Here is a 55762-nt window from a genome sequence, read left to right on the forward strand (position 1 = left end):
CCGCTGCTCCGCGCCCCGGCGCGCCCCGACCCGGCGGACCCGGCATGGGCCAGCGCCCCGCCGGCTTCGGCCAGCGTCCCGGCGGACCCGGCGGTGGAGCAGGACGTCCCGGCGGTGCCGGTCGTCCGGCCGGCGGCGGCTTCCAGCGCCCCGGCGGCGCTCCCGGTGCCGGTGGCGGCTTCGCCCCGCGTCCCGGTGGCGGCGGCGGTCGCGGTCGCGGCCCCGGCGGTGGAACCGCAGGAGCGTTCGGTCGCGGCGGCGGCAAGAGCAAGGCCCGGAAGTCCAAGCGCACGAAGCGTCAGGAGTTCGAGCTCAGGGAGGCTCCGTCGCTCGGCGGCGTCAGCGTCCCCCGCGGTGACGGCAGGACGGTCATCCGTCTGCGCCGCGGCGCGTCGATCTCCGACTTCGCCGACAAGATCGAGGCCATGACCGGCGTGCCGGTGCCCCCCGGCAACCTGGTCACCGTCCTCTTCGCCCTCGGCGAGATGGCGACGGCGACCGAGTCGCTCGACGAGGCCACCTTCGAGGTGCTCGGCTCCGAGCTCGGCTTCAAGATCCAGGTCGTCTCGCCCGAGGACGAGGACAAGGAGCTCCTCGAGGGCTTCGGTCTCGACCTCGAGCAGGAGCTCGACGACGAGACGGACGAGGACCTCGAGATCCGTCCCCCCGTCGTCACCGTCATGGGTCACGTCGACCACGGAAAGACGCGCCTGCTCGACGCGATCCGCAACGCCAACGTCGTCGCCGGCGAGGCGGGCGGTATCACGCAGCACATCGGTGCGTACCAGGTCGTCGCGGAGCACGAGGGCATCGAGCGCCCGATCACCTTCATCGACACCCCGGGTCACGAGGCGTTCACCGCCATGCGAGCCCGCGGTGCCCAGGTCACGGACATCGCGATCCTCGTGGTCGCGGCGGACGACGGCATCATGCCGCAGACCATCGAGGCGCTGAACCACGCCCAGGCGGCCAACGTGCCGATCGTGGTCGCGGTCAACAAGGTGGACAAGCCCGACGCCAACCCCGCCAAGGTGCGCCAGCAGCTCACCGAGTTCGGGCTCGTCGCCGAGGAGTACGGCGGAGACGTCATGTTCGTCGACGTGTCGGCTCGCGCGGGCACCGGCATCCAGGACCTCCTGGACGCCGTGCTGCTCACCGCGGACGCCGGTCTCGACCTGCGCGCCAACCCCAACAAGGAGGCACGCGGAGTCGCGATCGAGGCGAAGCTCGACAAGGGACGCGGTGCGGTCGCGACCGTGCTCATCCAGTCGGGAACGCTGCGCGTCGGAGACGCGATCGTCGCCGGAACGGCCTACGGCCGAGTCCGTGCGATGGCGGACGAGAACGGCAACGCCGTCCTCGAAGCCGTGCCGTCGCGTCCGGTGCAGGTGCAGGGACTCTCGTCCGTGCCCCGCGCCGGCGACACCTTCCTCGTCACCGAGGAGGACCGCACGGCCCGTCAGATCGCCGAGAAGCGCGAAGCCGCTCAGCGCAACGCCCTGCTGGCCAAGGCCCGCAAGCGCATCTCGCTCGAGGACTTCACCCGTGCTCTCGAGGAGGGCAAGGTCGAGTCGCTCAACCTCATCATCAAGGGCGACGTGTCCGGTGCCGTCGAGGCGCTGGAGGAGTCGCTCGTCAAGATCGAGGTCGACGACTCGGTGCAGCTGCGCATCATCCACCGCGGTGTCGGTGCGATCACGGAGTCGGACGTCAACCTCGCGACGATCGACAACGCGATCATCGTGGGCTTCAACGTCCGCCCCGACCCGAAGGCCCGCGAGCGCGCTGCTCGAGAAGGAGTGGACATCCGCTTCTACTCGGTCATCTACAACGCGATCGAAGAGGTCGAGAACTCGCTCACGGGCATGCTCAAGCCCGAGTTCGAGGAGGTCCAGTCCGGTGTCGCCGAGATCCGCGAGGTGTTCCGCTCCTCCAAGGTCGGCAACATCGCGGGTGTCATCGTCCGCTCCGGCACGATCACCCGCAACTCGAAGGCGCGCGTCATCCGTGACGGCGTCGTGGTCGGGGACAACCTGGCCATCGAGTCGCTGCGTCGCTTCAAGGACGACGTCACGGAGGTCCGTACGGACTACGAGGCCGGTATCGGTCTCGGAAAGTACAACGACATCCAGATCGGCGACGAGATCGAGACGATCGAGATGAAGGAGAAGCCGCGAGGCTGATCCGCTCCACTGGAAGGCCCGGGTCCGCCCGGGCCTTCCGGCGTCTCACGGCGCTGCCCGTGCGGATCGGGAGTCCCCTCCCTCCCTGCGGGAGGAATCGGGGCCGCATCGTGTCCCGGAGGCGCGGACCCTCCAACGGGTGCTTCCGCACCTCCGGGCGCGGTGGACCGATCTCGGTGGGTGCGCCCGCTGAGCGGGCGTCTCCCGAGCAGGGGGCGACGGTCGGCCCCCGATCCAGCCCCTCAGCCTCCCCACCCCGATCCCCGAGTCCTCGGGGGCGGACCCCCACTCCCTCCGATCGCAGGCACGGGCGGGGAGCCGCGAGGAGGCACCTCACCCGCGCCGTCGCAGACGCGCAGTGCCCCGTCCATGCCCACGAAGCAAGGCCCCCTCCGCGCGACCGGTCGTCCGGGCGGGGAGTGGTTGAATGGCGAGCTGAACGGTTCACCGAGAGAGATGTGAGGACCAGCCATGGCAGATCCGGCCCGGGCGAGGAAGCTCGCCGAACGTATCCAGGTGATCGTCGCGAAGCGGCTCGAGCGCGGTCTCCGCGACCCGCGCCTCGGCTTCGTCACCATCACCGATGTCCAGGTGACCGGCGACCTGCAGCACGCCTCGGTGTTCTACACGGTCTACGGCACCGATGAGGAGCGCGCCGATTCGGCCGCGGCCCTCAAGGCCGCCACCGGCATGCTCCGCACCGAGGTGGGCAGGAACATCACGTCCCGGCTCACGCCGTCGCTCGAGTTCATCCTCGACGCGGTGCCTGAGAACGCGAAGCACATCGAGGACCTGCTCGCCGCCGCGCGCAGCCAGGATTCGCAGGTGCAGTCCCTCGCCGCTCAGGCGGACTACGCCGGCGAGGCCGACCCCTACGTGAAGCCCCGCGAGGACGACGAGGACTAGGCGCCGAACCCGAACACCGCGGAGCCCGTGGCGACGTCGACCGATTCCAGGACGACGACGACACGGGCTCCCGGCGTGAGCGGGACCGGGAGGTCGACCGTGATCTCCGGGTCGAGCAGCTGGACCGAGGATCGGGTGCGCGCCGCGGAGACGACGATCCCGCTGAAGGAGGCTCCTTCGCGACCGCGCAGGACGGCGGCCTCGACGATCGCGGTCGCCGCACGGGAGGCGGCTCCGGCCCGGCGGTCGCTCGCGGCGAGGAGCGGCGGGAGCAGGGGCAGCGCCTCGCGCAGCTGCAACGGGATCGTCCCGCCGCGGGACACCGCGAGGCAGACGGCGAGGCCGAACCGGTCCACCAGGCGCCGCAGCGGCGCGGTGACGTGCGCGTACGGCGCGGCGAGGGCCGCCTGCTCGGGGTGCTCCGGCGGGGCGCCGTCGAACGCGGTGTAGCCGGCGCCGCGGAACAGGCTCGCCGCGGCGTACATGATCGCGAGCTGCGCGGGGTCGTCGGTGTCGAGGCGACGGAGGTAGGCGCCGTACGCCTCCTCCTCGGGCCACGGAACGCCCAGCGCCGCGGCCCGGGACCGGAAGGCGGTGACGGTCGCAGGGTCGGCGTCGGGCATGGTCCGGAGGATGCCGACCCCCGCGTCGAGCATCATCGTCGCGGCCGCCATCCCGGTCAGCAGCGAGACCTGGGCGTTCCAGCCCTCGACGGCCAGGGGAGCGCGGCGCTCGACCCGGTAGCCGCCGTCGACGGCGACGATCTCCTCCTCGGGCAGCGTCAGGCTCGCTCCTCCGCGCTCGGCCTCGCGCGCCAGGCGCTCGCGCCCGAACCAGGGGAGCAGTGCGATCGAGGGGTGCGGATCGCCCGCGTCGACGCTTCTCTGCACGCCCTCGTAGTCGAGCCGGGCCACGCTGCGCACGAGCGCCCGCTCGAGGTGCGCCGAGCGCGGCTCCGCCCGCTCGTCGAGGGTCAGCGTCCAGACCAGCGCTCGACGGGTCTCGTCCGGCAGGAGCGACGCGGTCCCCTCGGAGAGGACCGCGGGGTGCAGCGGGACGCGGCCGTCCGGGAGGTAGTAGGTCTGACCGCGCAGGCGCGTCTCGGCGTCGAGCGCTCCGCCGGTGCGGACGACCGCGGGCACGTCAGCGATGGCGTAGCGGAGGACGACGCCCTCCGGCGTGCGCTCCAGGTGGAGGGCCTGGTCCAGGTCGAGCGAGCCGGGCGGGTCGATCGTCACGAAGGGGAGATCCGTCCGGTCGACGCGGCCCTCGTCGTCCGCTCCGACGTCCGCGTGCTCGGCCTCGGCCAGCGCGTCCGGCGGGAACGGGCCGGGCAGGTCGTTCTCGACGCGGACCGCGGCGAGGGCTCGCTGGACGTCCTGGGCGAGGTCGATGTCGAGGGCGCGCTCGACGGCGGCGTCGGGGCGGGGGAGGCGGAGGCGGCGACCGGTCACGGCGCCGACCCTACCCGCCTCCTCCGACGCGGACGCGGGTCGGAGGGCGTCTAGGAGCCGGGGAGGAGGTAGCCGTCCTCCGGGCCGCCCGTCGCCAGGCCGTCGGCGAGAAGCCCGGCCAGAGCGCGAGCGCGCTGGTCGGCGTCCGGCCAGAGCGTCTCCACCTCGGCCGCCGTGACGGGTCCGTGCGCGGCGCGCAGCTCGGCGAGGATGAGGCCGCGGACCTGGCGGTCCGAGCCCTCGAACCGCTTCTGCTTCGGCTTCACGGTCCCGGTGTGCTCGGGGTACCCCTCCGCCCGCCAGCGGCAGAGGTCGCGGATCGGGCACTCGTCGCAGCGCGGAGCGCGGGCGGTGCAGACGATCGCCCCGAGCTCCATCGCGCCGGCGTTGAAGGCCGCCGCCTCGGAGAGCGACTCGGGCAGCAGCGCCGACATCGCGGCGAGGTCGGCCTTCGCGCGGGGCGGGCCGGGCTCCGCCGCTCCGTCGACCGCGCGCGCGAGGACCCGCCGGACGTTGGTGTCGACGACGGGGTGCCGCTTCCCGTAGGCGAACACGGCGACGGCGCGCGCGGTGTAGTCGCCGATGCCGGGCAGTGCGAGCAGGGTGTCGACGTCGTCGGGGACCACGTCGCCGTGCTCCTCGGCGATCGCCACCGCGCAGGCGTGCAGGCGCAGGGCCCGCCGCGGGTAGCCGAGGGACTGCCAGGCGCGCACCGCCTCGCCGGGCGGGACGGCGGCGAGTGCGGAGGGTGTCGGCCAGCGCTCCAGCCACTCCGCCAGACGCGGGACGACGCGGACCACGGGGGTCTGCTGCAGCATGAACTCGCTGACGAGCGTGCCCCAGGCGGGGAAGCCCTCCCGGCGCCACGGCAGGTCCCGTGCACTGGTCCGGAACCAGGTGACGATCGCGTCGGCGAGGGCGGAGGAGGGCATCAGCCCACACTAGGCGGCGGCGCGTATCGTGGGCGGATGACCAGGTGGGCTCCGCAGAAGGCCGATGTGCTCGACGCTCTCGCGGCGGAGGTGCTGCACAACTACGGTCGCGGACGGGTGAAGGTCGGGATCGACGGCGACGACCCCGCGGTGAGCGCGGCGTTCGCGCTCGACCTCGCGGAGGCGCTCCGCCGGGCCGGCAAGGACGCGATCGTCGCGCACCTCGCCGACTTCCGACGCCCCCGCGCCGATCGGGACGACCCCACCGTGCCCGAGGAGCAGCGCTCCTACGCGGCCGGCTACGACTACGAGCTCCTGCGCCGCGTGCTGCTCGATCCGTTCACGCTCGGCGGCAGCACGGGCTTCGTCCTCGCGGGCTTCGACGCGGTGCGCGACGAGGCGCGGCAGGCCCGCTGGCGGACCGCCGGCCGCGACGCGGTGCTGCTCGTCGACGGCGAGTTCGCCCTCCGGCCGGAGCTGCGCGGCGCGTGGAGCACCAGCATCCGCCTGGACACGCAGGAGCCCCCGGTGGACGCGGCGTACCGCGCCACGACGGACCCGCGCCGCCTGGCGGGGATCCTCGTCGACATCCGCGATCCGGAGCAGCCCCGGCGCCTCTTCGCCGACTCCTGCTGAGCGCCCGCCTGCAGAACGAAGGCCATGGCCGCGTCTACCCCGTGGAACGCGTCGATCGGGCCGCGCCGGCCTTCGTCGTGACGGCCGGACGCACGCCGGTCCGCCGCCTCAGACCAGGCCGGCCCGGCGGACGACCTCGGCGGGAGGCAGGAAGGCGCCCGCCCGCTCGACCTCGTGCACCAGGTCGACCAGCAGCTGGTTGACCGGCGCCTCGCGCCCGCCGCGGTGAGCGGTGCGGACCACGGCCCCGGCCAGGTGGTCGATCTCACTCGGCACTCCGCGACGGACGCTCTGCAGCGTCGATCCGGGGTTCGGCACCTCGCCCATCCGCGCGGCCATCCGTCGGGGGAGCAGCTCGACCACGGGCAGGGGAGCGGCGGCGAGGGCGCGGACGGAAGCGTTCGAGAGTCCCTGCAGAGAGCCGAAGCGGACGCCCGACGCGAGGCCCGTCCGGGCCGCCTCGCGCATCGACCGGGCGAGGACGCGCCGGAGTCCCGGATCGTCGATCGTCTCCTGGACCGAGAGCCCGGTGATCGCGGGCAGGGCGTTGACCTCGTTGATCAGCAGCTTCGTCCACTGCGCACCGGTGAAGTCGTCGGTGACGGCGGTGGGGACCGCCTCGCCGAGCACGGCGGCGGCGCGGCGCACGTGGTCGTCGGCCGGGCGGCCGGGGACGCCCAGCGTGGTCGTGGCGGGAGCTGTGACGGTCACGCGGCCGGGTTCGAGGTGGCTCGCGGCGAACAGGGCGAGAGCGCCCACGAGCCGGGCGTCGCGCACCTGCCGGGCCGCGGCGGTGAGTCCGTCCAGTCCGTTCTGGACGACGACGACGAGGGTGCCGTCGACCGTGCGGCGGTTGGTGCGCAGCGCGTCCTCGGCGTCCTGCGCCTTCGTGCAGACGAAGGCGAGATCGGGCACCAGGTCGAGGGACTCGCCGCAGCGGACCCAGGCGGTGTGCTCGCCCCACGCCCCGTCGAGCCGGATCCCCGACCGGCGGATCGCGGTGAGGTGGCCGCCTCGGGCGGTGACTTCGACGTCGTGCCCGGCGCGGTCGAGAAGGGCGGCGATGGTGCCGCCGACGGCGCCTGCTCCGAGTACTGCGATCCTCATCCGGACAGCCTAGGACGGGCGGGAGAGGGGTCCGGCTCCACCCCGGGGGTACTCCCGATCCGTCCGTGTATCCTCGCACCCGTGCTCGAGACCCCCGCCCCGGCTCCGAACGGGATCCTCCTGCTGGACAAGCCCGGCGGCATCACCAGCCACGACCTCGTCTCGCGGACCCGCCGCCGCGCGGGGACCCGGAAGGTCGGCCACGCGGGGACGCTGGATCCGATGGCGACCGGGCTGATGATCCTCGGCCTCGGCCCCTCGACGCGGCTGCTCACCTACCTCGTCGGCCTCGACAAGCAGTACGAGGCGACGATCCGGCTGGGCTCCTCCACCACCACCGACGACCAGGAGGGCGAGGTGCTCGCCTCGGCGGATCCCGCCCTCGTCGCGGCCCTCGCCCCGGAGTCGGTGTCCGATGCGATCGCCGCCCTGACCGGAGCGATCGAGCAGGTCCCCAGCACCGTCAGCGCGATCAAGGTCGACGGCCGCCGCGCCTACGCCCGCGCCCGCGACGGCGAGGAGGTCGTGCTCGCCTCCCGCCCCGTGACCGTCTCGGAGTTCGCCGTCCTGGCGACCCGCACGGTCGAGGGGTTCCTCGACCTGGACGTGCGCGTCACCTGCTCCTCCGGCACCTACATCCGCGCGCTCGCCCGCGACCTGGGCGCGGCGCTCGGCGTCGGCGGCCACCTGACCGCGCTGCGGCGCACCGCGGTCGGCCCCTTCTCCGTGGCGCAGGCCGGCGAGATCGAGGAGCTGGACGTCCCCGACGCGCTGCTGCCGCCGACGCTCGTCGCCGGCGAGCTGTTCCCGCTGCTGCGCCTCGACGCCCAGGAGGCGGGCGATCTCGCGAACGGCAAGCGCATCCCGGCCCCGGAGGCGGTCGCGGGCGTGAAGGGCCTCCTCGCCGCGGTCGGCCCGGGGGAGCGGCTGATCGGCCTCGCCGAGCGGCGCGGCACCCAGCTCAAGAGCGTCGTCAACTTCCCCACCGAGGACCTCCGGACGGCCGCCTCGTGATCGAGTGGTTCACGATCCTCCAGGTGGGGATCGCGGTCGCGGCCGGCCTGCTCTGCCTCGTGCTCGGGCTGCTCGCCCGCCGCCCCTCCGACGTCTCGGTCGGTGCGACGGCGATCGTCGAGCTGCTCCTGATCGTCCAGCTGGCGGTCGCGATCGTGTCGCCGCTGGTCGGCAACCGCCCGTCGGGGAGCCTGCCGGAGTACTACATCTACTTGATCTCGGCGCTGCTCCTGCCGCTCGCGGCCGGCTTCTGGGCGCTCATCGAGCGGAGCCGCTGGAGCACCGTGATCCTGGGCGTCGCCTGCCTCTCGATCGCGGTCATGGTCTACCGGATGCACCAGATCTGGTTCTTCCAGAGCGCCTGATCCCGCCCGCCACCGGGCCCGGCCCGGCGAGCGCCTAGCATGGACGTGCGATGTCGAAACCAGCCAGCGATGCGTCCGGACGGGCCGCTCACGACCCCTTAGTCCCCTCGGCCCCCGGGAGCGGAGAGCCGACCCGTTCCTCCCGCTCGCGCGGGATCGGCAGCCTCCTGGTCGTCGTCTACGGGATCCTGGCGCTCGCCGCGACGGGACGCTCCGTCTTCCAGATCCTCGACCGCTTCGACGAAGCGCCGCTGGCGTTCTCGCTCTCGGCGCTCTCGGCCGTCGTGTACATCGTCGCGACCGTCGCGCTGATCATCCCCGGCCGCGCCTGGCAGCGCGTCGCCTGGGTGACCATCACGTTCGAGCTGGTGGGCGTGCTCGTGGTCGGCGCTCTGAGCCTCCTCGCGCCGCAGCTGCTCGGGCTCTCCAGCGCCGACCCGTTCGGGCGCCAGTCCACGGTGTGGGCGGCCTTCGGCGCCGGCTACCTGCTCATCCCTCTCGTCCTGCCCGTGCTCGGCCTCTGGTGGCTCCGAGTGCAGGGGCGGCGCGCGGCCCGGGCGACCGCCTGATGCGCGTCGAGACCCGCCCCGGCGACCTGGCCGGGATCGGACCCTCGGCCGTCACGATCGGCAAGTTCGACGGCGTCCACTCCGGGCACCGGGCCGTCATCGGCCGGCTGCACGAGCGGGCCCGCGAGCAGGGGCTCGCCGCGGTCGTCGTCACCTTCGACCGCAATCCGCTCAGCGTGATCGCGCCGGAGAAGTGCCCGCCCGTCCTGGTCGGCAACGAGCAGAAGCTCGAGCTCCTCGCGGGGACCGGCGTGGACGCGACGCTGCTGCTCACCTTCGACGAGGAGTTCCGGGCGCTCTCGCCCGAGCAGTTCGTCCAGCAGGTGCTGGTGGAGGCGCTCGAGGCCCGCGTGGTCCTCGTCGGCTCCGACTTCCGCTTCGGCGCGCGGGGAGCGGGCGACGTCGACCTGCTGCGCGTGCTCGGCGGGCAGCACGGCTTCGAGGTGGAGCTGATCGACGACGTGCGGCCCGAGGACGGCCGCCGTGTCTCCTCCACCTGGATCCGCGAGCTGCTGGCCGAGGGCGACGTGGAGCACGCGACGCGCCTGCTCGGGCACGAGCCGGTGGTCCGCGGAGTGGTGGTGCACGGGGCGAAGCGCGGGCGCGAGCTCGGGTTCCCCACGGCCAACCTCTCGCCGGAGTCGCAGGGCCTGATCCCGGCCGACGGGGTCTACGCGGGCCGGCTCACCACCGACGGCGTCACGCATCCCGCCGCGATCTCGGTCGGCAGCAACCCCACCTTCGTCGGAGTGCCGCCCAAGCAGGTCGAGGCCTACGTGCTCGACCAGACCCTCGACACCCTCGACCTCTACGACCGCGTGGTCGACGTGTCCTTCGTCGGCCGGATCCGCGGCCAGGTGGCCTACGAGGGCGTCGAGCCGCTCATCCGCCAGATGAACCACGACGTCCTGCGCGTGCGCGAGGTCCTCGGCATCGTCTGAGTGGGATGCCGAGTGCCGCCTAGCAGGGGCCGCGGGCTTGCACCAGCGGGGGAGGCGGGTGGGGCATCGGCGTACCGTGGCCGCATGAGCGAAACCCCCTCCGACTCGGCGCGCCCCCTCGCGCTCGTCACCGGCGCGACCGGCTACATCGGCGGCCGACTGACGCCGCGCCTCCTCGAGGCGGGCTTCCGGGTGCGCGTTCTGGTGCGCGACCCGCGCAAGCTGGTCGACGTGCCGTGGGCGGAGGAGGTCGAGGTCGCCCAGGGCGATCTCGGCGATCCGGAGTCGCTGGAGGCCGCGGTCGAGGGCGTCGACGTCCTCTACTACCTCGTCCACTCGATGGGCTCGGGCAACGACCACGCCCACTTCGAGGAGGTCGAGAGCCGCGCGGCGCAGAACGTCGCCACGGCCGCGGAGTCGGCCGGCGTCGGCCGCATCGTCTACCTCGGCGGCCTGCACCCGGAGGGCCAGGAGCTGTCGAAGCACCTCCGCTCCCGCGCGGAGGTGGGCCGGATCCTGATGGAGTCGGGAGTGCCGACGATCGCTTTGCAGGCGGGCGTGATCATCGGCTCCGGGTCAACCTCCTTCGAGATGGTGCGCCACCTCACCGATGTGCTGCCGTACATGCCCGCGCCGCAGTGGGTGCGCAACTTCATCCAGCCGATCGCCGTGCGCGACGTGCTGCACTACCTGATCGGCTCCGCGTCGCTCGAGGACGCCACGCTCAACCGCACCTTCGACATCGGCGGGCCCGACGTGCTCCGCTACGGCCAGATGATGAACGGCTACGCGGTCGAGGCCGGGCTCCCGCAGCGGCCGATCGCGTCCCTGCCGGTGTTCACCCCGTGGCTGGCCTCGCAGTGGGTCAACCTGGTCACGCCGATCCCGCGCTCGCTCGCGGTGCCCATCATCGCCTCGCTGCAGTACGACTGCGTCGTGCACGAGCAGGACATCCGCGCGCTCATCCCCGATCCCGAGGGCGGGCTGACCTCCTACCGCCGCGCGGTCCGCCTCGCGCTGGGCAAGATGCAGGCCGGCGAGATCGAGACGAGCTGGCAGAACGCGGAGGTCGTCGGCGCTCCCAGCGACCCGCTGCCGAGCGACCCGGAGTGGGCCGGCCACACGGTCTACGTGGACCTCAAGGAGCGCCGCACCCACGCCGACCCGGCCAAGCTCTGGCGCGTCATCGAGGGCATCGGCGGCACCAACGGCTGGTACTCCTTCCCGCTCGCGTGGGTGATCCGCGGCTGGATGGACCGCCTCGTCGGGGGAGTGGGCCTGCAGCGCGGGCGCCGCGACTCCGCGCGCCTGCACGCCGGCGACGCCCTCGACTTCTGGCGCGTCGAGGAGATCGAGCGGCCGAAGCTCCTGCGCCTGCGCGCCGAGATGAAGGTGCCCGGCGGGGCCTGGCTCGAGATGCGCGCCGAGCCCTCCGGAGACGGCGGCTCGGTCTACACGCAGCGCGCGGTGTTCTTCCCGCAGGGCCTCGCGGGCCGGCTCTACTGGTTCGCGATCCTGCCCTTCCACGGCATCATCTTCAACGGCATGGCCAACCGCATCACGGCCACCGCGGCCGACCTGCCGGACTCCGGCGACGAGCGCTCCCCTGGCGGGCGCCGGGTGCAGCGGTGACAATGGAGGGGTCCGGCGGCGGCGAGACCGCCCGGGACGCCGACGAGAGGAGCACGATGAGCGAACGGTCGAGTACGGACGCGGGGCGCGGACTCCAGCTGGGGAAGGTCCTCTTCATCGGGGACAGCATCATCCAGGCGGGAGCCTGGGGCGAGTGGCTGACGGAGTCGACGGTCGTCGACGAAGGGGTCGGAGGGGCCACCACGGCGGACGTCGTCGCGAGGCTCGCCGAGCTGGTCGCGCAGGAGCCGGACACGGTGGTGCTGCTGATCGGCACCAACGACCTCGCCTGGCACCGCACGACGGAGCACGTCGTGCGCAACATCGAGACGATCGTCGCCACCTTCCGGCGCGACCTGCCGGACGTGCGCATCCTGGTGACCTCGGTCCTGCCGCGCGGACACGAGTTCGCGCCGCAGATCCGCGAGATCAACCGCCACCTGTGGCAGTTCGCGCCCACGGCGCACGCGGGCTACCTCGACCTGTGGCCGGTGCTCGCGGGCGAGGACGGCGGGCTGCTCGAGCAGTGCTCGCCGGACGGCCTGCACCTCAACGAGGACGGCTACCGCGCCTGGCGCGAGGCTCTGGGCCCGGCGCTCGACGCGGTCGTGCGGATGCCTCCGAGGACCCGCCCGATCACGCTGCCCTACGACGAGTTCGCACGGCCGAAGACGGCCTAGCGCAGCACCGTGGAGGGGGAGTCGACCGCAGGGTCGGCTCCCCCTCCGTCATTCCGCCGCCAGGGCGGCCTCGAAGGCCGCGAGGGCGTCCGCGGAGAAGAGGACGAACCGGACCTCGTCGAGGGCGCCGTCGGCGGTCTCCGCGCGGACCGACTCCACGGCGATGCGCGCTGCGTCGTCCATCGGCCAGCCGTAGACGCCCGCCGAGACCGCCGGGAAGGCGAGGGTCCGCGCACCGAGACCGACGGCCGTGCGCACCGACTCGCGGTAGGCCGAGGCGAGGACGGCGCTGCGGTCCTCCGACCTCGAGTGGACCGGACCGACGGTGTGCACGACCCAGCGTGCCGGGAGGCGGCCGGCGGTCGTGGCGACCGCGGAGCCGGCGGGAAGGCCGTCGGGCAGCTCGGTCTCGCGGAGCCGACGGCACTCGACGAGGATCTCCGGGCCGCCCGCGCGGTGGATCGCGCCGTCGACGCCGCCTCCACCGAGGAGGGACGAGTTCGCTGCGTTCACGATCGCGTCGACGTGCTCGCGGGTGAGGTCGCCGCGCACGGCTCTCAGGGTGGTCACGACTCCTCCTCCAGGCTGCGGCCGAGAGCGGCGATCGCCGCAGGCCCCACGCGGCAGCAGCCGCCGATCAGGTCCGCCCCCGCTGCGCGCCAGGAGGCGACCAGCGCGGGATCGAAGGCCGCGTCGCCCGTCCAGCGGCGCTCGACGGCGTCCCACTCCTCGCCGCTGTTCGGGTACACGACGACCAGCTTGCCGGTGACGGAGCGGGCGATGCGGACCGCCTCGGCGACGTCGCCGGGCGGGCAGCAGTTCACCCCCACGCCGACCACCTCGCCGGAGGCGGCGGCGACGGCGAACGCCTCGGCCAGCGGCTCGCCGGCCGCGGTGCGTCCCGAACGGCCGCTTACGCAGATCCAGGCGGGGACCGAGGAGCCGGCGAGGGCCTCCACGACGGCCCGCACCTCCCGCACCGACGGGATCGTCTCGACGGCGAGCAGGTCGGGCCCGGCCGCGGCCAGGGCCTCCAGGCGCGGGCGGTGCCAGGCGGCGAGCTCGCCGACGGTGAGGTCGTCGTCGCCTCGGTACTCGGAGCCGTCGCCGAGGCTCGCGCCGTAGGGACCGACGGAAGCGGCGACCCAGCCGCTCTGCGCGCGCCGGGCCAGGTCGACGCTCTCCCGGAGGGCGCGCTCGACGAGGCCCGGGGGCAGGCCGGCGGCCGCGAATCCGCTCGCGGACACCTGGTAGCTCGCGGTCACCGCGACCCGGGCGCCCGCCTCGGCGAAGGCGCGGTGCGCGGCGACGACGCGGCCGGGCTCCTCCAGCAGGACCCGGGCGCTCCACAGCGAGGAGTCCACTGCGGCGCCCTGCTCCTCCAGCTCCGTGCCCAGGCCCCCGTCGAGCAGCAGCGGCCGCTCCCGCGCCGCGGCGACGAGGTCGGCGGTCACGAGCGGTTGTTGGAGAGCTCGAAGATCTTCACGAGCTCGGCGATCGCCGCCTCGCGGGCGTCTCCGCCCTCCTCGAACATCGCGGTGATGTGCGTGCGGAGGTGGTTCTCGACGATGAGCTTGTTCAGCGAGCCGAGCGACTTCTGGATCGCGAGGGACTGCGTGACGATGTCGACGCAGTAGTCCTCGTTCTCGATCATCCGCTCGAGGCCGCGCATCTGGCCGCCCAGGATCCGGGCACGGTGCAGCGAGCGCTTCTTCAGGTCCTCGATCACTCCTCAAGCCTACGCGCCGCGGGCAGTACCCGGGCGGGGTATCCGGACGCCTACGATCGAGGGGTGAGCACCCGCAAGCCGTCCCGCGCGACCGCCGCCCGCTACCCCTCGCGCGACCGCGCGCGCATGGCGCTGGCGCCCGGGATCCTCGGCGCGATCGTGCTGCTCGCCGGGCTCGCCCTCGTCGGCTCCGACGCCTACGACTTCATCCGCTACCCGGTCGCGATCCTCGCGGCGGTCATCGGCTGGTTCGCGATCCAGGCGCGCGCGCTCCTCTGGCTGATCGGGCTCGTGCCGGTGCTCGTGCTGTGGAACCCGGTGCTGCCGTTCGCGTTCCCGGACGCGATCTGGTCCTCGCTGAGCCTCGCCGCGGTCGGCGTCTTCGTGGCGGCGGGCCTCGTCATCCGCGTCCCGACCCCGGAATGACGACCAGCGCGACCGTCCGCGCGGCGCAGCGCCGCCCGAACCGCGCCGAGGAGTAGACTGACGGCGCACCCGCACGCCGGGGATGCTGCGACCGGGTCCCAGACCCGTTGCTCGGAGCTCCCGACGGCCACCGGATGCACCGACGCCCGACGCCTCTCCGGAGGCGATCCGGCGGATGCACGGCGACGGCAGCGCGCGGGAACCCCTCCTCCGCCCCCCGTCACACATCGAGGAGGAGCATGGCTCGCAGCGGCCAGCGTCAGTCCGGTCAGACGCGACGAGCGTCGAACGCCGCCGGGAGCCGACCCCGATCGCGCTCGCGCGGTGTGGACAACGCGGGGATCATCCCGATCCTCGCCCGCCGCGTCCGCGAGGTGGAGGCGAAAGCCCAGACCGGCAAGGTCGGGCCGACCAACCGGACGAAGTTCCTGGTGATCGCCCTCCTGATGCGCGAGGAGCGCAAGCGGGTCAAGGTCGATCCCTCGCTCAGCGACGCGCAGCGCGCCGAGGAGATGAAGCGCCTCGACGGCATCGCCACGATCCTGGCCAAGACGGCCGCCCGCGACACCAGCCTGATCGCGCTGCTCGAATCGGAGGCCGGCGTCACGGCGGCCGCGCAGAAGCTCCGCCGGGACTGGCTGCTCGAGGCGGGCGCGGAGCTCAGCCCCGACGAGCTGCTGATCGTGACCGAGCCGGAGCCCAAGCCCGAGGTGCCGGTCAACCAGGTCGTGCCGCAGTCGGTGCGCGCCCGCCAGCTGGCGAACCCCTTCCTCCCGCCGGACTTCTCGATCGCCGAGGCCGCGGCTCCGGCGCCGCGCCGCCGGCTCGACGACTGGGAGCTGCTCGGGCCGCTCTTCAAGGCGTTCGAGTACGGAGCGGGCGGACGGGCCGCGAGCATGGAGCTCCCGGAGCCGCCGAAGCTCGACCGGGTCTCCCCGCGAGGCCGCGAGCTGATGCCGCACCAGGCGCGCTTCATCGAGAGCGCCCGCGAGGGCCACCGCAGCTTCCTGCTCGCCGACGAGCCGGGTCTGGGCAAGACCGCGCAGAGCCTCCTCGCCGCCTCGGTGGTCGGGGCGTACCCGCTGCTCGCGGTGGTGCCGAACGTGGTCAAGATGAACTGGGCGCGCGAGGTCGAGCACTGGACGCCGCAGCGGCGCGCCACGGTCATCCACGGAGACGGCGGCACGCTCGACGCGTTCGCCGACGTGGTCATCGTCAACTACGACATCCTCGACCGGCACATCGGCTGGCTCGGGAGCCTCGGCTTCCGCGGCATGGTCGTCGACGAGGCGCACTTCATCAAGAACCTCCGCTCGCAGCGCTCGCAGAGCGTGCTCGCGCTGGCGTCGAGGATCCGCGAGACGACGCCGGGGCACGATCCGCTGATGATCGCGCTGACCGGCACCCCGCTGATCAACGACGTCGACGACTTCCGCGCCATCTGGCGCTTCCTCGGCTGGATCGACGAGACCAAGCCGGGCCCGGAGCTGATGGGCCGCCTCGAGGAGACGGGCCTCACCCCCGCCGACACGGGCTTCTACCCGGAGGCGCGCGAGGCCGTGATCGACCTCGGCATCGTCCGGCGCAAGAAGATCGACGTCGCCGCCGACCTGCCGTCGAAGCGGATCGTCGACCTGCCCGTCGAGCTGGACGACGACCTCGGGCGCTCCATCCAGAAGGCCGAGCGCGAGCTCGGCGCCCGCATGCTGCAGCGCTTCAGGGCGGTCACCGCCTCGATCACCCACGAGCTCGACGACGACGAGCGCGAGCGGTTCATCCGCATCGTGGCGCAGAGCGAGCTCGAGGAGTCGAAGTCGGCCAAGACCGGCGAGAACGTCTTCACCATGGTGCGCCGGATCGGCCAGGCCAAGGCGGCGCTGGCCGCCGACTACGCCTCGCAGCTGGCCCGCTCGGTGGGCAAGGTCGTCTTCTTCGCGAAGCACATCGACGTGATGGACCAGGCGGAGGACACCTTCGAGAAGCGCGAGCTGACGTCCGTCTCCATCCGGGGCGACCAGACCGCGGCGTTCCGCCAGACGCAGATCGACGCCTTCAACGAGGACCCCGACGTGTCGGTCGCCGTCTGCTCGCTCACCGCGGCGGGTGTCGGCGTGAACCTGCAGGCCTCGTCCAACGTGGTGCTCGCCGAGCTGTCGTGGACCTCGGCCGAGCAGACGCAGGCGATCGACCGCGTGCACCGCATCGGCCAGGAGGAGCCGGTGACGGCGTGGCGGATCATCGCGGCGCACACGATCGACGCGAAGATCGCGGAGCTGATCGACGCCAAGGCCGGTCTCGCCGCCCGCGCGCTCGACGGCGCGGACGCCGAGACGGCCTCCGCCGACACCGTGCAGCTCGACGCCCTCATGCACGTCCTGCGCGAGGCGATCGGCTGAGCACGCCCGACCGGGCCGGCTGAGAGCGCTCAGTCGGCCCGCGCGAGGGGTGCGGCGAAGAAGTCCCTCTCGAACAGGCTGGACCGCAGGAACGCGTCCCTCATCGCGGCGCGCTCCCTCGGCGAGGCGTCCCGCGCGGCCTGCTCCGTGATCGCGATCGCCCGCTCGGTGGCGGCCGCGAAGACCGGGTCGCCGTAGGTGAGCAGCCAGTCCGCGTAGGGGTGCTCGGGGTGCCCCGAGGCGGCGAGGCGCGTCCCGACGTCGGCGTAGAGCCAGAAGCAGGGGAGCAGGGCGGCGACGATCTCGCCGTAGCCGCCGCGCGAGGCGACCGCGAGCAGGTGATCGGTGTAGCCGCGGGTCACGGGCGCCGGAGCCGAGTCCCTGGTCCCGAGCCGGTCGCGGTGCAGCTGCGCCTCCGCAGCGAGGGCGGACGCCGAGCCCTCGGCCCAGAAGACCTGCTCCGCGGTGGTCGGCGCACGCTGCGCCGCCACGGCCAGGACACGGGCGTACTCGGTGAGGTAGAGAGCGTCCTGCTCGAGGTACCACTCGAAGTCCTCGCGCCCGAGGGAGCCGTCGCCGAGGGCCCGCACGAACGGGAGCGCGTCGATCTCGTCGCGGAGCGTCCGCGTCCGCTCCCAGACGTCCGCGCAGAACGCCGGGGGACGTTGCCGGTGGAAGTGGTCGATCGGGCCGTTGCCGGTGCCGACCTCGAGAGCGTCGGCGGCGCGCAGGGCGCCGGTCAACCACTCCTTGGCCTCCGTCAGCGCCTCGACCAGGGCGTGGGAGGAGGCGTCGCGCCCGGCCAGGAGCGTCGCCATCGCGGACGAGAGCGAGCACCCGGTGCCGTGCGTGTTCGAGGTGGCGACGCGTTCGCCGGGGACCTCGCGCACGAGGCCGTCGGGAGTGACGATCGCGTCCGGGGTGGCGGGGCCGTCGAGGTGGCCGCCCTTCACCAGCACGGCGGCGTCGAGGGCGCGGGCGAGCGCCGCCCCCTGCGCGAGCGCGGCCGGCCAGTCGGAGGCGGTCGGCTCTCCGGCGAGCACGCCCAGCTCGGGGAGGTTCGGCGTCACCAGGTCGGCGCGGCGGAGCAGATCGCGCACGGCGTCCTCTGCCTCGGGAGCGAGCAGCCGGTGCCCGCTGGTCGCGACCATCACCGGATCCACGACCACGACGGGCGGCCGGACCTCGTCGAGCCACTCGGAGACGACTCCGGCGTACTCGGCCGTGGCGAGCATCCCGATCTTCACCGCGTCGATCGTGACGTCGTCGCTGACCGCGTCGAGCTGCTCGCGGAGGAACGCGGCGGGCGGCAGGTGCAGGGAGCGGACGCCGTGCGTGTTCTGCGCGACGAGCGCAGTGACGACCGCCATGCCGTAGCCACCGAGCGCGCCGATCGACTTGAGGTCGGCCTGCACGCCGGCGCCGCCGGTCGGATCGGTGCCGGCGATGCTCAGGACCCGGGGGATGCGGGCGCGGGTGGTCACCGGTCCCACTCCGCTCGGATCAGACGTGCGGCCGCCGCGGGGTCGGCGGCCGTGCAGATCGCCGACACGACCGCGAGTCCGGCCGCGCCGGCGTGGCGGAGGGGGCCCGCGTCCGCGGCTCCGACTCCGCCGATGGCGACGCAGGGCAGCGCCGTGGCCGCAGCGAGGGCGGCGAACCCGTCGACACCGAGGGGAGCGGGGTGGTCGGGCTTGGTCGCGGTGGGCCGGATGACGCCGACGCCGAGGTAGTCGACCGTCCCCGCGGGCAGGGCGCGGACGGCGGCGAGGTGCTCGGGGGTGTTCGCGGTGAGCCCGATCACCGCGTCGGGACCGAGCAGCGAGCGGGCGGCGGTGACGGGCAGGTCGGCCTGCCCGAGGTGGACGCCGTGGACGCGGGCGCCCGCGAGGCGGGCGGCGAGGGCGACGTCGACGCGGTCGTCGACCAGCAGGGTCGTCCGCTCGTCGAGGACGGCGGCGACGGCCCGGGTCAGGGCGACGAGCTCCGCGGCGGAGGCGTCGTGATCGCGGATCTGCACGGTCGTCACCCCGCCCCCGACGGCGGCGGCGACCACGGCGGGCACGCCGCGCGGGCCGCACTGGGCGGTGTCCGTGACGAGGTAGAGCGAGAGGTCGAGGCTCATGCGATCCGCGCCCCGGCCTCGGCGTCGGCCGGCTGGAGGGCAGCGAGGGCGTCGAGGAGGCCGACCGCGAAGGACCCGGGACCGCTGCTCGCCGCAGCGGCACGCTCGGCGGCCAGGCCCCAGACCGCGGAGGCGCTGACGGCAGCGTCCAGCGGGCGGGCGCCCGCGCCGAGGAACGCCGCCATCACGGCGCCGAGCGCGCAGCCTCCGCCGGTCACGCGGGTCAGCAGCGGGTGGCCGCCGGTGACCCGGACGACCCGCTCGCCGTCGGTGACGAGGTCGACCGCTCCCGAGACGGCGACCACGCCGCCGATGCGGCGGGCGAGGACGCGGGCGGAGTCGAGCGCCTGCTCGGCGGTGTCGACGGCGTCCACGCCGCGGCCGCCCGCACCGGCTCCCGCGAGGGCGAGGATCTCGGAGGCGTTGCCGCGGATGATCGCGGGCCGCGCCTCGAGCAGCTCCACCGCCAGAGCGGTGCGCACGGGCAGCGGGCCGACGGCGACCGGATCGAGCACCCACGGAGTGCCGGCGCGTCCGGCCGCGGCGACCGCCTCGCGAGCACCCTCGCGCTGCTCCGCTCCGGGCGTGCCGAGGTTGACGAGCACGGCCGAGGCCAGGCCCGCGAAGACGCCCGCCTCGCCGGGCAGGTCGCACATCGCCGGGCTGGCGCCGAGGGCCAGCAGGCTGTTGGCGGTGAAGCCGGTGACGACCGCGTTCGTGATGCACTGCACCAGCGGTCCGGCGGCACGGAGCTCGGCGAGATCGCGGCCCACGGACGCCCGGTCGGGCGCCGTGTCGGCGGGGAGGGTCGGGTGGACAGGCGTGCGAATGCTCATTCGCGACATCCCTTCGCTAGTACGAACTAGATCAGGTTCAACGGGTCTTCTCTCAGCCCTGGCGGGCACCCCGTGTCACTGCGCACGACCCTAGCAGCGGGCGCGGGCGCGCTCGCTCCTGCATTCCGAGCCGACGCAGCGGGCGCGGGGCCTCGTCACCCCGGCGCTCCGGTGCGCTCGCTCAGCCGGTGAGGATCGTCGAGTCCCCGCGCGGCCCCACCGCGACGCGGAGGCCGATCGGCAGCCGCTCGCGCATCGCGTCGACGTGGCTGATCAGGCCGATCGTCCGCCCGCCCGACCGCAGCTCGTCGAGCGTGCCGAGCGCCGTCTCGAGCGTCTCGGCGTCGAGCGAGCCGAAGCCCTCGTCGATGAACATGGTCTCGAGCGAGATGCCGCCGGACTGCGCCGTCACCACGTCGGCGAGGCCGAGGGCGAGGGCGAGCGAGGCCAGGAACGTCTCGCCGCCCGACAGCGAGGCGGGCTGCCGGCGGACGCCGGTGAAAGCGTCGAGCACGTCGATCCCGAGGCCGGAGGCGGCACCGCGGTAGGCGAGCGAGTCGTCGTGGGCGAGGGCGTAGCGGCCGCTGGTCATCGCGTCGAGGCGGAGGTTCGCCGCGGTCACGATCTCCTCCAGGCGTCCGGCGAGGGCGAAGGCCTCGAGGTCCATCCGGCGCGTGTTCTGCCCTCGGCCGGAGACGGTCTCGGCCAGTGCGCGCAGCTCCTCGTGGCGGCGGAGGCGCTCACCCAGGACGGTGAGGCGGGCCGCGGCCTTCGCGGCGAGCTCGGCCAGGCGCTCCGAGCGGTGCTCGAGCACGGAGAGGCGGGCTCGCGCCTCGTCGCGACGGGCGGAGGCCTCGCGCGAGCGCTCCTCAGCGGCGGCGACGTCGACGGCCGTGCCCGGCAGCTCGCGGAGCTCCGGGTCGGACAGCACCGCCTCCGTCGCGCTCCGCCGCCGCTCGTGCTCGGCGACGACGGCCTCGGCCCGCGCCCGGTCCCCGCTGGCCAGCGCGGCCGACTCGGCCTCCTCGGCGGTCGCGAAGCCGCGCTCGCCGAGGACCTCGGCGAGCTCCTCCCGGGCGGCGGCGGCGGCCTCGGCCCGCGAGACGGCCGCCTCCTCGGCCTCGACCAGGGCGACGGCCCGGCGGCGCTCGGCGCTCAGCTGCTCGACCCGTGAGGCGACGCTCGCCGCACCGTCACGGGAGGCCTCGACGCGCTCCTGCAGCACCCGCAGCGCTTCGGCGGCGAGGGCGGACTCGTCGGCGCGGGTGCGGTGCTCCTCGCGAGCGGCGTCCCGTCCGGTCGTGAGAGCGTCGATCCGGGAGCGCAGCCGGGTGCGCTCACGCCGGAGCTCCTCGGTGCGGGCGGCCGCCGCGCGGGCCGAGGCGAGCCGCTCCTCGTGCGCTGGGCGGAGCGACTCCGGGTCCGCGTCCCCGCCCACCCGCTCCTTCAGCGCCGCCAGAGCCAGGGCCGCGGCACCCTCGCGCTCGCGGGCGCCGTCGAGGGCGGCGGCGGCGCGCTCCACCGCGGCGCGGGCCCGGTCGAGGTCGTCGGTGCCGACCGTCGTCGGGCCGTCGTGCTCGGCCGGGCGGGGGTGTTCGCACGAGCCGCAGACCGGGCAGGGCTCGCCCGGCTCCAGCCGCTCGGCGAGCTCCCCGGCGAAACCGGCGAACCGGCGCGCGATCAGGGCGGACTGCTCCGCGGCGCGCTCCCCGTGGACGCGCGCCGCATCCGCGTAGGCCGTGCGGAGCCGCTGCAGGCTCGCCGCGGTGAGATCGCGCTCGAGGGCTGCGGCGATCCTCCGCTCGAGCACGGCGAGCTCGTCGACGCGCGCGGGGACGGCGGCGGCCTCGTCGGCGAGGGACTCCTCCTCGGCGGCGAGCGCGTCGACCCGGGCGGGCAGCCCGCGCAGCTCCGCCTCGATCCCGGCGAGCGCGGTCGCCGCCGCCTGCTCGGCGCGCGCGGACCGCTCGGCGGAGCGCTCCGCGTCGGGGAGTCGGCGCTCGTCGGCCAGCCCCTCGGCGAGGGCGCCGAGGACGGCGGCGAGCCGTTCGGCCGTCTCGGCGGCCGAGCCCGCAGACGAGTCCCCGTAGGCGTCGGCGGCGAGGTCGCGCTGCTGTCGGGCGGCCCGCTCCTTCTCGGCGGCTGCCCGGGCCGAGCGGAGCAGCGGCAGCACGCCGTCGGCCCGGCGCGCGCGCTCGATCCCGGCCCGCTGCTGCTCGACGTGCGCCTCGGCGACCGCGAGCTCCTCCGCCTCGATGAGAGCGCGCCGGCGCCGCTCCTGCCCCCGGGCGATGCGCCGGGCCTCGTCGAGAGCAGTGCCCGCGGCCTCGTGCGCCGCGTCGGCCGAGGCGGCGCCGGCCCGGGCGGCCTCGAGCGGAGCGGCGAGCCGCGCCGGCAGCCCGGCGAACCAGGCGGCGTCCGGCAGGGGCGGCTCGGCCTCGTCGTCCAGGAGCCGGACGGCCTCGTCCGCGAGCGCGGTCACGGCCGCGCGCTCCTCCTCGAGCCCGACGGCGCCGGCATCGCGCTGCTCGAGCAGGCGGCGGCGGAGCAGATCGAAGCGCTCGGTCGCGAAGAGCGTGCGCAGGAGCCGCTGCCGGTCGTCGTTCTTCGCGAGCAGGAACTCGTGGAAGCGGTTCTGCGCCAGCAGGATCACCTGGAGGAACTGGTCCTTCGTCAGGCCGACGATCCGGCCGATGTCGGCGCCCACCTCCTTCGCGCTCGACGAGAGCCCGACCCAGGAGCCGTCGACCCGCTCCAGCAGCTCGACCTTCGCCGGCTGGGTCGTCGTGCCGGTGCCGCGCCGCTTCGGCCGCTCGTACTCGGGCGAGCGCCGGACGCGGTAGACCCGCCCCGCCGCCTCGAACTCGAGCTCGGCGAACGTCTCGTCCTCGGGGCCGCTGTGGTCGCTCCGGAGGCGCGAGGCGGTGCCGTCGAAGCGGGGGACCGAGCCGTAGAGCGCGAACGCGATCGCGTCCAGGATCGTCGACTTGCCCGCTCCGGTGCGCCCGGCGATGAGGTACACGCCCACGTCCTCGAGTCGGTCGAAGTCGACGCACTGCTCGGCGCGGAAGGGTCCGAGCCCGGCGAAGGCGAGTCGGCGGATCCTCACCGCAGAGCCTCGGCCTCGACGGCTGCGAGCGCGTCGAGGGTGAGGGCGCGCTCGGTCTCCGTGGCGCCGTGGCCGCCGCGGACGTGGGCGAGGAAGTCGTCGACGACCTCCACGTCGCTCCGCCCGCGGATCCGCTCGGCGTAGGCGCGCGGCTCGGCCGCGGCGTGCGGGGGCCGGTGCTCGAGCGTCGCGCAGCCGGGGAAGCGCGACTGCAGGCGCGCCATCGCGTCGAGCGGGCGCACCGGATCGGTGAGCACCGCCGAGACCCAGTCGCCCTCCACCTCGGCCAGGGAGGGATCGCGCAGCAGCTGCTCGAGCTCGCCCTCGATCACACTGAGCCTCCTCGGCACGGGGAGCGGCGACCACTCGACGCCCTCGAGCCCCCCGGGCCCGATCGTCACCAGCCAGGCGCCGCGCGGCTTCGACGCCTCGCCGAACGAGTAGTGCAGCGGCGCTCCGGAGTAGCGCACGCCCGGCAGCAGCTCGGCGCGCCCGTGGACGTGCCCGAGCGCCGCGTAGTCGGCCGCGGCGAAGTGCTCGACCGAGACGTAGTCGAGCCCGCCCGCCGTGATGTCGCGCTCGAGGACCGCGGCCGGGGCTCCGACCGCGAAGCAGTGCGCGAGCACGACCCAGGGACGACCCGCCGCCTCGGCGGCGGCCTGCACCCGCCCCATCGCGAAGGCGAGCACGTCCTCGTGGCGGCGGAGCTGCTCCTCGGGGTGCCGGTGGCGGTAGAGCGCGGGCTCGAGGAAGGGGATCCCGTGGACGCCGACCTCGAGGCCGGACGAGTCGCGCAGCACGACCGGCTCGGCGTACGCCTCCGGGTCGGTCAGGACGTGGACCCCCGCTCCGCGCAGGAGCCCGGCCTGGAAGCCGAGCCGGGCGGGGGAGTCGTGGTTGCCGCTGGTCAGGACGACCTCGGCGCCGGCCGCGCGGATCTCCTCGAGCGTGCGGGTGAGCAGCGTGTAGTGCTCCGCGGCGGGGACCGCGGAGTCGAAGACGTCGCCCGCGATCAGCACCGCGTCGACCCGCTCGACCCGCACCGTCTCGACCAGGGCCTCCAGCACCGTCGCGAGCGCCGCCGTGGTGGAGTGACCGTGGAAGGTGCGGCCGATGTGCCAGTCGGAGGTGTGCAGCAGCTTCACGGTCGTCCTTCCTCTGCGTCGTCCGGGGGAGCGACTCCAGGCTAGTGAGACCCTCCGACACCGGCGGCGCAGCGGACACCTCCCGTTCATCCGGAGGTGCAGAATAGGGCGTCGGTCGAGCAGAGGAGATGGTCGTGAAGCTGCCCCGCGTCCCCGCGACGATCCTCGGTCTGGGCTCGCGCACTCGCGCCGCCGCCGAGGACACGTCGCCCATCCAGCGGCTGCGCCCGGACGACGAGCCGGCCCGCACCAGCACCGTCGACAACGCGATCTACCAGGACGGCCGCCGCGTCGTCTCGCCGGGCAGCATCCCGGAGGCGCTCGCCGCCCTGCAGAAGCTGCCGGACGCGATGGCGTGGATCGGCCTCTACCGGCCGAACGCGGCCGAGCTGGCGGCGCTCGAGGACGAGTTCTCGATGCACCCGCTCGCGCTCGAGGACGCGATCAGCGCGCACCAGCGGCCCAAGCTCGAGCGCTACGGCAGCGACATGTTCGTGGTGCTGCGCGCGGCCAGCTACTCCGATCAGCGCGAGGAGGTCGACTTCGGCGAGCTGCACCTGTTCGTGGGCTCGAACTTCGTGGTCACGGTCCGCCACTCCGAGAAGCCCGATCTCTCGCTGGTGCGCCGGCGGATGGAGGCGGATCCGGAGCTGCTGCGCGTCGGCCCGGTGGCCGTGCTCTACGCGATCCTCGACGCCGTCGTCGACCAGTACTCGCCCGTGGTCGCGGGCCTCGAGAACGACATCGACGAGATCGAGGCGCAGGTCTTCGAGGGGGACCCGGCCGTGTCCCGCCGCATCTACGAGCTGAGCCAGGAGGTCCTCGACTTCCAGCGCGCGGTCGCGCCGCTGACCGGCATGCTCGGGCGCCTCGTGACCGACTTCGAGGTCTTCCAGTCGGATGTCGAGCTGCGGCGCTACATCCGCGACGTCGCCGACCACGTCGCGCTCGTCACCGAGCGCGTCGACGGCTTCCGCACGACGCTGCGCGAGATCCTGGCCGTGAACGCCACCCTGGTGGCGCAGCGCCAGAACGAGGACATGAAGAAGCTGGCGGAGGTGGGCAACCAGCAGAACGACGAGGTCAAGCGGATCTCCGCGTGGGCGGCGATCTTCTTCGCACCCACCATGATCTCGAGCATCTACGGCATGAACTTCGACGTGATGCCCGAGCTGCACGTCGCGTGGGGCTATCCGGCGGCGCTCGTCGCGATGGTGGGCTCGAGCGTGGTGCTGCACCGCCTGTTCAAGCGCTGGGGCTGGCTCTGAGTCCTCCGCCCGCGGTGTGTCAACACCGTGACGCTCCCGGAGGCGCCGCGTAGCGTCGCTCGCGGGCCGCTCGGCCCCCGAGCGGAGGGACTCCCGATGACTCCAGAGGCCGCGACCACGTCCGCGCCGCCGCCCCGATCCCTGTGGCGGGCGGCCGCTGCTCCGATCCCCTCCGACGAGTTCGCCCCCGGTGCGCACTACGACGACGTGGTGGTCGGGGCCGGTCTCACCGGTCTGGTCACCGCGCTCCTGCTGCAGCGGACCGGCCGGCGCGTGCTGGTGCTCGAGGCGCGCGAGGTCGGCGCGGTCGCCACCGGGAACACGACCGCTAAGCTGAGCCTCCTGCAGGGAGCCCACCTCTCCCTGATCGCCGGCCGCAACATCCCCGCCGTGACCGAGGCCTACGTCGCGGCGAACCTCGCGGGCTTCCGCTGGCTGCTCGACTACTGCGAGGGGGCGGGAGTGCCCGTCCAGAGGCGGACCGCGTACAGCTACGCGCAGACTCCCGAGGGCGTGGACGCCGTGCTGAAGGAGCACGCGACCGCGCGCCGCTTCGGCCTTGCGACGCGGCTCGTCGGCGAGCTCGACGTCCCGTTCCCCAGCACGGCTGCGGTCGCCCTCGACGACCAGGCCCAGTTCGACCCGATGGACGTCCTCACGGCCCTCGCCGCCGACTTCCGCGCCGCCGGGGGCACTCTGGTGCAGGGTGTGCGGGCCCTCGGGATGCGCGCCACCGCTCCCGTCCAGGTGCGCACCAGTGCCGGGCCGGTGACCGGCGACCGCGCCTACCTGCTCACCGGGGCGCCGATCCTCGACCGCGGGCTGTACTTCGCCAAGCTCGCGGCGCTGCGGTCCTACGCGGTCGCGTTCCGCACGGACGCGCCGATCCCGGACGGCATGTACCTCTCGGTCGACGAGCCGTCACGCTCCGTGCGCGACGCCGAGCGCGACGGCGAGCGGCTCCTCCTGGTCGGGGGGAACGGCCACCCCGTGGGCCGCAGACCGGTCACCTCGGAAGCAGTCGCGGACCTCGTGGCCTGGACGCGACGCTCCTTCCCGGGCGCCGAGCCGGTCGCGCAGTGGAGCGCCCAGGACTACGAGCCGTTCCACCGCGTGCCGTTCGTGGGCTGGCTGCCGCGGGGCCGCGGACGGATCTTCCTCGCGACCGGCTTCGACAAGTGGGGGATGACCAACGCGGTCCAGGCCGCGCTGACGCTCGTCGCCGACCTCGAGGGCGAGACGCCGGCCTGGGCGAGGACGCTGCACCGCCGGCCCACGCTGCCGCGGGTGATGGCGGAGGGGCTCGGTGCGGGGCTCGCGGTGGGTGCCTGGTGCGCGCGGGGCTGGTCCTCCGCTCTGCGCGCCCCCCGCTCGGCCGGGGTGGTGCCGGTGGAGGGCCAGGGGTCGCTCGCACGCGACGGGCTGCAGCCCGTCGCGGTCTCCACCGTGGAGGGGAGGCGCTGCGCGGTGTCGGCGGTGTGCCCGCACCTGGGCGGGATCGTCACCTGGAACGACGCGGAGCGCAGCTGGGACTGCCCGCTGCACGGCTCGCGCTTCGCGGCCGACGGGACGGTGCTGGAGGGTCCGGCGGTCGAGCCGCTCGTCCCGCTGGGCTAGGACGGCCGCCGGCCCCGCGGAGCCGAGCCGAGGCCGGCCCCGCGGAGCAGCCGGGTCAGTCCTCGTCCGCTCCGGGCTCCGCGACCTCGTCGCCGTCGGCGCCCGAGGCGTCGCCGCTCGTGTGCAGGTCGGTGTCGCCCGGGATGCTGAAGTCGCTCAGCGGGTCCAGGGGCTTCTTGTCGTCGGTGTCGTCGCTCATGCCTGCCACCCTACGAGCGTCCGGCGAGGCGCTGCACTGCGGCGACCGGGATCGACAGCCACGCCGGCCGGTTGCGCGCCTCGTAGATCGCCTCGTAGACGGCCTTGTCGAGCTCGAACGCGTCGAGCACCGCCCGGTGCGCGGTGACCGCGTCGCCCGCCCGCTCGGTGTAGCCCTCGAGGAACGCGGCGCGGCTCGCCGCCGCCCAGGCCGCCCTCGAGGCGCCCGGCTCGGCCTGCTCGTGCGCGCCGGCCGCGTAGTCGAAGGAGCGCAGCATCCCGGCCACGTCGCGCAGGGCCACGTCGGGAAGACGGCGCTCGTGCATGGGCCGCAGCGGCTCGCCCTCGAAGTCGAGGAGCACCCAGCCGCGGTCGGGCACGGACAGGACCTGTCCGAGGTGGTAGTCGCCGTGGATGCGCTGGAGCCTCGGCCACGGCGCGGTCTCGGCGGCGTGGAACACGGCGTCGATCGCCTCGGAGTCCTCCGCGATCACGGGGACCTCGGCCGATGCGATGCGCAGGCGCCGGCGCATGGTCGCGACCATCCGCTCGACGACCTCGGACGTGGTGTCCTCGGTCGGCATGACCTCGGCGAGCGTCGCGTGCACCTCGGCGGTGGCGCGGCCCAGCTCGCGGGCGGGGCCGGTGAAGTCGGAGTCGGCGGCGACCGCCTCGAGGGCGACGCGCCACGCGTCCTGGACGCCGGGGAGGAACTCCTGGGCGAAGGCGAGGTGCCCGAAGGCGCGGCCCGTCTCCTCGCCCTCGTCGTCCCACTCGCCGGTCACGTTGCCGATCACGGGCGGGACGAGGGCGCTCCCGGCGGCGTTGAGCGCGGACTGCACCGTCACGTCCGGGTTGTCGCCGTGGTGGAGGGCGCGGAAGACCTTGACGATCACCGGGGTCGCGTCGGATCCGTCGTCGGCGGTGGTGCGGACGATCACCGAGGTGTTCGACTGCTCGCCGCTGAGAACCTTCGAGGACGCGAACGCCCCGATCGCGGCCCCCGGCTGCCGGTGGCCCTCGGCGCGGGCGCCGCCCCGGGCGCCGTCCTCGTCGGAGCGGCCGCCGTCGGCGATCATGCCCAGCAGGGCACGGGCGAACACCGGGTCGCGCGGAGCGTCGTACACGAAGTGAGCGTCGTCGGAGTAGACGAGGGCGTCCTCGAGCCCGGGCACCGGAGCCGCGTGGACGGTCACCGGCACCTGGTACAGCACCGGGCTCGTCCCCGCCCGGTCGATGAAGAGGTGGTCCACCACCTCCGCCTCGCCGGGGTGCAGCGACCAGGCGCCGCGGACCTCCAGCTCGGGGCGCCGCCCCTTGCTCGCGTACCACCTCTGGTCCGCCACCCATGCGGCGATGCGGTCGATCGACAGGCCTGCGCTCATGCTCTTCCCTCCGTCGGCACCCCGAACCCTACTGGCCGCGGGCGACGGGCGGAGGGGCTTGCGGCGGGGCTTTCAGGCCAGTTCGAGCACGTCCAGCGTCCAGGCGTACTCGAACGCGATCTCGCGCCAGCGCTCGTAGCGTCCGCTCACTCCGCCGTGTCCCGCGGTCATCTCGGTGCGCAGCAGCGCGGGAGCGCCGACCTCGCGGAGCCTGGCCACCCACTTCGCCGGCTCCACGTAGAGCACCCGGGTGTCGTTGAGGCTCGTCGTCGCGAGGATCCGGGGGTACTGCACGTCCTCGCGGACGTTCTCGTAGGGCGAGTACGACTTCATGTAGGCGTAGACCTCGGCGTCGTGCAGCGGGTCGCCCCACTCGTCCCACTCGATCACCGTGAGCGGGAGCGACGGGTCGAGGATCGAGGTGAGCGCGTCGACGAAAGGCACCTGCGCGAGGACGCCGGCGAACGCCTCCGGGGCGAGGTTCGCGACCGCGCCCATCAGCAGGCCGCCGGCCGACCCGCCCTGCGCGACCAGGCGGTCCGGAGTGGTGAAGCCCGCGTCGACGAGGTGCCGCGCCGCGGAGACGAAGTCGGTGAAGGTCGTCCGCTTCGCCAGCGTCTTCCCGTTCTCGTACCAGGAGCGGCCCATCTCGCCGCCGCCGCGGACGTGCGCGATCGCGAACACGACTCCCCGGTCCAGCAGCGAGAGGCGCGCGATCGAGAAGCCCGGGTCGATGCTGGCCTCGTAGGAGCCGTAGCCGTAGAGGAGGAGCGGCGCGGGGGAGGCGTCCGGGTCGGCGGCGTCGCGGCGCCAGACGAGCGACAGGGGCACCCGCGTGCCGTCCTCGGCGACCGCCCACTCCCTCCGCTGCACGTAGAGCGCGGGGTCGTAGTCGCCGAGCACGGGCTGCTGCTTGAGCACCGTGCGCTCGCCCGTCGCGACGTCGAGCGCGAGCACGGTCGAGGGGGTGACGAACGAGGTGTAGGCGAGGCGGAGAGAGGGCTGCTCCCACTCCGGGTTCCCCGCCGGGCCCGCGTCGTAGAGCGGCTCGTCGAAGACGATCTCCTCGAGCCGCGCTCCGGTGCCGTCCTCGCGGAGCAGCCCGAGCCGGGTGGCGCCGTCGGCGCGGTAGGAGACGACGACGTGCCCGGCGAAGGCGTCGACGCCCTCGATCCGACGGCCCTCGCGGTGAGGCACCACCACGCGGCGCTCGCGGGCCCGGGCGTCGGCGTCGAGCGACAGGTCGGCCGGCTCCTCGACGATCTCGAAGTCGAGGGCGCCGTCGTTGTGCACGATCAGCAGGCGGTCGCGCCCGTCGACGACGGCGTGCTCGACCTCGTACTCCACGCCCTCGCGGCGCGGCCACACCGAGCGGAAGGAGCCCGTCGGGTCGGACGCGTCCAGCAGCAGGCACTCGCTCGTGATCTTGCTGCCGATCTCGATGACGAGGAAGCGGCGGCTGCGGGTGAGGCCCACGCCGATCCAGTAGCGCTCGTCGGGCTCGGCGAAGACGACCTCGTCCGGGGTCCCGGCGCCGACCTCGTGCCGCCAGACGGTGTCGGGGCGCCAGGACTCGTCGACGGTCGGGTAGAAGACGAAGCGCGCGTCGGCACCGAAGGTCGCTCCGCCGCCCGTGCCCTCGATCACGTCCGGCAGGTCCTCACCGGTCTCGAGGTCGCGGATGCGGAGGGTGTACCGCTCGTCGCCCTCGACGTCGGTGCCGAAGAGCAGCCGGGTGCCGTCGGCCGACACGTCGAAGCTGCCGAGCGAGAAGAAGTCGTGCCCGTCCGCCTCCGCGTTGCCGTCCAGGACGACCTGCTCGCCCTCGAGCGGACCGCCCTCGGCGATCGACGGCGGCGTCCAGTCGTCCGGCCCGCTGATCGGCGCCCGGCAGTGCACGGCGTACTGGCGGCCCTCGTAGGAGCGCGAGAAGTACCACCAGGAGCCCTCCCGGACGGGGACCGAGAGGTCGGTCTCCTTCGTCCGCGACCGGATCTCCTCGAACAGGCGCTCGCGCAGCGGGGCGAGAGGAGCGAGCACCGCCTCGGTGTACGCGTTCTCGGCCTCGAGGTGCGCGATCACCTCGTGGCTCTCCTTCTCGCGCAGCCACTCGTAGTGGTCGACCACCACGTCGCCGTGGTGGCGGCGCTCGAGGGGGACGCGGCGGGCGACGGGCGGAACGGGCGCGGTCATCGCTCCAGCCTAGGGCGAGGGCACCCCCGGCCGCCCCGGGGTGCCGCAGCAGCGTCGGGCGTGATCACAATGGAGCATGGCCAGCGGTGCGGAGAACGAGTCGGCGACGTCCCGGGCGGGCGGTGCGCGGAGAGTGCAGACCGAGGTCGAGCGCAAGTACGACGTCGACGCGGGCACCCGGCTGCCCGACCTGACCGGCGCCGGGAGCGTCGCCGGCGTCCGCACGGAGGAGCCGGTGACCCTCCGCGCCGAGTACTTCGACACCGCCGACCGCGCTCTCTCCCGGACGCGGATCACGCTGCGCCGCCGCGAGGGCGGATCCGACCAGGGCTGGCACGTCAAGCTGCCCGGCTCCTCCGGCCGCACGGAGATCCACGCGGAGCTCACGGCCTCGCGCACGGTCCCGTCCGCCGTCCGCGAGCCGGTGCTCGGGCAGGTGGGGCGCGCGCCGCTCGAGCCGCTGGCGCTCCTGGAGACGGTCCGCTCGATCACCCGCGCCCTCGACTCCCACGGGCGGGAGCTCGCCGAGATCGCCGACGACCTGGTGATCGCTCGCGACCAGCGCACCGGCCGCGAGCGGCGCTGGAGGGAGTGGGAGGTCGAGCTCGTCGACGTCCCGCGCGACGAGGGCGAGCGTGTCCTCGACGAGATCGAGCGGCGCCTCCTCTCCGCGGGCGCCCGCCCCGCCGCCAGCGCCTCCAAGCTCGCCCGGGCCACCGGCGGCCCGATCCACGAGACGGTTCCGGATCCGCGGAACGGCGGGGAGGCGGCGCTCGCCGCGGTCCGCTCACTCCTGCGCGAGCTGCGCGCCGTCGACCCGCGGGTGCGCCTCGAGGCCGATGACGCCCTGCACCGGATGCGCGTGCTCGCACGCCGGCTCCGCTCCGTCCTCGCCGCCTCCCGCTCCGTGCTCGACCGTGCGGCGACCGACCCGGTGCGGGACGAGCTGCGCTGGCTGGGCGGGGTCCTGGGCGCGGCCCGCGATCAGGAGGTGCTCGCCGAGCGGTTCCGCGCCTCCCTGGCGGCCGTCGAGGGCGCCCCGAGCACTCCCTCCGCCCTGCTGGAGGAGATCGAGCACCGGCACGCCTCGGCGCTGCGCCGCGTCGACCGCACTCTGCGCGGCGGCCGCTACCTCGCGCTGCTCGCCTCGCTCGACGCCGTGCTCGCGGATCCGCCCCGCACTGCGCGGGCGGGCTCGAGCGCGACTGCGCTGGTGCGCCGCTCCGTCGCGAAGGACCTCGCGCGCATCTCCGCGGCGGGCGCCGCTGCGGCCGGGGGCGCGCTCGAGGCCCGGCACGACCTGCGGAAGGCGGCGAAGCGGCTCCGCTACACCGTGGAGGCGTGGCGCTCGGTCGTCCCCGAGGCCGTCGGCGCCCGGCGCCGCTCGCTCGCCGAGGCGGGCGAGGACCTCGCCGACGCCCTGGGGGAGGAGCGCGACGCGCTCGCCGCCCGCGCGCTGATCCTGGAGGAGGCCGATCGCAGCGGGGAGGGGGCCTTCGCGCTGGGGGTCGTCGCCGCCGAGGAGCGGCACCGCGCCAGGCGGGCCGCGAAGGCCGCGGAGAAGGCGGGGGACCGTCTGGAGTCGCTCTCGCGCTGACCGTGCGGGCCCGCGGTCGCTGTCAAGACGACGCCCCGGTCACACGGACGAAATCCACGGCGGATAATGTGAATCATGCCTTCCGTCCGTGCTCTTCCGTCACCGCTCCTGCGCCCGCGCCACTTCGACCGCGACGACGTCGTGGTCCATGCCGGCCTGTTCTCGCTGGTGAACTCGAGTACGACGCCCCGCGCGGCCTGGACCGAGGACCTGATCGCCATCGGCGAGGTCCTCGACGCCGCCGAGTTCCCCTACCGCCTCATCCGCGGCACCGACGGCTCGCCCTTCCTCGCGGTGGATCGCGTGCTCGGCGCCGAGCTGGCGACGCTTCTCGCGCGCGCCTTCGCGACCGAGCCCTTCTACGCGAAGACGGTCGACAAGCGCGGCACCCCGCCGCAGCTCCTGGCCGAGGGCGTGCTCGCGCCGTATCCGCGAGCCTCCGTCTTCAAGCTCTTCCGCCCGCGCGTCTCCTCCACGGGATCGCTGCGCTACGGCGCCCGCAGCGGCGTCCGCCTCGAGCTGTGGAAGGTGGGCGAGGAGGAGATCATCACTCCCGCCGAGAACGCGCTCATGCGCAACAGCCTCCCCGTCGCCGAAGCCATCGACGCCCACGTCGAGGCGTACGGCCGTACCTGGCCGACGTTCGAGGGCATGTTCGAGCCGCTCGTCAGCGACATCCGCTTCGAGGTCGACATCGTCTTCTCGTGGGTCGACGGCACCGACCTGGAGTTCCAGCGCGCCCGTGCGGCCCGCATGGCGAGCTACGTGGTGGGCGAGGGCGACGACGCTCCGGCGCGCTTCCGCCAGATCGACGAGCTCAAGTACGCCCTGCGCAGCGTCTACATGTACGCGCCGTGGATCCGGCACATCTACATCGTCACCGACTCCCCGCGCCCGCGCTGGCTGGACGAGCACCCGGACGTCACCCTCGTGCGCAGCGAGGACCACTTCCGCGACCTCTCGGTGCTGCCGACGCACAACTCCCACGCGGTCGAGAGCCAGCTGCACCGCATCCCGGGGCTGGCGGAGCACTTCCTCTACTCCAACGACGACATGTTCTTCGGGCGCCCCGTCGACCCGTCGATCTTCTTCTCGCCCGGGGGCGTCACGAAGTTCATCGAGGCGACGACGCGCATCGGCATGGGCGACTCCAACGCCTCCCGCAGCGGTTTCGAGAACGCGGCTCGCGTCAACCGGCGCCTGCTCCGCGAGCGCTTCGGCGCGATGACGACCCGACACCTCGAGCACGCCGCCACGCCGCTGCGCAAGACCGTGATGGCCGAGCTCGAGGCCGAGTTCGAGCCGGAGTTCACCGCGACCGCCGCGAGCCGCTTCCGCTCGGCGAGCGACGTCTCCGTCACCAACTCGCTATACCACTACTACGCGCTGATGACCGGGCGCGCGGTCGTGCAGGAGAACGCCTCGGTGAAGTACGTCGACACGACGATGCACCAGGGGCTGAAGGACATGCGCAAGCTCCTCAAGAACCGCGGAGTCGACTTCTTCTGCCTCAACGACGGCAGCTTCCCCGAGATCTCGGCGGAGGCGCGCACCAAGGCCGTCATCGGGTTCCTCGAGGAGTACTACCCGATCCCGGCTCCGTGGGAGCGCGAGGACTGACCGTGGGTTGGGCCGTCGGGGGAGCGGTTGCCGGGCTGCTTCTCGGCCTGGCGAGCTCGCTCGTGTTCCCGGGCATCGGAGTGGGAGCGGGCGTCGGCGTGGGCGTCGCGCTGGCCGCGGCGCTGGCGTTCGCCGGATGGCTGTTCGCGCGGGACCGCGCCGGCGGCTCCGGGCGCTGACGTGTCCGCGGCTCCGTTCGGAGGAGGCGTGCACGTGCGATCCGCAGGGGCCTGGGCGATCTGCAGGGGTCCGTCCGATCTGCAGGGGCCTGTCCGATTTGCAGGGGTCCGTACGATCCGAAGGGGCCAGTGCGATCTGCAGGGAATGTCGACCATCGTGGATTCTGCACGAGGATGAGAACGCTCTCCGGACCGGATCTCCTGCAGATCGCACACCGATCTCCTGCAGATCGCACACCGACCGGACCGGATCTCCTGCAGATCGCATGTTCTCCTGCAGATCGCACGCTCCCCGGTGAAGGAGCCGCTTCCTCCCCGCACTGTGCGATGTGCAGGGGCCGGCGCGATGTGCAGTGGCCGGTGCGATCTGCAGGTGGTGGGGCGATCTGCAGGGGATCTCGATCGTCGCGGCCTCGTCGAGCGGATGAGATCGATCTCCGCGCTGGACGGCCTGCAGATCGCACCCTCCCCTGCAGATCGCACGCGGCAGGGTGGCGTGCCTGCAGATCGCACACCGCGGCGAGGAGGGCCTGCAGATCGCACGCGACGCCCAGGAGGGCCTGCAGATCGCACGTCCTCCTGCAGATCGCACGCCCCAAGGCGGGCGGAGCCCGGCGGGCCCTAGGCGCTGACGCCCACCGGCTCCACGAGCGGCGGGTACAGAGCCTCGTCGCGCGAGACCGGGGCCGCCGTCGCCGCGGCGATCTCGACGCCGTGGTCCGCGAGGATGCGCTGGGTCTCGTTCGCCGAGACGTAGGACACCTCGGTCGAGGCGCCGATCGGCACCACCGAGTGCAGCACCGTGTCGTCGTAGACGTGGATCAGGTTGAACGCCTGGGCGCCGTTGCGGGCGCGGGTCGCACCCACCGCCACGTTGAGATCCTGCGTGTAGCAGGTGGCCGACGCGACCGAGACGGGGATGCCGGCGAACATCGCTGTCGACGAGTAGTGCAGGTGGCCCGCGATGATGCTGCGGACGTCGGAGCCTTCGAGCACCTCCGCGAGGGCGGGCTGGTCGCGCAGCTCCACCAGGACCGAGAGGTCGAGCACGCTCGGCACCGGGGGGTGGTGCAGCGCGAGGATCGTGCCGTGCGGGGCCGGGCTGGAGAGCTCCTCCGCCAGCCAGTCGAGCTGCGCGTCCGAGATCTCGCCGTAGTGGGCGCCGGGCACGGTGGAGTCCAGAGCGATGATCCGGAGCCCGTTCACGTCGTGCACGCGGTCGACCGGCTGCGTGGTCGGGAGCTGGTCGAGCAGCCCCGAACGGAATGCGCCGCGGTCGTCGTGGTTGCCCATCACCCAGATCACCTCGGCGCCGAGGCGCGCGGCCGCGGGCTCGACGACGGCGCGCAGCTTCGCGTACGCCTGCGGCTCGCCCTTGTCGGCGAGATCGCCGGTGATGACGATCGCCTCCGGTCGTCCGCCGGACGCCTCCAGCTCGTCGAACAGGAGCCGCAGCTGGGCCTCGCTGTCGACGTCGGAGCCGTAGAGGCCGCCGTCTCCGGCGATGAAGTGGGTGTCGCTCAGGTGAAGGATGAAGTGGTTGGGCCGGGGGTACTCGGCCTGGCGGAGGGACATGATCCTCGGGTTCCACGATCGGCGGGGGCCGGATCACGCGACCCGGCGTCGGCACTTGCGCACTGCTCCAGCGGAGGCGACCCCGCTGCGATCAGTCCATCATCGCGGGGTGAACTCCGGGCCAACACCGGTCGGCGCGTCATCGAACGGTTCTCCCAGGTTGCCGGTCGCTGCGCGGTCCTCCCGGACCCCGGAGGACCGCCGCAATCAGAGCCGGGCGAGCAGTCGCGCGTAGAACTCGATGGCGCGCTCGAACTGGTCGGTCTCGACCGACTCGTCGACCCCGTGGATCCCGAGCTGCTGCCGCGGGCTGATCTCGAACGGGATGAAGCGGTAGACGTGGTCGCTGATCGCGTGGAAGTGCCGCGCGTCGCTGCCGCCGGTCTGCACGTAGGGGGCGACGACCGCGTCCGGGAACGACTCCTGGACGACCGCGCGCAGCAGGTCGTACGGCCCGCCGTCGCCGGGCTCGCCGGTGGGGGAGACGGGGGAGGGCTCGTGGGCGACCTTGACCTCGACCTCGACCTCGGGGTCGTCGACGACGGCGCGGATGCGCTCGACCACGCCCGCCACAGTGCCGCCCGGGTTGATCCGCACGTTCGCTGTGGCACTGGCGCTGGAGGCGAGGACGTTCGCCCCGGTGCTGCCGCGCAGCTCGGTGATCGCGACCGTCGTCCGCAGCATCGCGGCCGAGCGGTTGGAGTGGGCGGCGAGCGCGCCGATGACGGCGTCCGGGTGCTCGTGCGGGCGGGCGTACCAGACGGCGTGGGCCGCGTCCGCGTGGTCGGCAGCGGCGCGCACCAGCTCTGCGATGGGCTCCGGGAGGGTGGAGGGGAACGGGTTCTCGGTCAGGCGGTGGATCGCCCTCGCGAGCCGCTGGGTCGCGAGCAGCCCGGGCGGGGGCGGCGGAGCGGAGGCGTGGCCGCCGACGTCGCGGCAGGTCAGCTCGAGGTTCATGATCCCGCGCTCGGTGACGCCGATCACGGCGATCGGGGTGGTGACGCCGGGCAGGATGCCGCGCCGCACGTTCCCGCCCTCGTCGAGCACGAGGCGGGGGCGGACCCCGCGTGCTCCGAGCAGGGCTACGACCGAGGGGGCGCCGTCGCCGGCCGTCTCCTCGTTGTGCGTGGAGAGGAGGTAGACGTCGTTCCGGGGCCGCTCGCCCCGGACGACGGCGGCCTCGACCGCCTCGAGGAGGGCGACGAGGGAGCCCTTGTCGTCGAGGGCTCCTCGGCCCACGACGGAGGTGCGGCCGTCGGCCCCGACGACGGTCTCGGCCGCGAACGGGTCGTGCGACCACTCCGCCGCCGTCACGCTGACCACGTCGTAGTGGGCCATCAGCACGGCCGGCTCGCCCGGCTCCTCGCCTCGCCAGCGCCAGAGGAGGGAGTGGCCGGCGACGGTCTCGGACTCCAGCGCCGCGTGCAGCGCCGGGTAGAGCTCGGCGACGAGCTCCCGGAAGGCGTGGAAGCGGCTCCAGTCGGTCGCCGACTCGTCCGAGTGGGACACGGTGTCGACGCGCAGCAGGGCCTGGAAGCGCTCGAGCGCGGTCGTCGTCACCGGGCTAGCCTACGACGGCGGTGCCGGGCCCCCGGCCCGCCGGAGCGGAGGTGCGCGGTGGGACTGCCCGAGGTCTGCGTCGTCTACGTCCTCCGCGACGGCCCGCGGGGTGCGGAGGTGCTCCTCGGCCGGAAGCGCCGGGGCCTCGGCGAGGGCCGCGTGGTCGCCCCCGGCGGCAAGCTCGAGCCCGGCGAGTCGCCCGTCGACGCGGCCGTCCGCGAGCTGCAGGAGGAGGCGGGGCTCGTCGCCCTCCCGGCCGACCTGGAGCCACGCGGTGTGCTCGACTACTCCTTCCCCCACCGGCCCGCGTGGAGCCAGCGCTCCCACGTCTTCCTCTGCCGCCGGACGACGGGCGACGTCGCCGCGTCCAGCGAGCTCGCGGCCGCGTTCGTCCCGGTCGAGGAGGTGCCGTTCGACCGGATGTGGGACGACGCGCGCCTGTGGCTGCCGGACGTGCTGCGCGGCGGCCCGCCGGTCCGCCTCCGGGTCGAGTTCGGCGCCGACCTCGCGACCGTCGCCTCCTGGGGACCGGCCGACGCTCAGACGAACGCTCCCGCCACCAGCAGCGCCAGCAGCGAGATGACCGAGGCGATCGAGAGCGTCAGCGAGTAGGCGGTGAACGTGCCCCGCACGGTGAGGCCGAGCACGGACTTGAAGAGCCAGAACGCGTTGGCGTTGACCATCCCGAGGAAGAGCGCGCCGGAGCCGGCGGCCAGGGCGATCAGCGCCGGGTTCACGTCGAGCACGGGGATCAGCGGAGCGACGATGCCGACCGCGGTGATCGCGGCCGTCGAGACCGAGCCGATCGCTGCGTGCAGCACAGCCGCGACGACCCAGGTGAGGAGGATCGGCGAGAGTGCCCGCCCGTCGAAGGCGCCGGCGAGCGCGTCGCCGACCCCGGTTCCTCCGACCACGGCGGCGAGGCTGCCGCTGACTCCGGTCAGGATGACGATCGGGCCGCTGCGGGTCAGAGCTCCGCCCAGTGCCGTGGACACGGTGCCTTTCGGGAGCATCCGCAGTGCCGTCGCGTAGGCCAGCACCAGGCCGGCCAGCAGCGCGATGTGCGCGTCACCGAGGAACCGCAGGAGCGGGACGTCGAGCTCGGCCAGCTGGGTGAGCGAGTTCGTGGCGATCAGCACGATCGTGAGGGCGATCGGGGCGACGGCCAGCGCGAGCGGCACCCGCCGCGTCGCGAGCGCCGTGCCTCCCGTGGCCGCGCCCGCCTCGGACTCCGGAGCGGGTCCGGAGACCGCCCCTCCCTCGAGGTCGCGCTCGTCCCGCCAGCCGCCGCGCTTCACCAGGGCGCTGTACACCAGCACGGTCAGCACGATGGTGACTATGCCCAGCGGGGCGCCGATGGCGACCATCGACGGCAGGGGAGCGCCCGCGATGCCCGCCGTGGCCAGCGCCGCGGCTCCGGGGACGACGAAGACCACGCCCACGATCATCCCGACGATGGAGGAGCCGGCCAGCAGGCCGTAGCCTCCGGCGCCGAGCCCCCGCGAGGCCAGACGGGTCAGCGGTGCGCTCATCACGACGAGCACGTCGGAGTAGATCGAGGGGAAGGCTACGCCGAGGGTCAGCGCGTACGCGACCGGGAGCGCGCGCCGACCGAAGCGCGCCACGAGCCAGCGGGCGAGCAGCGGAGCCACGCCCAGCGCCTCCAGGAGCGATCCGAGCAGCAGTCCGAGCGCGATCAGCAGGCCGATGTCGCCGAGGACCGCGCCGAATCCGGACGTCATCGCCGTCACCGTCCCCTCGCCGCCCTGCCCCGAGACGAGGCCGAGCCCGAGGGCCGAGACGAGGAGGGCGATCACCGGCTCGACCTTCAGCACGACGATCAGGACCACGACGGCCACGATCGTGAGCAGGATGAGGAGCACGGGCCAGTAGTCGATCATGGGCGGTCCTTCTGTCGGGGAGGGGGGCCGGAGACCGGGTCGCCGCGAGCCGTGCGGCCCTGGGCGTGGTGCGCCGTCGAACGGACGATCGCGCGGATCCGCGGAGCCGGAGAACGCCGCAGAGATGCGGCGCGTCAGCGGAACATACCGATCGTCGACCCTGCTCCCCGGCGTCGTCGACTTCTTCCGTCACGCAGAGTCGTGAACACTCGAGCCGGATTCGCACCGTGCTACTTTCGCCGGGCAGACGTCCTCGGGGGGAGGACGCAGCCGCATCTCTCCTCCGTGGTCACCCGCATCGGGACGGGCTCAGCACCCTCCCCCCGCCAGGCGTCCTCCGTGGGACGCCGCCGTCAGCGGACCACCCCCGACAGCGACGCGATCCGGTCCCGCCGGACGCGCCCGAGCGCAGCAGGAGAACCACCTATGACGGCACAGATCATCGACGCGTCCGATCTCGACGAGCTCCGGCGCGTCGGGCAGGAGCTCCGCGAGGGCGCCACCGTCATCGCGCAGACCGACACGAACTACGGCGTGTTCGCCAGCCCCTTCTCGCGCAGCGCCTGCTCCCGCCTCTACGACATGAAGAAGCGGGACGGGGCGAAGCCGCTCACCCTCTTCGTCTCCGCGCCCCGCGACTGGGCGACCTGGGCCTTCGCCCCGGAGTCGGCCGACATGAACGCCCTCGTCGCAGCGTTCTGGCCGGGGCCGCTGAACGTCATCCTGCGCCGCAAGCCCGTCGTCCCGGACTGGGTCACCTCGGGCCAGGACACGGTGTCGGTCGTGCACAACCTCAGCGCCCCGATCAACCTGCTCTCGGTCTTCGCGGGCCTGCCGCTCGCGGCCACCTCCGCCAACATCAGCGGCACGGTGTCGACCGGACTCGTCGACTTCGCCCTCGCTGCGGAGCACCTCGGCGGCGACAGCGACTACCTGATCCGCAGCACCACCGCCCCCGACTCCACGATGAGCAGCACGATCGTCTCCCTGGTGGGCGGCGCGTCGATCATCCGCCAGGGCGACGTGGGCGCCGACGCACTGCGCGTCGTCGTGCCCTCCCTTGTCTGACCTCGGGCGCGGGGACGCATCGCGCGGCCGCGGCGCCGCCGGCCTGATAACGGTCTACCGGATCGTCTCGCGCGCCTACTTCCACCTGCCCGTGGTCGCAGTGTTCCTGCTGGCGAGGGGGTACCCGATCCTGGCCGTGGCGCTGCTGCTGGCGCTCTACGGAGTGGTGGCGGCGCTCGCCGACGGCCCGCTCTCGCCCCTCACGCGCCGCCTGTCCTCGGCTGGGGCGCTCGTCGTCGGCGAGGGCGTGAAGGCCCTCGGCCTCGTCGTGATCGTGCTGGACGCGGATCCGGTCGCCGTCGTGATCAGCCAGCTGCTCGCCGGCTGCGGCTTCGCGCTGACGGCCGGGCGGGACGCCGCGCTGGCCTCCTCGCTGCGCGATGGAGCCGATGCCCGCCGCCAGGAGACAAGGGTGCAGAGCGGGATGTTCCTCGCCTCCTTCGGCGCGGGAGTGCTCGGAGCCGCTTCGCTCGCGCTCTGGGACCGGCTGCCGTTCCTCCTCAGCGCGCTCGTGTCGTGCGCCGCGCTGGCCGTGGTGCTCCTCGCCCGCCTGCCGCTCGGCTCGAGCGCCGCCCCGGGAGCGGCGGCGCGCGCGGTGCGGCCGGCCGTCCTGCCCGCCGCGGTGCGCTTCTGGTCCCTCTACTACTCCGTGAACCGCGCCGTCCTGCTCGCCGCCTACACGTTCGTGATCCCGCTGCTGCTGTTCCAAGAGCTGCGACTGACGCTGCCCGCGTTCGGCCTGGTGCTCGGCCTCTACACGCTCGCCGGCCTGGCCGCCGCCCGGCTCTCACCGCTCATCGCCGGCACGCCCCTGGTCTTCAGGCTGACGGCGCTCACCCAGGTGCTGGGCCTCGCCCTGACCACCCTCGGGATGCTCGGTGCCGCGATCGCCGGCCTCGCCCTGCTCGGGATCGCGGGCGGCTTCGTGAGGCCCGCGACGATGATCGCCCTGGCGCCCGCGATGAACGGGCTCGAGGACGGCGCCCGGGTCGCGGTGATGCGAAGACTGGAGCGCAACCAGGGGATCCTCCAGGCCGTCCTGCTCATCGGCGCCGGGATCCTCGTCCCTCACACGGGAGGGACCGCGCCGACCCTCGTCGTCCTCGTCGTCCTCGCGGTCCTCGCGCAGACGATCGGGGCCGTCTCGATGCGGCGACAGGAGAGGAGGGCCGTCACCGCAGAAGCGGAGTGACAGAGGAAGTCCGGGACGAGCCCGCGGGCGGCGTCCCTCATCCACGTGCAAGGAGTGAAGCAATGCAGCCCATCTACACGTTCTCCGATTCCGACCGATCGGCCCTCCAGCAGTCGCTGCTGGCGATCGCCATCGATCCCTACAAGGACTACGACCGCTTCCGCGACGCGATCGCCGCGCTGATCGACAGCGGCGACGTCCCGCAGGGCTTCGTCGACGCGCTCGCCCGCATCCGGCGCGAGCGCGACGAGAAGATCACCTACGCGCACCTGATCTCGAACAACCCGGTCGACGACGAGATCCCCTGGCTCGACCAGGACGACGCGCTCGAGGACAAGTACCGCAAGAAGCTGACGTTCGTCGGCGAGGGCCTGCTCGAGCTGCAGTCGCAGTACCTCGGATCGCCGCTGCTGGCGTACGCCACCCGCAACAACGGCGACTTCTTCCAGGACGTCTACGCGGACAACCGCTTCTCGAACACCCAGACGCAGAAGACCGACGGCGAGCTGTACTGGCACAACGAGCGGACCGCGCACCCGGTGCGCGCCGACTTCATCTCGCTCCTGGGGCTGCGCACGCCCGAGACCGACCTCGTCTACACGAAGTACGTCGACGGCCGCGAGATCCTGCGCTTCATCTCACCCGAGAACCAGGCGCTCCTGCGCGAGGCGGTCTACATCACCCCGTTCGACGAGCTCTCGCGCGCCCAGAACAAGAACCAGATCGTGTCGGACCAGCACGCTCTGCTCGAGAACGAGCACAGCTTCCGCTACTACGACACCCGGACGGTACCGGCTGACGCGGACGACCTGCCGCACCTGTGGGCGCTCTGGCAGTTCCGCGACGCGCTCTCGAAGGTCAGCGAGCAGTACCACCGCATCCGCGACGCGGACCTGCTGATCATCGCGAACCAGGACGGCCTGCACAGTCGTCAGCTCGTCGACGTCCAGGACCGCGACAAGACCCGCTTCCGCTGGCTGCTGAAGACGTACTCGTTCCGCGACGACGCGACCGCGGACCGCCACTCCGACTACTGGCTCGACGGCGTTCGCGGCCGAGTCACCGACTGAGAGAGAAGGAGAACGACATGACCGATCTGGCCCGGAGCACGCCTCCGCACCCGCTCGACTTCCTGCCCGCGACGGCGCCCCTGGAGGTGTCCAGCGACGACGTGACCGACGGTGAGCGGCTCGCCGAGGCCCAGGGGAGCGGCGACACCAGCCCGTCCCTGCGCTGGGGCGCCGGCCCCGAGGGCACGCAGTCGTACGCCGTGACCGTCTTCGACCCGGATGCACCGACCCTCGGCGGCATCCACCACTGGGTCCTGGTCGACATCCCGAAGGAGGTCACCGAGCTGGCCGCCGGCACGACGGATGTGGGGCGCCCGGCGCTCAACGACCTCGGCTCGCTCGCCTACGCCGGTGCGGCCCCGCCGCCGGGTGACCGCCCGCACCGCTACCTCTTCACGGTGCACGCGCTCGGAGTGCCGACGCTGCCGGTCGACGAGTCGACTCCGGCCTCGCTGGTCGGGTTCCACCTGACCGTCAACACGCTCGCGCGAGGCTCGCTCACGGCCCTCGCCTGAGCCCTCCCGTTCGCGCGCGCCGCGGACGGGCGCGCCCCGGGCACCGGAGTCGATCCGGAGCCCGGTGTGCGTCCGTCGTCGGCGTCACCACCACGGATGACGGGAGGCCATCCGCTAGGCTTCCGCTCGGCCGGGGCCCCGCCCATGGCGTCTCTGGACACCACGAAAGGGAAAGAATGACCAGCACGACGGTGATCGAATGGCGTGAGCAGGCTCCTGCGGAAGCGGTGGACGCGCTCTACGCCCCCGGTGGACTGGTCGTCTGCGCGACCAAGGTCGGCTACATCCTGATGACGACCGACGGAGCGGGCCTCGAGCGCAAGTTCTCGGCCAAGCAGCGCAACCGCAACAAGCCGGGCGTCGTGCTCTGCTCCAGCATCGAGCAGCTCACCGAGCTCGCCGAGCTCAACGAGGAGGTCCTCGCCTTCTACCAGAAGCACTGGGACCAGGACGTCCTGCTCGGCTGCATCCTCCCGTGGAAGGCCGAGGCCGTCGACCTGATCGACGAGGACGCCCGCGAGCTGGTCCGCGACGGACGGGGCACCAGCTGCTTCGTCATCCGCTTCGGCCGCCCGGCCGAGCAGCTGGTCGCCACCATGTGGGAGCGCGACCGCACCCTCACCTTCGCCAGTTCGGCCAACCCCTCGGGCGTGGGCAACCGCGGCCGCGTCGCGAACATCGGCGAGCGGATCGAGAACGAGGCCGACGTCATCGTCTCGGCCGACTCCTACGTCTCCTCGATCCAGCCGGACAAGGACGAGGACTCCCGCCACGAGCAGGGCGTCATGGTCTCGATGGTGGACGCCTCGGGCGCCCTCATCCCCGTGCAGGGCGGCGAGCGGTCGATCACCCCGGGCCCCGTGCTCATCCGCCGCGGCCTCGACTACGAGCGCATCATGCTGAACCTCGCGGAGCAGTTCAACTCCTGGGACTACCGCCAGGGCGAGTACTACTGATCCGCTAGCGGAACCGCTCGACGGCCGGGCCGGGGCTCACCCCCGACCCGGCCGTCGGCGTTCCCGGCGTCAGAGCTCGAGCACGTCCCCCGGCTCGAGGGCGTGGTACTCGCCGCCTCCCTCGCGCACGGCCCAGCCGAGCCGGTCGTGGCCGAGGGCGCGGCCCGCCTCCGAGAGCACCTGCTCGTGGGTCGCGAAGGCGTGCCGCGGCGCGATCTCGAGCACGTAGTCCATCGCCTCGGCGATCTTCATCCACGGTGCTCCCGAGGGAGCAGCGAGGATCTCGACATCGACGCCCTCCGGCACTGTGAACGAGTCGCCGGCGTAGTAGACCCGGCCGTTCACCAGGACGCCCACGTTGTCGATCACGGGGATGCTGCGGTGGATCACCGCGTGCCGGGCGCCGAAGAAGCGCAGCTCGAACGGGCCGACCGTCACCACGTCGCCGTCGGCGACCGTCTCGACGTCGAAGCCCTCAGCGGCGGCGGCGACCCCGGCTGGGCCGAGGATCCGGAGCGACGGGGCCGCGTCCCGCAGGCGCTGCAGCTGCTCCGCGGTCCAGTGGTCGGCGTGCTCGTGGGTGAGCACCACGGCGACGGTTCCGGTCGTCCCCTCGACGGGGCGGGTGAAGGATCCCGGGTCGATCACCAGGCGGGCGCCGTCCTCCTCGATCAGGACGGCGGCGTGCTCGAGTTTCGTCAGTCTCATGCCCCGAGCCAACCGCCTCGGCGGGCGGCGGGCAAGGCCCGGGCCGCGAGGAGACCGGGTGGGCCGGGCGCTCGATTTGCATCGATGCGGATCCGTGTGCAACACTCTTCGAGTTGCAAAAACGCGGCCCCATCGTTTAGCGGCCTAGGACGTCGCCCTCTCACGGCGGTAACGCGGGTTCAAATCCCGCTGGGGTCACCACGGCAACACGAGAAGAACCCCCGGTCTGACCGGGGGTTCTTCTCGTTCAACACCCCGGGTGCTCGCCCCCCGGCACCCGCTCGACGCGCTGTGTCGATCGTCACGTCCCCGCTCTGCCGCCCCGAGGCGGCATCCGAGTGGATCGGCGCTAGGATCGCATCCGCGAAGGGGAGTATCCCGCCTTTCCGCTCCCGTCAGTACGCACCGCCCCTGCGCGGCGCCGGGGGCGGGACGGGTGACGCGGACCGGCACGGCCGTCCGCTCCCCGGGGAGAGACTTTCGGCCCCCACCCACTCGGAAGGCCCTCATGCTCGATCTGCCCGTCTGGTTCGTGATCGGCTCATTCGTCGTCCTGAGCCTGATCCTCGCCGCCGACCTGCTGCTGGTCTACAAGCGCCCGCACGTGCCGAGCCTGAAGGAGTCCGGCCTTTGGGTCGGCTTCTACGTCACGCTCGCGCTGATCTTCGCGCTGGCGATGTTGATCCTCGGCGGCGGCGAGCTGGCCGGCCAGTTCGTCGCAGGCTGGCTGACCGAGTACAGCCTCTCGGTCGACAACCTGTTCGTCTTCGTCATCATCATGGGCCGCTTCGCGGTGCCGGCGAAGCTCCAGCAGGAGGTGCTGATGGTGGGCATCATCATCGCGCTGGTCTTCCGCGGCGTCTTCATCCTGCTCGGCGCGCAGCTCATCGAGAGCTTCAGCTGGATCTTCTACCTCTTCGGCGCGTTCCTGGTCTACACGGCGTGGAACCAGGCGTTCGGCAAGGAGGACGAGGACGAGGGCACGGACAACCTGCTCATCCGCCTCCTGCGCAAGCGCGTGAAGATCTCGGACGAGTTCGACGGCTCGAAGATCCGCACGGTCAAGGACGGAACCCGGTACTTCACCCCGATGCTGATCGTGTTCCTCGCGATCGGCTCGACCGACCTTCTCTTCGCGCTCGACTCGATCCCGGCGATCTTCGGCATCACGGAGAGCCCGTTCATCGTCTTCACCGCGAACATCTTCGCCCTGATGGGGCTCCGCCAGCTCTACTTCCTGCTCGGCGGCCTCATCGACAAGCTCGAGTACCTCAAGTACGGCATCGCGTTCATCCTCGCCTTCATCGGCGTGAAGCTCGTCCTGCACGCCCTGCACGAGAACGATCTGCCCTTCCTCAACGGCGGCGAGCCCGTGCCGGTGTGGGACATCGACACGATCACCTCGCTGGTGGTCATCGTCCTGAGCATGACCGTCGCGACGCTCGCGAGCCTGGCGAAGATGCGCCGCGAGCACCGCCACATCGAGATGCACGACGGGCACCCCGAGGTCGTCTCGGACGACGCCCGCTCGGCCGCCGAGGAGAAGTGACCCCGCGATGACGACCACCACCGTCGACCTGCCCCAGGGGGCGCTGCGGCTCGCCGTCAGCAGCAGCACCGACGTCGGAGCCGTCCGCCGGGTCAACGAGGACTCCCTCCTCGCCGACGAGCTGCTGCTCGCGGTCGCCGACGGCATGGGCGGGCACGCCCGCGGCGACCTCGCGAGCGCCGCCGCGGTCGGGGCTCTGCACGAGAACCGGCCGACGGCCCTCGGACCGGTCGACGCGGTGTTCGACCTGGTCGAGGGCGCCAATTCGGCGGTGCGCGCACTGGACGTGGGCGGTGCGCTCTGCGGCACGACCCTCACCGGGCTGATGCTCGTCCTCCCCGAGCCGGCCGGGCCCGCGCGCTGGGCGCTGTTCAACGTCGGCGACTCGCGCGTCTACCGCTGGGACGGGACGGAGCTCGAGCAGCTGACCGTGGACCACTCGGCCGTGCAGGAGCTCGTCTCGGCGGGTCTGCTCACGCGGGAGTCGGCCGAGTCGCACCCCGACCGCAACATCGTCACCCGCGCCCTCGGCGCCGACGAGGAGGTCGAGACGGACGTCTGGACGCTCCCCGTCGTTCCGCGCGCCAGCTACCTGCTCTGCTCCGACGGACTCACGAAGGAGCTCCCGGACGAGCGGATCGCGGCGCTGTTCGCGCGGCGCGACTCCGGGGACCCGGCCGACCTCGCTCAGGCGCTCGTGGGCGCGGCGGTGGAGGCCGGCGGTCGGGACAACGTGACCGTCGTCGTCGTCGACGCGGTGCTCGACGCCCGCGCCTGAGCCCGTCGACCGCGCGCCGCCGGCTCCCGGGGGCGGGGGAGCGCGGTGCTATTCTCGGTCCATGCTGAGCGGCCCGAACCTCCTTCCGTGCCGCGACGAGACCTCGATCTGACGGCCTCCCTCGTCGCGGTGCCTCGCCCGGCCGAGCAGCGACTCCAGGAGGAGAAGGAACCGTCATGATCGAGACCACACCCGGAACAGCCGCGACCGCGTCGAGCGGAGCTCGGACCGGCAGGGGGGTCGAGGGGCCGCGCACCCTCGCCGAGAAGGTCTGGGACGACCACGTCGTCGTCGCGGGCGAGAACGGCGCTCCCGACCTGCTCTACATCGACCTGCACCTGCTGCACGAGGTGACCAGCCCGCAGCCGTTCGACGGCCTGCGTGCCGCGGGGCGCCCGCTGCGCCGGCCGGACCTCACCATCGCCACCGAGGACCACAACACGCCGACCCTCGAGATCGGACGCCCCATCGAGGATCCGATCAGCCGCACCCAGATCGACGCGCTGCGCCGCAACGCCGGCGAGTTCGGCGTCCGCCTGCACTCCCTGGGCGACGTCGAGCAGGGCATCGTGCATGTCGTCGGCCCCCAGTTGGGCCTGACGATGCCCGGCGTCACGGTGGTCTGCGGCGACTCGCACACCTCCACGCACGGCGCGTTCGGCGCGATCGCCTTCGGCATCGGCACGAGCGAGGTCGAGCACGTGATGGCGACGCAGACGCTGCCGCTGCAGCGCTTCAAGACGATGGCGATCACCGTCGAGGGGACGCTGAAGGAGGGGGTGACGGCCAAGGACATCATCCTCGCGGTCATCGCCCGCATCGGCACCGGAGGCGGCCAGGGCTACATCCTCGAGTACCGCGGCTCCGCGATCCGCGCGCTCTCGATGGAGGGCCGGATGACGATCTGCAACATGTCGATCGAGGCGGGTGCGCGGGCCGGCATGGTCGCGCCGGACGAGACGACCTTCGCCTACCTGCACGGCCGCCCGCACGCTCCGGCGGGCGAGGACTGGGACGCCGCGGTCGCCTACTGGCGGACGCTGCCGAGCGACGAGGGCGCCGTGTTCGACGCCGAGGTCGTGATCGACGCCGACGCGCTCGAGCCGTTCGTCACCTGGGGCACGAACCCCGGCCAGGGCGTCTCGCTCTCGCAGGCGGTACCGGACCCCGAGGTCCTCGACGATCCGAACGAGCGCGCCAGCGCTCTGCGAGCGCTGGAGTACATGGCGCTGGAGCCCGGCACGCCGATGAAGGAGATCCCGGTCGACGTGGTCTTCATGGGCTCCTGCACCAACTCCCGGATCGAGGACCTGCGGGCCTTCGCTGCCGTCGTCGAGGGGCGCACCAAGGCCCCCGGCGTCCGCGTGATGGTCGTCCCCGGCTCCGCCCGGGTGCGGCTCGAGGCCGAGGCCGAGGGGATCGACCGGATCGTCACCGCGTTCGGCGCGGAGTGGCGCTTCGCCGGCTGCTCGATGTGCCTCGGGATGAACACCGACCAGCTCGTCCTGGGGGAGCGCGTGGCCTCCACGTCCAACCGCAACTTCGAGGGTCGTCAGGGCAAGGGGGCGAAGACCCACCTCGTCTCGCCCCTCGTCGCCGCGGCCACGGCCGTGCGCGGCACCCTCTCCAGTCCCTCCGATCTGGAGCCGGTCCGCGAGAGAGCAGGAGTCTGACCGTGCAGAAGTTCGAGACCGTCACCGCGATCGCCGCGCCCCTGAAGCGCGCCAACGTCGACACCGACCAGATCCTCCCCGGCATCTACCTCCGCCGCATCACGAAGACCGGCTTCGAGGACGCGCTCTTCCACGGCTGGCGGCAGGACGAGGACTTCGTCCTCAACCAGGAGCGCTACCGCGGCGCCGGCATCCTCGTCGCCGGCCCCGACTTCGCCATCGGCTCCAGCCGCGAGCACGCCGTCTGGGCGCTGCGCGACTTCGGCTTCCGGGTCGTCATCTCCCCCCGCTTCGGCGACATCTTCCGGGGCAACGCCGGCAAGCAGGGACTGCTCGCGGCCGTCGTCTCGGAGCCCGACGTCGAGCGGCTGTGGGAGATCATCGAGGGCACCCCGGGAATAGAACCGACGGTGGATCTGGTTGCGCGTACGGTCACCGCCGGTGGCGAGACCTTCGACTTCGAGATCGACGACTACACTCGATGGCGCCTGATCGAGGGCCTGGACGACATCGGCCTGACCCTGCGCGACGAAGCGCTCATTTCCGAATTCGAGACCCGCCGCGAGAGCTGGCGGCCCAAGACATTGCCGGTGAAATAGCGTGAACACACTTCTTCAGGACGCCAAGGCCCTCCAGGACGCCAAGGCGTCCGGAGCCCGCGTGGGGATGACGACGGAGCGGATCACCATCAAGGGCGGTCGGCCGCTGGTGGGGCGCATCGAGCTCAAGGGAGCGAAGAACCTCGTCACCAAGGCGATGGTCGCGGCGCTCCTCGGCGAGACCGCCTCCACCCTCCGCGACGTGCCCGACATCAGCGACGTCCGCGTCGTGAAGGGCCTGCTCGAAGTCCACGGCGTCAAGGTGAAGCAGGGCGCCGAGGTGGGCGAGCTGATCCTCGACCCCTCCAACGTCGAGTCCGCGCACTTCGCCGACATCGACGCGCACGCCGGCTCCAGCCGCATCCCGATCCTCTTCTGCGGCCCGCTGCTGCACCGCCTGGGCGAGGCGTTCATCCCCGACCTCGGCGGCTGCCGCATCGGCGACCGCCCGATCGACTACCACCTCGAGGTGCTGCGCAACTTCGGCGCCGTCGTCGAGAAGCTGCCCTCGGGCATCCGGATGTCGGCACCCGAGGGCCTGCACGGCGCCAAGGTGTCGCTGCCCTACCCGAGCGTCGGAGCGACCGAGCAGGTCCTCCTGACCGCGGTGCGCGCCTCCGGCATCACCGAGCTCTCGGGCGCGGCGATCGAGCCCGAGATCATGGACCTGATCAACATCCTGCAGAAGATGGGCGCCATCATCTCGGTCGACACCGACCGCGTGATCCGCATCGAGGGCGTGGACCGGCTCACCGGCTACTCCCACCGCGCGCTCTTCGACCGCAACGAGGCGGCCTCCTGGGCGGCCGCGGCCCTCGCGACCGACGGCGACATCTTCGTCGGCGGCGCCCGCCAGCAGGAGATGACCACCTTCCTCAACGTCTTCCGCAAGGTCGGCGGCGCGTTCGAGATCGCCGAGGACGGCATCCGCTTCTACCACCCGGGCGGCGAGCTCAAGCCGGTCATCATCGAGACCGACGTGCACCCCGGCTTCATGACCGACTGGCAGCAGCCGCTGGTCGTGGCGCTCACGAAGGCCAAGGGCGTCTCGATCGTGCACGAGACCGTCTACGAGCAGCGCTTCGGCTTCGTCGACGCGCTCGTCGAGATGGGCGCGACCATCCAGATCCACCGCGAGTGCCTCGGCGGGCAGGCCTGCCGCTTCGGGCAGCGCAACTTCATGCACTCGGCCGTGATCTCGGGACCCTCGAAGCTGCACGGCGCCGACATCGTCGTGCCGGACCTCCGCGGCGGCTTCTCGCACCTGATCGCTGCTCTCTCGGCCGAGGGGACCTCCACGGTCTCGAACGTCGGCATCATCAGCCGCGGCTACGAGAACTTCCTCACCAAGCTCGAGCTGCTGGGCGCCGACTTCTCGCTCGACGCCTGATCGAGGGAACCCCGGACCGTCGAGGGAACCTGCACCAGCAGGCTCCCTCGACGGGTCGGGGTTCCCTCGGCTTCGGGCACGGGAGCCGGGATGCGAGGATGGGCGGGTGTCTGAGCGAAGCCGTCCGTCCATCTTCTGGTTCCTCGCGGCGGCGGTGATCCCCGTGATGACCGCGTCGGTCGACCTCCGGATCCGCGACGCGGAGAAGATCCCGAGCACCGGGGCCTTCGTGTTCGCGCCGAACCACTACAGCGAGATCGATCCGATCATCACGGGCTGGACGCTGTGGCGCTCCGGCCGCGCACCGCGATTCCTCGCCAAGGCCTCGCTGTTCTCGGTGCCCGTGCTCGGAGCGATCCTGCGCCGCTCCGGCCAGATCCCCGTCGAGCGCTCGGGCTCCGTCCGCGGCAGCGAGCCGCTGAAGACCGCCAAGGCGCTCGTGGACGAGGGAGGCTCGGTCATCATCTACCCGGAGGGCACCCTCACCCGCGACCCCGAGCTCTGGCCGATGCGCGGCAAGACGGGGGCCGTGCGGATGGCGCTGCAGTACGGCCTGCCCGTCGTCCCCGTCGCGCACTGGGGCGCGCAGCAGCTGATGGGCCGCTACTCCAAGCGGATCACCCTCTTCCGCCGCAAGCGCGTCGACGTCCTCGTCGGCGACCCCGTCGACCTGTCCGCCTTCCGGGGCCGCAGCCTCGACTCCGCCACTCTCACCGAGGCCTCCGCGGTCGTGATGGCCGCGATCACCGCCCTGCTCGAGGAGCTGCGCGGCGAGGCGGCGCCCGAGAAGCGCTGGAACCCCTCCGAGCACAACCAGAAGGGCACGGGTCGCTTTGAGTCCGAGCAGTAGGAAGGCGCCCCTCCCCGTGCCCCGCCGCGTCGCCGTGCTCGGCGCCGGCAGCTGGGGCACCACGTTCGCGAAGATCCTCGCCGACGGCGGCTCCGACGTCGTGATGTGGGCGCGCCGCGCGGAGCTCGCCCGCGAGATCACCGAGGCCAAGCGCAACAGCGACTACCTCCCCGGCATCAACCTCCCGCGCAACATCCGGGCCACGCCGCGCATCGAGGAGGCGCTGGAGGGCGCGGACCACGTCTACCTCTCCATCCCGTCGCAGTCGCTGCGGAGCAACCTCGAGGCGATCACGCCGTTCCTCACCGAGCGCACGGTGCTGGTGAGCCTGATGAAGGGCGTCGAGAAGGGCACCGGCCAGCGGATGAGCGAGGTGATCGCGCAGATGCTGCCGGTCTCGCCCGACCGGATCGCCGTCGCCTCCGGGCCCAACCTCGCCCTCGAGATCGCGAAGGAGCAGCCGACCGCGGCGGTCATCGCCTCCGAGAGCCTGGTCACGGCGCAGGAGGTGGCCCTCGCGGCGACCAACCGCTACTTCCGCTCCTACGTGAACACCGACGTGATCGGCACCGAGTTCGGCGGCGTGCTGAAGAACCTCATCGCCGTGGCCATCGGCATCGTCGACGGCGTCGGCTACGGCGAGAACACGAAGGCGTCGATCATCACGCGCGGTCTCGCCGAGATGACCGACTTCGCGGTGGCCTACGGCGGACGGGCCGAGACGATGGCCGGGCTCGCGGGGCTCGGCGACCTGATCGCGACGTCGAGCTCCTCGCTCTCGCGCAACAACACGGCCGGACGCCTGCTCGGCCAGGGCTACAGCTTCACCGACGTGGTGAAGTCGATGCAGCAGACGGCGGAGGGGCTCGCCTCCGTCGCGCCGGTCCTGGAGCTCGCCCGCGCCAGGGGAGTCGACATGCCCATCGTCGAGCAGGTGTCGCAGGTGCTCGCCGGTACGCTCGATCCGAAGGACATCGCGCCGCACCTGACCACGGATTCGGACGAGCCACAGGGTGAGAGGAACCTCGATGACCAGCAAGCTCCGCGTGGCCGTTCTGTTCGGGGGGCGCTCCAGCGAGCACTCGATCAGCTGCGCAACGGCGGCCGGGGTGCTGCGGGCGATCGACCGTGACCGCTTCGAGGTGATCCCCGTCGGGATCACCTCCGCCGGCGCCTTCGTGCTCGAGGAGGACCGTCCCGAGAAGTTCGCCCTCGATGCCGCGGCGCTTCCCCGGGTCGAGGACGACGGCTCCCGTGTGCGCTGGCCGGAGTCGGCCCTCTCGCGCGAGCTCACCGTGACGACCGAGGACGGCGCGACGCGCTCGCTCGGCGAGGTCGACGTGGTGCTGCCGATCCTGCACGGGCCCTGGGGCGAGGACGGCACCGTCCAGGGGATGCTCGAGCTCGTCGGGCTGCCCTACGTCGGCTCGGGCGTGCTCGCGTCGGCGCTCGGCATGGACAAGCACTTCACCAAGACGGTGCTGCAGGCCGCGGGCCTCGCGGTGGCGCCCTGGTACACCGTGACGGAGGCGGAGTGGCGCGCCGACCCGGGCGACGCCTCCGCGGCCCTCGACGAGCTGGGCCTGCCCGCGTTCGTGAAGCCCGCGCGGGCCGGCTCGAGCGTGGGCGTCAGCCGTATCGACGAGCGCGAGCAGCTCGAGGCCGCGCTGGAGGAGGCGTTCGCGCACGACTCGAGGGTGCTGATCGAGTCGGGCATCGTCGGCCGCGAGGTCGAGATCGGCGTGCTCGGCGGCCGCCGCGGTGCTCCGGCCCGCGCCTCCGTCGCCGGCGAGGTGGTCGTCACCGGCCGCGGCTTCTACGACTTCGAGGCGAAGTACCTCGGGGCGTCCGGCATCGAGCTGGTCTGCCCGGCCGACCTCACCGACGGCGAGCTCGCCGAGATGCGGTCCCTCGCGATCCGCGCCTTCGACGCGATCGGAGCCGAGGGCCTCGCCCGGGTCGACTTCTTCCTCACCGCCGACGGCTTCGTCGTCAACGAGATCAACACCATGCCCGGCTTCACGCCGGTCTCGATGTTCCCGCGGATGTGGGGCGCGAGCGGCGTGGACTACCCGGACCTGATCAGCGAGCTGCTCGACTCGGCGCTCGACCGCGAGCCGGTCGCCGCCCGATGACCCCGGCGCTCGCGGTCCGCGTCGAGGCGGGCGCGGCTGCCGCGCCGTTCGAGCAGATCCGCGAGCAGATCACGGCGCTGATCGCCGCCGGCGAGCTGCCGGTCGGCACCCGCCTGCCGCCGGTGCGCTCGCTCGCCGAGACGCTGGGCGTCGCCGCGGGGACCGTCGCCCGCTCCTACCGGGAGCTGGAGTCGGCGGGCCTGGTCGAGACGCGCGGCCGGGCGGGCACGGTCGTCGCGGGCGGTGTCGACGCGCTGGAGCGCGAGCTGCAGGCCGCGGCCGCCGTGTACGCGTCCCGCGCGCGCGAGCTCGGGGCGACCTCCGATGGTGCGCTCACCGCAGCGAGTCGAGCCCTCGGCGTCTGACGCTGAAGCTCAGCCGGTGGGCGTATCCGTCGGATCGAGGGTGTCGGCGTCCGAGACGTCGGTGCACTCGCGCGTCTGCGGGACGTAGGAGACGGCGTTCGCCAGGTCGAGCGCGGCGGAGGATCCGGACGCGCGGCTCTGGTCGACGGTGATCTCCACCGCGGGATCGCGACCGTAGGTGGTCAGCGTGTAGATGTCCTCGTCCTTCTGCGTCTCGTCGATGATCCAGTCGACTCCGCTGACGTTCACGCAGAGGTCCGTCGTCGGGCCGGGCACCTCGACTCCGCAGTGGAGGATGACGGCGGCCGGGGTGCCCCAGGCGGCGGTGCCCTGAGCGTTCGTCTCGCGCTCGGACTGCTCCGCGACCACGTCGGGCAGGCGCACCGAGACCTCCGCGCAGCCGGTGCTCGTCGCATCGGCGGCGGGCTCGAGGGCGACGCTGGCCGAGCAGCCCGAGAGCAGCAGGACGGCGGCGGCGGCGAGAAGGGGGAAGCGGAGTCGGCGGGGGGACATCGCCGTCAACGCTAGCGTGTGAACCATGGCAGAGGATCGGAGTCCCACCCTGGCCGAGCTCAGCGAGGGCGAGGTGCTCGCGAGGGTGCTGGCCCGCCTCGGCGGCCCGGGAGCGGAGACCCTGGTCGGGCCCGGGGACGACTGCGCGGTGCTGCGCGCTCCCGACGGCCGCTTCGTGGTGACCACGGACATGATGGTGCACGGCCCCGACTTCCGGCTGGCCTGGTCGAGCCCGGCGGACCTGGGCTGGAAGGCGGCGGCCTCGAACCTCGCCGACGTCGCGGCGATGGGGGCCCGGCCCACCGGGCTCGTCGTCGCGCTCGCGGCGCCGCAGTCGCTGGGCGTCGACGTGCTGGAGGGGATCGCGGGCGGGCTCGCGGCCGGCTGCGCCGCGATGGCGCCGGGGTGCGGAGTCGTCGGGGGAGACCTCTCCGCCTCGGGGACGCTCACGCTCTCGATCACGGCGTTCGGCTCGCTCGACGGACGGCCGCCGGTGCTCCGCAGCGGTGCGAGGCCGGGAGACGTGCTGGCCGTGGCCGGCCCGCTGGGACGAGCGGGACTCGGGCTGCGCCTCTTGTTCGAGCAGGCGCGGCGGGACGGGGAGCCGTCGGCCGACCTCGCCGCCCGGCTCCGGGAGCGGCATCCGTCCCTCCTCGAGGCGCAGCTGCGACCGACCGCGCCGATCGCGGCTGGCGAGGCCGCGGGCGGGACCGCCACGGCGATGATGGACGTCTCGGACGGCGTGGTGCTCGACGCCCGTCGGATGGCGCGAGCGAGCGGAGTGGCGATCGATCTCGATGCCGCGGCGGTCGACGCGCACGCGCGCGGGCTCACGGGAGTGGAGGGCGTGGACCTCGAGCTGGCGCGGGCGCTGGTGCTGGGCGGCGGCGAGGACCACGCGATGCTCGCGTGCTTCCCGCGCGACTCGGCGATGCCGGAGGGCTTCGTCCCGCTCGGGGTCGTCCGCGAGGGGGATCCGGAGGTGCGCCTGGGCGGGGTCGCACTCGAGGGACGCGGGGGCTGGGACCCGTACCTGGGCTGGGACGGCGCGGCGGGCTGAGGCCGGTCAGCCGGCCGCGGGCGAAGCAGACGAAGCAGGCGAAGCAGGCGAAGCCCACCAGAT

The 55762-nt window shown here is 73.1% G+C and carries 52 protein-coding genes, 1 tRNA gene and 1 riboswitch (1 of these 54 cut by a window edge); of the genes, 33 read left to right on the forward strand and 20 right to left on the reverse strand.

The window, feature by feature from the left end:
• Positions 1-2183, forward strand: a 2183-nt coding sequence (gene infB, locus C5D08_RS07515) for a translation initiation factor IF-2 (protein WP_104276577.1), incomplete at its 5' end; no start/stop codon positions are given.
• A 471-nt stretch (positions 2184-2654) separates the two neighbouring features.
• Positions 2655-3089: a 30S ribosome-binding factor RbfA gene (rbfA, locus tag C5D08_RS07520; RefSeq protein ID WP_104223052.1), complete on the forward strand. Its 435-nt coding sequence runs from the start codon at positions 2655-2657 to the stop codon at positions 3087-3089.
• On the opposite strand, the gene C5D08_RS07525 is transcribed toward rbfA, so the two are convergent.
• Both C5D08_RS07525 and C5D08_RS07530 read right to left on the reverse strand, forming a co-directional pair.
• A complete protein-coding gene (locus C5D08_RS07525) occupies positions 3086-4543 on the reverse strand; it encodes a ribonuclease catalytic domain-containing protein (protein ID WP_258067353.1) in 1458 nt (485 codons plus the stop codon). The genes rbfA and C5D08_RS07525 overlap by 4 nt on opposite strands.
• A gap of 50 nt (positions 4544-4593) precedes the next feature.
• Complete coding sequence (locus C5D08_RS07530; RefSeq protein ID WP_104276503.1) at positions 4594-5475, reverse strand: A/G-specific adenine glycosylase; 882 nt, start codon at positions 5473-5475, stop codon at positions 4594-4596.
• Between the two features lie 36 nt (positions 5476-5511).
• Here C5D08_RS07530 and C5D08_RS07535 point away from each other — a divergent pair, with 36 nt between their 5' ends.
• On the forward strand, positions 5512-6111 hold the full coding sequence (locus C5D08_RS07535; RefSeq protein WP_146086043.1) for a hypothetical protein: 600 nt from the start codon (positions 5512-5514) through the stop codon (positions 6109-6111).
• Between the two features lie 108 nt (positions 6112-6219).
• On the opposite strand, the gene C5D08_RS07540 is transcribed toward C5D08_RS07535, so the two are convergent.
• Complete coding sequence (locus C5D08_RS07540; protein ID WP_104276505.1) at positions 6220-7218, reverse strand: ketopantoate reductase family protein; 999 nt, start codon at positions 7216-7218, stop codon at positions 6220-6222.
• A gap of 81 nt (positions 7219-7299) precedes the next feature.
• Here C5D08_RS07540 and truB point away from each other — a divergent pair, with 81 nt between their 5' ends.
• The 6 genes from truB to C5D08_RS07570 all read left to right on the forward strand — a co-directional run bounded on the left by truB (position 7300) and on the right by C5D08_RS07570 (position 12419).
• Positions 7300-8232 carry a tRNA pseudouridine(55) synthase TruB gene (truB, locus tag C5D08_RS07545; protein ID WP_104276506.1) on the forward strand — a complete coding sequence of 311 codons (933 nt, stop codon included), beginning with the start codon at positions 7300-7302 and terminating at the stop codon, positions 8230-8232.
• Positions 8229-8597: a hypothetical protein gene (locus C5D08_RS07550; protein WP_104223058.1), complete on the forward strand. Its 369-nt coding sequence runs from the start codon at positions 8229-8231 to the stop codon at positions 8595-8597. Before truB ends, C5D08_RS07550 begins: the two co-directional genes overlap by 4 nt.
• A 50-nt stretch (positions 8598-8647) precedes the next feature.
• Positions 8648-9166, forward strand: coding sequence for a hypothetical protein (locus tag C5D08_RS07555; RefSeq protein WP_258067354.1), 519 nt, complete (start codon positions 8648-8650; stop codon positions 9164-9166).
• The gene (locus C5D08_RS07560; RefSeq protein ID WP_104276507.1) at positions 9166-10107 is read left to right on the forward strand and encodes a bifunctional riboflavin kinase/FAD synthetase; all 942 of its coding nucleotides are present in this window, start codon (positions 9166-9168) and stop codon (positions 10105-10107) included. The genes C5D08_RS07555 and C5D08_RS07560 overlap by 1 nt, the downstream gene beginning before the upstream one ends.
• Before the next feature lie 84 nt (positions 10108-10191).
• On the forward strand, positions 10192-11739 hold the full coding sequence (locus tag C5D08_RS07565) for an SDR family oxidoreductase (RefSeq protein ID WP_104276508.1): 1548 nt from the start codon (positions 10192-10194) through the stop codon (positions 11737-11739).
• A gap of 56 nt (positions 11740-11795) precedes the next feature.
• Positions 11796-12419, forward strand: a complete 624-nt coding sequence (locus C5D08_RS07570) for a GDSL-type esterase/lipase family protein (RefSeq protein WP_104276580.1) — start codon at positions 11796-11798, stop codon at positions 12417-12419.
• A gap of 48 nt (positions 12420-12467) precedes the next feature.
• Here C5D08_RS07570 and C5D08_RS07575 read toward each other — a convergent pair whose 3' ends face one another.
• The 3 genes from C5D08_RS07575 to C5D08_RS07585 are packed head-to-tail and all read right to left on the reverse strand — an operon-like array spanning position 12468 to position 14148.
• Positions 12468-12989 carry an O-acetyl-ADP-ribose deacetylase gene (locus tag C5D08_RS07575; RefSeq protein ID WP_104276509.1) on the reverse strand — a complete coding sequence of 174 codons (522 nt, stop codon included), beginning with the start codon at positions 12987-12989 and terminating at the stop codon, positions 12468-12470.
• On the reverse strand, positions 12986-13873 hold the full coding sequence (mmuM, locus tag C5D08_RS07580) for a homocysteine S-methyltransferase (RefSeq protein ID WP_104276510.1): 888 nt from the start codon (positions 13871-13873) through the stop codon (positions 12986-12988). The genes C5D08_RS07575 and mmuM overlap by 4 nt, the downstream gene beginning before the upstream one ends.
• Positions 13870-14148 (reverse strand): metal-sensitive transcriptional regulator, encoded by a 279-nt coding sequence (locus C5D08_RS07585; protein WP_104223062.1) that lies wholly within the window; start codon positions 14146-14148, stop codon positions 13870-13872. The genes mmuM and C5D08_RS07585 overlap by 4 nt, the downstream gene beginning before the upstream one ends.
• A gap of 63 nt (positions 14149-14211) precedes the next feature.
• Between C5D08_RS07585 and C5D08_RS07590 the strand changes: the two genes are divergently transcribed.
• Both C5D08_RS07590 and C5D08_RS07595 read left to right on the forward strand, forming a co-directional pair.
• Positions 14212-14574 carry a DUF6804 family protein gene (locus C5D08_RS07590; protein WP_244229446.1) on the forward strand — a complete coding sequence of 121 codons (363 nt, stop codon included), beginning with the start codon at positions 14212-14214 and terminating at the stop codon, positions 14572-14574.
• Between the two features lie 239 nt (positions 14575-14813).
• The gene (locus C5D08_RS07595; protein ID WP_104276511.1) at positions 14814-16970 is read left to right on the forward strand and encodes a DEAD/DEAH box helicase; all 2157 of its coding nucleotides are present in this window, start codon (positions 14814-14816) and stop codon (positions 16968-16970) included.
• A 29-nt stretch (positions 16971-16999) separates the two neighbouring features.
• Here the strand turns inward: C5D08_RS07595 and thiD are convergent, their stop codons facing one another.
• The 5 genes from thiD to C5D08_RS07620 all read right to left on the reverse strand — a co-directional run bounded on the left by thiD (position 17000) and on the right by C5D08_RS07620 (position 24185).
• Positions 17000-18454 carry a bifunctional hydroxymethylpyrimidine kinase/phosphomethylpyrimidine kinase gene (thiD, locus tag C5D08_RS07600; RefSeq protein WP_104276581.1) on the reverse strand — a complete coding sequence of 485 codons (1455 nt, stop codon included), beginning with the start codon at positions 18452-18454 and terminating at the stop codon, positions 17000-17002.
• A complete protein-coding gene (thiE, locus tag C5D08_RS07605) occupies positions 18451-19095 on the reverse strand; it encodes a thiamine phosphate synthase (RefSeq protein WP_104276512.1) in 645 nt (214 codons plus the stop codon). Before thiE ends, thiD begins: the two co-directional genes overlap by 4 nt.
• Entirely contained in the window at positions 19092-19931 is an 840-nt protein-coding gene (thiM, locus tag C5D08_RS07610) for a hydroxyethylthiazole kinase (RefSeq protein ID WP_104276513.1), read from the reverse strand. Before thiM ends, thiE begins: the two co-directional genes overlap by 4 nt.
• Positions 19923-20014: riboswitch (TPP riboswitch) on the reverse strand. (Overlaps the previous gene by 9 nt.)
• Before the next feature lie 98 nt (positions 20015-20112).
• A complete protein-coding gene (locus C5D08_RS07615; protein ID WP_104276514.1) occupies positions 20113-23040 on the reverse strand; it encodes an AAA family ATPase in 2928 nt (975 codons plus the stop codon).
• Positions 23037-24185 carry an exonuclease SbcCD subunit D gene (locus C5D08_RS07620; protein ID WP_104276515.1) on the reverse strand — a complete coding sequence of 383 codons (1149 nt, stop codon included), beginning with the start codon at positions 24183-24185 and terminating at the stop codon, positions 23037-23039. Before C5D08_RS07620 ends, C5D08_RS07615 begins: the two co-directional genes overlap by 4 nt.
• Before the next feature lie 128 nt (positions 24186-24313).
• On the opposite strand from C5D08_RS07620, the gene C5D08_RS07625 reads away from it, so the two are divergent.
• A complete protein-coding gene (locus C5D08_RS07625) occupies positions 24314-25453 on the forward strand; it encodes a magnesium and cobalt transport protein CorA (protein WP_104276516.1) in 1140 nt (379 codons plus the stop codon).
• Positions 25454-25549: 96 nt separating this feature from the next.
• On the forward strand, positions 25550-27070 hold the full coding sequence (locus C5D08_RS07630; RefSeq protein WP_104276517.1) for an FAD-dependent oxidoreductase: 1521 nt from the start codon (positions 25550-25552) through the stop codon (positions 27068-27070).
• Positions 27071-27125: 55 nt separating this feature from the next.
• Here the strand turns inward: C5D08_RS07630 and C5D08_RS16965 are convergent, their stop codons facing one another.
• From C5D08_RS16965 to C5D08_RS07640, 3 genes are all read right to left on the reverse strand, one after another.
• The gene (locus C5D08_RS16965; RefSeq protein ID WP_181109948.1) at positions 27126-27269 is read right to left on the reverse strand and encodes a hypothetical protein; all 144 of its coding nucleotides are present in this window, start codon (positions 27267-27269) and stop codon (positions 27126-27128) included.
• Positions 27270-27279: 10 nt separating this feature from the next.
• Positions 27280-28653, reverse strand: a complete 1374-nt coding sequence (locus C5D08_RS07635) for a phosphotransferase (RefSeq protein ID WP_104276518.1) — start codon at positions 28651-28653, stop codon at positions 27280-27282.
• Between the two features lie 72 nt (positions 28654-28725).
• Positions 28726-30846, reverse strand: a complete 2121-nt coding sequence (locus C5D08_RS07640; protein WP_104276519.1) for a S9 family peptidase — start codon at positions 30844-30846, stop codon at positions 28726-28728.
• A gap of 76 nt (positions 30847-30922) precedes the next feature.
• Here C5D08_RS07640 and C5D08_RS07645 point away from each other — a divergent pair, with 76 nt between their 5' ends.
• The 3 genes from C5D08_RS07645 to C5D08_RS16970 all read left to right on the forward strand — a co-directional run bounded on the left by C5D08_RS07645 (position 30923) and on the right by C5D08_RS16970 (position 34242).
• Positions 30923-32443: a CYTH and CHAD domain-containing protein gene (locus C5D08_RS07645; protein ID WP_104276520.1), complete on the forward strand. Its 1521-nt coding sequence runs from the start codon at positions 30923-30925 to the stop codon at positions 32441-32443.
• Between the two features lie 75 nt (positions 32444-32518).
• Positions 32519-34063 carry a stealth family protein gene (locus tag C5D08_RS07650; protein WP_104276521.1) on the forward strand — a complete coding sequence of 515 codons (1545 nt, stop codon included), beginning with the start codon at positions 32519-32521 and terminating at the stop codon, positions 34061-34063.
• A gap of 2 nt (positions 34064-34065) precedes the next feature.
• Positions 34066-34242, forward strand: a complete 177-nt coding sequence (locus C5D08_RS16970; protein ID WP_181109951.1) for a hypothetical protein — start codon at positions 34066-34068, stop codon at positions 34240-34242.
• Between the two features lie 621 nt (positions 34243-34863).
• Here C5D08_RS16970 and C5D08_RS07655 read toward each other — a convergent pair.
• Positions 34864-35817 carry a phosphodiesterase gene (locus C5D08_RS07655; protein WP_104276522.1) on the reverse strand — a complete coding sequence of 318 codons (954 nt, stop codon included), beginning with the start codon at positions 35815-35817 and terminating at the stop codon, positions 34864-34866.
• A gap of 207 nt (positions 35818-36024) precedes the next feature.
• Positions 36025-37377 (reverse strand): M20/M25/M40 family metallo-hydrolase, encoded by a 1353-nt coding sequence (locus C5D08_RS07660; protein ID WP_104276523.1) that lies wholly within the window; start codon positions 37375-37377, stop codon positions 36025-36027.
• 57 nt (positions 37378-37434) lie between these two features.
• On the opposite strand from C5D08_RS07660, the gene C5D08_RS07665 reads away from it, so the two are divergent.
• Positions 37435-37989 carry an 8-oxo-dGTP diphosphatase gene (locus C5D08_RS07665; RefSeq protein ID WP_181109952.1) on the forward strand — a complete coding sequence of 185 codons (555 nt, stop codon included), beginning with the start codon at positions 37435-37437 and terminating at the stop codon, positions 37987-37989.
• On the opposite strand, the gene C5D08_RS07670 is transcribed toward C5D08_RS07665, so the two are convergent.
• The gene (locus C5D08_RS07670) at positions 37917-39278 is read right to left on the reverse strand and encodes a GntP family permease (protein ID WP_104276525.1); all 1362 of its coding nucleotides are present in this window, start codon (positions 39276-39278) and stop codon (positions 37917-37919) included. The genes C5D08_RS07665 and C5D08_RS07670 overlap by 73 nt on opposite strands.
• A 426-nt stretch (positions 39279-39704) precedes the next feature.
• On the opposite strand from C5D08_RS07670, the gene C5D08_RS07675 reads away from it, so the two are divergent.
• The 5 genes from C5D08_RS07675 to C5D08_RS07695 all read left to right on the forward strand — a co-directional run bounded on the left by C5D08_RS07675 (position 39705) and on the right by C5D08_RS07695 (position 44079).
• A complete protein-coding gene (locus C5D08_RS07675; protein WP_104276526.1) occupies positions 39705-40346 on the forward strand; it encodes an L-threonylcarbamoyladenylate synthase in 642 nt (213 codons plus the stop codon).
• Positions 40339-41538, forward strand: a complete 1200-nt coding sequence (locus tag C5D08_RS07680; RefSeq protein ID WP_104355548.1) for a hypothetical protein — start codon at positions 40339-40341, stop codon at positions 41536-41538. The genes C5D08_RS07675 and C5D08_RS07680 overlap by 8 nt, the downstream gene beginning before the upstream one ends.
• Before the next feature lie 62 nt (positions 41539-41600).
• A complete protein-coding gene (locus C5D08_RS07685; protein WP_104276528.1) occupies positions 41601-42608 on the forward strand; it encodes a TauD/TfdA family dioxygenase in 1008 nt (335 codons plus the stop codon).
• Between the two features lie 17 nt (positions 42609-42625).
• The gene (locus C5D08_RS07690) at positions 42626-43123 is read left to right on the forward strand and encodes a YbhB/YbcL family Raf kinase inhibitor-like protein (RefSeq protein WP_104276529.1); all 498 of its coding nucleotides are present in this window, start codon (positions 42626-42628) and stop codon (positions 43121-43123) included.
• A gap of 176 nt (positions 43124-43299) precedes the next feature.
• On the forward strand, positions 43300-44079 hold the full coding sequence (locus tag C5D08_RS07695) for an L-threonylcarbamoyladenylate synthase (RefSeq protein WP_104223084.1): 780 nt from the start codon (positions 43300-43302) through the stop codon (positions 44077-44079).
• A gap of 69 nt (positions 44080-44148) precedes the next feature.
• Here C5D08_RS07695 and C5D08_RS07700 read toward each other — a convergent pair whose 3' ends face one another.
• Positions 44149-44787, reverse strand: coding sequence for an MBL fold metallo-hydrolase (locus C5D08_RS07700; RefSeq protein WP_104276530.1), 639 nt, complete (start codon positions 44785-44787; stop codon positions 44149-44151).
• Between the two features lie 125 nt (positions 44788-44912).
• Between C5D08_RS07700 and C5D08_RS07705 the strand changes: the two genes are divergently transcribed.
• The 10 genes from C5D08_RS07705 to C5D08_RS07750 all read left to right on the forward strand — a co-directional run bounded on the left by C5D08_RS07705 (position 44913) and on the right by C5D08_RS07750 (position 54126).
• A tRNA-Glu gene (locus C5D08_RS07705) sits at positions 44913-44988 on the forward strand.
• Positions 44989-45295: 307 nt separating this feature from the next.
• On the forward strand, positions 45296-46336 hold the full coding sequence (locus C5D08_RS07710; protein ID WP_104276531.1) for a TerC family protein: 1041 nt from the start codon (positions 45296-45298) through the stop codon (positions 46334-46336).
• A gap of 7 nt (positions 46337-46343) precedes the next feature.
• Positions 46344-47114 carry a PP2C family serine/threonine-protein phosphatase gene (locus C5D08_RS07715; RefSeq protein WP_104276532.1) on the forward strand — a complete coding sequence of 257 codons (771 nt, stop codon included), beginning with the start codon at positions 46344-46346 and terminating at the stop codon, positions 47112-47114.
• Positions 47115-47290: 176 nt separating this feature from the next.
• A complete protein-coding gene (gene leuC / locus C5D08_RS07720) occupies positions 47291-48787 on the forward strand; it encodes a 3-isopropylmalate dehydratase large subunit (protein ID WP_104276533.1) in 1497 nt (498 codons plus the stop codon).
• 2 nt (positions 48788-48789) lie between these two features.
• The gene (gene leuD / locus C5D08_RS07725; protein WP_104276534.1) at positions 48790-49386 is read left to right on the forward strand and encodes a 3-isopropylmalate dehydratase small subunit; all 597 of its coding nucleotides are present in this window, start codon (positions 48790-48792) and stop codon (positions 49384-49386) included.
• A gap of 67 nt (positions 49387-49453) precedes the next feature.
• Positions 49454-50776 carry a UDP-N-acetylglucosamine 1-carboxyvinyltransferase gene (gene murA, locus C5D08_RS07730; RefSeq protein ID WP_181065666.1) on the forward strand — a complete coding sequence of 441 codons (1323 nt, stop codon included), beginning with the start codon at positions 49454-49456 and terminating at the stop codon, positions 50774-50776.
• Between the two features lie 106 nt (positions 50777-50882).
• Positions 50883-51626 carry a lysophospholipid acyltransferase family protein gene (locus C5D08_RS07735; protein WP_374953930.1) on the forward strand — a complete coding sequence of 248 codons (744 nt, stop codon included), beginning with the start codon at positions 50883-50885 and terminating at the stop codon, positions 51624-51626.
• Between the two features lie 16 nt (positions 51627-51642).
• Positions 51643-52758: an NAD(P)H-dependent glycerol-3-phosphate dehydrogenase gene (locus C5D08_RS07740; RefSeq protein WP_181067828.1), complete on the forward strand. Its 1116-nt coding sequence runs from the start codon at positions 51643-51645 to the stop codon at positions 52756-52758.
• Positions 52655-53761, forward strand: a complete 1107-nt coding sequence (locus C5D08_RS07745) for a D-alanine--D-alanine ligase family protein (RefSeq protein ID WP_104276537.1) — start codon at positions 52655-52657, stop codon at positions 53759-53761. The genes C5D08_RS07740 and C5D08_RS07745 overlap by 104 nt, the downstream gene beginning before the upstream one ends.
• On the forward strand, positions 53758-54126 hold the full coding sequence (locus C5D08_RS07750; RefSeq protein ID WP_104276538.1) for a GntR family transcriptional regulator: 369 nt from the start codon (positions 53758-53760) through the stop codon (positions 54124-54126). The genes C5D08_RS07745 and C5D08_RS07750 overlap by 4 nt, the downstream gene beginning before the upstream one ends.
• 9 nt (positions 54127-54135) lie before the next feature.
• On the opposite strand, the gene C5D08_RS07755 is transcribed toward C5D08_RS07750, so the two are convergent.
• Positions 54136-54639: a DUF3515 family protein gene (locus tag C5D08_RS07755; protein ID WP_104276539.1), complete on the reverse strand. Its 504-nt coding sequence runs from the start codon at positions 54637-54639 to the stop codon at positions 54136-54138.
• A gap of 25 nt (positions 54640-54664) precedes the next feature.
• On the opposite strand from C5D08_RS07755, the gene thiL reads away from it, so the two are divergent.
• Positions 54665-55699 (forward strand): thiamine-phosphate kinase, encoded by a 1035-nt coding sequence (gene thiL / locus C5D08_RS07760; protein ID WP_104276540.1) that lies wholly within the window; start codon positions 54665-54667, stop codon positions 55697-55699.
• A 6-nt stretch (positions 55700-55705) separates the two neighbouring features.
• Here thiL and C5D08_RS07765 read toward each other — a convergent pair whose 3' ends face one another.
• On the reverse strand, positions 55706-55762 hold the end of the coding sequence (locus C5D08_RS07765) for an RsmD family RNA methyltransferase (protein WP_104276583.1). Its footprint extends 552 nt past the window's final position; 57 of the gene's 609 nt are visible here — the last part of the coding sequence; the start codon falls outside the window, past its right edge — the gene reads right to left on this strand; the stop codon is at positions 55706-55708.

Source organism: Rathayibacter sp. AY1B6 (assembly GCF_002932755.1).
Lineage (GTDB): Bacteria > Actinomycetota > Actinomycetes > Actinomycetales > Microbacteriaceae > Rathayibacter.

What these genes read in the sequence shown, in the direction of transcription:
- C5D08_RS07685 (WP_104276528.1), top strand. Translation starts at nt 41,601, where the DNA reads ATGCAGCCCATCTACACGTTCTCCGATTCCGACCGATCGGCCCTCCAG.
- leuC (WP_104276533.1), top strand. Translation starts at nt 47,291, where the DNA reads ATGATCGAGACCACACCCGGAACAGCCGCGACCGCGTCGAGCGGAGCT.
- C5D08_RS07715 (WP_104276532.1), top strand. Translation starts at nt 46,344, where the DNA reads ATGACGACCACCACCGTCGACCTGCCCCAGGGGGCGCTGCGGCTCGCC.
- thiE (WP_104276512.1), bottom strand. Translation starts at nt 19,095, where the DNA reads ATGAGCCTCGACCTCTCGCTCTACCTCGTCACGGACACCGCCCAGTGC.
- C5D08_RS07535 (WP_146086043.1), top strand. Translation starts at nt 5,512, where the DNA reads ATGACCAGGTGGGCTCCGCAGAAGGCCGATGTGCTCGACGCTCTCGCG.
- C5D08_RS07675 (WP_104276526.1), top strand. Translation starts at nt 39,705, where the DNA reads ATGACGGCACAGATCATCGACGCGTCCGATCTCGACGAGCTCCGGCGC.
- C5D08_RS07555 (WP_258067354.1), top strand. Translation starts at nt 8,648, where the DNA reads ATGTCGAAACCAGCCAGCGATGCGTCCGGACGGGCCGCTCACGACCCC.
- C5D08_RS07670 (WP_104276525.1), bottom strand. Translation starts at nt 39,278, where the DNA reads ATGATCGACTACTGGCCCGTGCTCCTCATCCTGCTCACGATCGTGGCC.
- C5D08_RS07595 (WP_104276511.1), top strand. Translation starts at nt 14,814, where the DNA reads ATGGCTCGCAGCGGCCAGCGTCAGTCCGGTCAGACGCGACGAGCGTCG.
- thiL (WP_104276540.1), top strand. Translation starts at nt 54,665, where the DNA reads ATGGCAGAGGATCGGAGTCCCACCCTGGCCGAGCTCAGCGAGGGCGAG.
- C5D08_RS07710 (WP_104276531.1), top strand. Translation starts at nt 45,296, where the DNA reads ATGCTCGATCTGCCCGTCTGGTTCGTGATCGGCTCATTCGTCGTCCTG.
- C5D08_RS16965 (WP_181109948.1), bottom strand. Translation starts at nt 27,269, where the DNA reads ATGAGCGACGACACCGACGACAAGAAGCCCCTGGACCCGCTGAGCGAC.
- C5D08_RS07540 (WP_104276505.1), bottom strand. Translation starts at nt 7,218, where the DNA reads ATGAGGATCGCAGTACTCGGAGCAGGCGCCGTCGGCGGCACCATCGCC.
- thiM (WP_104276513.1), bottom strand. Translation starts at nt 19,931, where the DNA reads ATGAGCATTCGCACGCCTGTCCACCCGACCCTCCCCGCCGACACGGCG.
- C5D08_RS07640 (WP_104276519.1), bottom strand. Translation starts at nt 30,846, where the DNA reads ATGACCGCGCCCGTTCCGCCCGTCGCCCGCCGCGTCCCCCTCGAGCGC.
- C5D08_RS07625 (WP_104276516.1), top strand. Translation starts at nt 24,314, where the DNA reads ATGGTCGTGAAGCTGCCCCGCGTCCCCGCGACGATCCTCGGTCTGGGC.
- C5D08_RS07745 (WP_104276537.1), top strand. Translation starts at nt 52,655, where the DNA reads ATGACCAGCAAGCTCCGCGTGGCCGTTCTGTTCGGGGGGCGCTCCAGC.
- C5D08_RS07755 (WP_104276539.1), bottom strand. Translation starts at nt 54,639, where the DNA reads ATGTCCCCCCGCCGACTCCGCTTCCCCCTTCTCGCCGCCGCCGCCGTC.
- C5D08_RS07650 (WP_104276521.1), top strand. Translation starts at nt 32,519, where the DNA reads ATGCCTTCCGTCCGTGCTCTTCCGTCACCGCTCCTGCGCCCGCGCCAC.
- C5D08_RS07750 (WP_104276538.1), top strand. Translation starts at nt 53,758, where the DNA reads ATGACCCCGGCGCTCGCGGTCCGCGTCGAGGCGGGCGCGGCTGCCGCG.
- C5D08_RS07630 (WP_104276517.1), top strand. Translation starts at nt 25,550, where the DNA reads ATGACTCCAGAGGCCGCGACCACGTCCGCGCCGCCGCCCCGATCCCTG.
- C5D08_RS07655 (WP_104276522.1), bottom strand. Translation starts at nt 35,817, where the DNA reads ATGTCCCTCCGCCAGGCCGAGTACCCCCGGCCCAACCACTTCATCCTT.
- rbfA (WP_104223052.1), top strand. Translation starts at nt 2,655, where the DNA reads ATGGCAGATCCGGCCCGGGCGAGGAAGCTCGCCGAACGTATCCAGGTG.
- C5D08_RS07565 (WP_104276508.1), top strand. Translation starts at nt 10,192, where the DNA reads ATGAGCGAAACCCCCTCCGACTCGGCGCGCCCCCTCGCGCTCGTCACC.
- C5D08_RS07530 (WP_104276503.1), bottom strand. Translation starts at nt 5,475, where the DNA reads ATGCCCTCCTCCGCCCTCGCCGACGCGATCGTCACCTGGTTCCGGACC.
- C5D08_RS07570 (WP_104276580.1), top strand. Translation starts at nt 11,796, where the DNA reads ATGAGCGAACGGTCGAGTACGGACGCGGGGCGCGGACTCCAGCTGGGG.
- murA (WP_181065666.1), top strand. Translation starts at nt 49,454, where the DNA reads ATGACGACGGAGCGGATCACCATCAAGGGCGGTCGGCCGCTGGTGGGG.
- C5D08_RS07560 (WP_104276507.1), top strand. Translation starts at nt 9,166, where the DNA reads ATGCGCGTCGAGACCCGCCCCGGCGACCTGGCCGGGATCGGACCCTCG.
- C5D08_RS07700 (WP_104276530.1), bottom strand. Translation starts at nt 44,787, where the DNA reads ATGAGACTGACGAAACTCGAGCACGCCGCCGTCCTGATCGAGGAGGAC.
- C5D08_RS07645 (WP_104276520.1), top strand. Translation starts at nt 30,923, where the DNA reads ATGGCCAGCGGTGCGGAGAACGAGTCGGCGACGTCCCGGGCGGGCGGT.
- C5D08_RS07695 (WP_104223084.1), top strand. Translation starts at nt 43,300, where the DNA reads ATGACCAGCACGACGGTGATCGAATGGCGTGAGCAGGCTCCTGCGGAA.
- C5D08_RS07690 (WP_104276529.1), top strand. Translation starts at nt 42,626, where the DNA reads ATGACCGATCTGGCCCGGAGCACGCCTCCGCACCCGCTCGACTTCCTG.
- C5D08_RS07635 (WP_104276518.1), bottom strand. Translation starts at nt 28,653, where the DNA reads ATGAGCGCAGGCCTGTCGATCGACCGCATCGCCGCATGGGTGGCGGAC.